The organism is Pseudofrankia coriaricola (assembly GCF_001854805.1).
Taxonomy (GTDB): domain Bacteria; phylum Actinomycetota; class Actinomycetes; order Frankiales; family Frankiaceae; genus Pseudofrankia.
In genome coordinates, this window is record NZ_MBLO01000043.1 from 1 (window position 1) to 48749 (window position 48749).

General features: G+C 70.8%; 41 protein-coding genes and 1 pseudogene. 19 read left to right on the forward strand and 23 right to left on the reverse strand.

What is annotated here, in order from left to right; all coding sequences use genetic code 11:
• Positions 1 to 36: 36 nt before the first annotated feature.
• Complete coding sequence (gene tnpC, locus BCD48_RS08635; protein ID WP_071047798.1) at positions 37 to 1629, reverse strand: IS66 family transposase; 1593 nt, start codon at positions 1627 to 1629, stop codon at positions 37 to 39.
• Positions 1630 to 1733: 104 nt separating this feature from the next.
• On the opposite strand from tnpC, the gene BCD48_RS08640 reads away from it, so the two are divergent.
• Both BCD48_RS08640 and BCD48_RS08645 read left to right on the forward strand, forming a co-directional pair.
• On the forward strand, positions 1734 to 2105 hold the full coding sequence (locus BCD48_RS08640) for a hypothetical protein (protein WP_071047799.1): 372 nt from the start codon (positions 1734 to 1736) through the stop codon (positions 2103 to 2105).
• A 172-nt stretch (positions 2106 to 2277) separates the two neighbouring features.
• The gene (locus BCD48_RS08645) at positions 2278 to 2667 is read left to right on the forward strand and encodes an Imm32 family immunity protein (protein ID WP_131803844.1); all 390 of its coding nucleotides are present in this window, start codon (positions 2278 to 2280) and stop codon (positions 2665 to 2667) included.
• A 5-nt stretch (positions 2668 to 2672) separates the two neighbouring features.
• On the opposite strand, the gene BCD48_RS51115 is transcribed toward BCD48_RS08645, so the two are convergent.
• The 8 genes from BCD48_RS51115 to BCD48_RS48825 form a co-directional block, all read right to left on the reverse strand.
• Positions 2673 to 4070, reverse strand: a complete 1398-nt coding sequence (locus tag BCD48_RS51115) for a putative type IV secretion/conjugal transfer ATPase (RefSeq protein WP_157910453.1) — start codon at positions 4068 to 4070, stop codon at positions 2673 to 2675.
• 59 nt (positions 4071 to 4129) lie between these two features.
• Positions 4130 to 6115: a putative type IV secretion/conjugal transfer ATPase gene (locus BCD48_RS08655; protein WP_071047802.1), complete on the reverse strand. Its 1986-nt coding sequence runs from the start codon at positions 6113 to 6115 to the stop codon at positions 4130 to 4132.
• Positions 6112 to 7476, reverse strand: coding sequence for a TrbL/VirB6 family protein (locus BCD48_RS08660; protein ID WP_071047803.1), 1365 nt, complete (start codon positions 7474 to 7476; stop codon positions 6112 to 6114). Before BCD48_RS08660 ends, BCD48_RS08655 begins: the two co-directional genes overlap by 4 nt.
• Before the next feature lie 2 nt (positions 7477 to 7478).
• The gene (locus BCD48_RS08665; protein WP_131803846.1) at positions 7479 to 8216 is read right to left on the reverse strand and encodes a hypothetical protein; all 738 of its coding nucleotides are present in this window, start codon (positions 8214 to 8216) and stop codon (positions 7479 to 7481) included.
• Positions 8201 to 8590 (reverse strand): hypothetical protein, encoded by a 390-nt coding sequence (locus BCD48_RS51120; protein ID WP_083418350.1) that lies wholly within the window; start codon positions 8588 to 8590, stop codon positions 8201 to 8203. Before BCD48_RS51120 ends, BCD48_RS08665 begins: the two co-directional genes overlap by 16 nt.
• Positions 8591 to 8745: 155 nt before the next feature.
• Positions 8746 to 9192 carry a helix-turn-helix domain-containing protein gene (locus tag BCD48_RS08675; RefSeq protein ID WP_071047805.1) on the reverse strand — a complete coding sequence of 149 codons (447 nt, stop codon included), beginning with the start codon at positions 9190 to 9192 and terminating at the stop codon, positions 8746 to 8748.
• Entirely contained in the window at positions 9189 to 10025 is an 837-nt protein-coding gene (locus BCD48_RS51125; RefSeq protein ID WP_071047806.1) for a hypothetical protein, read from the reverse strand. Before BCD48_RS51125 ends, BCD48_RS08675 begins: the two co-directional genes overlap by 4 nt.
• 65 nt (positions 10026 to 10090) lie before the next feature.
• A complete protein-coding gene (locus tag BCD48_RS48825) occupies positions 10091 to 10747 on the reverse strand; it encodes an ATP-binding protein (protein ID WP_349308000.1) in 657 nt (218 codons plus the stop codon).
• A gap of 184 nt (positions 10748 to 10931) precedes the next feature.
• On the opposite strand from BCD48_RS48825, the gene BCD48_RS08690 reads away from it, so the two are divergent.
• The 14 genes from BCD48_RS08690 (at position 10932) to BCD48_RS08760 (ending at position 30366) form a co-directional block, all read left to right on the forward strand.
• Positions 10932 to 11801, forward strand: coding sequence for a helix-turn-helix domain-containing protein (locus tag BCD48_RS08690; protein WP_198543153.1), 870 nt, complete (start codon positions 10932 to 10934; stop codon positions 11799 to 11801).
• Positions 11801 to 12025, forward strand: coding sequence for a DUF397 domain-containing protein (locus tag BCD48_RS08695; protein ID WP_071047809.1), 225 nt, complete (start codon positions 11801 to 11803; stop codon positions 12023 to 12025). Before BCD48_RS08690 ends, BCD48_RS08695 begins: the two co-directional genes overlap by 1 nt.
• A gap of 390 nt (positions 12026 to 12415) precedes the next feature.
• On the forward strand, positions 12416 to 13207 hold the full coding sequence (locus BCD48_RS08700; RefSeq protein ID WP_071047810.1) for an alpha/beta hydrolase: 792 nt from the start codon (positions 12416 to 12418) through the stop codon (positions 13205 to 13207).
• A gap of 431 nt (positions 13208 to 13638) precedes the next feature.
• The gene (locus BCD48_RS08710) at positions 13639 to 14199 is read left to right on the forward strand and encodes a DUF6879 family protein (protein WP_241841597.1); all 561 of its coding nucleotides are present in this window, start codon (positions 13639 to 13641) and stop codon (positions 14197 to 14199) included.
• 36 nt (positions 14200 to 14235) lie between these two features.
• Entirely contained in the window at positions 14236 to 15081 is an 846-nt protein-coding gene (locus BCD48_RS08715; RefSeq protein ID WP_071047812.1) for a helix-turn-helix domain-containing protein, read from the forward strand.
• 94 nt (positions 15082 to 15175) lie between these two features.
• A complete protein-coding gene (gene fxlM / locus BCD48_RS08720; RefSeq protein WP_071047813.1) occupies positions 15176 to 16429 on the forward strand; it encodes a methyltransferase, FxLD system in 1254 nt (417 codons plus the stop codon).
• Positions 16430 to 16521: 92 nt separating this feature from the next.
• Positions 16522 to 16713 carry an FxLD family lanthipeptide gene (locus tag BCD48_RS08725; RefSeq protein ID WP_071047814.1) on the forward strand — a complete coding sequence of 64 codons (192 nt, stop codon included), beginning with the start codon at positions 16522 to 16524 and terminating at the stop codon, positions 16711 to 16713.
• A gap of 84 nt (positions 16714 to 16797) precedes the next feature.
• Complete coding sequence (locus tag BCD48_RS08730; protein WP_071047815.1) at positions 16798 to 19872, forward strand: lantibiotic dehydratase; 3075 nt, start codon at positions 16798 to 16800, stop codon at positions 19870 to 19872.
• On the forward strand, positions 19869 to 21032 hold the full coding sequence (locus BCD48_RS08735) for a lanthionine synthetase C family protein (protein ID WP_071047816.1): 1164 nt from the start codon (positions 19869 to 19871) through the stop codon (positions 21030 to 21032). The genes BCD48_RS08730 and BCD48_RS08735 overlap by 4 nt, the downstream gene beginning before the upstream one ends.
• On the forward strand, positions 21014 to 21979 hold the full coding sequence (locus tag BCD48_RS08740) for a thiopeptide-type bacteriocin biosynthesis protein (protein ID WP_071047817.1): 966 nt from the start codon (positions 21014 to 21016) through the stop codon (positions 21977 to 21979). Before BCD48_RS08735 ends, BCD48_RS08740 begins: the two co-directional genes overlap by 19 nt.
• 3 nt (positions 21980 to 21982) lie before the next feature.
• The gene (locus BCD48_RS08745; RefSeq protein WP_071047818.1) at positions 21983 to 23107 is read left to right on the forward strand and encodes a hypothetical protein; all 1125 of its coding nucleotides are present in this window, start codon (positions 21983 to 21985) and stop codon (positions 23105 to 23107) included.
• Between the two features lie 1147 nt (positions 23108 to 24254).
• Positions 24255 to 26000: a type I restriction-modification system subunit M gene (locus tag BCD48_RS08750; protein ID WP_071047819.1), complete on the forward strand. Its 1746-nt coding sequence runs from the start codon at positions 24255 to 24257 to the stop codon at positions 25998 to 26000.
• Positions 25997 to 27241, forward strand: a complete 1245-nt coding sequence (locus BCD48_RS08755; RefSeq protein WP_071047820.1) for a restriction endonuclease subunit S — start codon at positions 25997 to 25999, stop codon at positions 27239 to 27241. The genes BCD48_RS08750 and BCD48_RS08755 overlap by 4 nt, the downstream gene beginning before the upstream one ends.
• Positions 27241 to 30366, forward strand: a complete 3126-nt coding sequence (locus BCD48_RS08760) for a type I restriction endonuclease subunit R (RefSeq protein WP_071047821.1) — start codon at positions 27241 to 27243, stop codon at positions 30364 to 30366. Before BCD48_RS08755 ends, BCD48_RS08760 begins: the two co-directional genes overlap by 1 nt.
• Positions 30367 to 30398: 32 nt before the next feature.
• Here the strand turns inward: BCD48_RS08760 and BCD48_RS08765 are convergent, their stop codons facing one another.
• Positions 30399 to 30770 (reverse strand): helix-turn-helix domain-containing protein, encoded by a 372-nt coding sequence (locus BCD48_RS08765; protein ID WP_241841598.1) that lies wholly within the window; start codon positions 30768 to 30770, stop codon positions 30399 to 30401.
• 259 nt (positions 30771 to 31029) lie between these two features.
• On the opposite strand from BCD48_RS08765, the gene BCD48_RS08770 reads away from it, so the two are divergent.
• Positions 31030 to 32424 carry a hypothetical protein gene (locus BCD48_RS08770; RefSeq protein ID WP_071047822.1) on the forward strand — a complete coding sequence of 465 codons (1395 nt, stop codon included), beginning with the start codon at positions 31030 to 31032 and terminating at the stop codon, positions 32422 to 32424.
• A gap of 224 nt (positions 32425 to 32648) precedes the next feature.
• Here the strand turns inward: BCD48_RS08770 and BCD48_RS08775 are convergent, their stop codons facing one another.
• The 12 genes from BCD48_RS08775 to BCD48_RS08830 form a co-directional block, all read right to left on the reverse strand.
• Positions 32649 to 33212 carry a hypothetical protein gene (locus BCD48_RS08775; RefSeq protein WP_198543154.1) on the reverse strand — a complete coding sequence of 188 codons (564 nt, stop codon included), beginning with the start codon at positions 33210 to 33212 and terminating at the stop codon, positions 32649 to 32651.
• Positions 33213 to 33412: 200 nt separating this feature from the next.
• Positions 33413 to 37312 carry a LysM peptidoglycan-binding domain-containing protein gene (locus BCD48_RS54785; protein WP_071047823.1) on the reverse strand — a complete coding sequence of 1300 codons (3900 nt, stop codon included), beginning with the start codon at positions 37310 to 37312 and terminating at the stop codon, positions 33413 to 33415.
• A 129-nt stretch (positions 37313 to 37441) separates the two neighbouring features.
• The gene (locus BCD48_RS08785; RefSeq protein WP_241841599.1) at positions 37442 to 37984 is read right to left on the reverse strand and encodes a hypothetical protein; all 543 of its coding nucleotides are present in this window, start codon (positions 37982 to 37984) and stop codon (positions 37442 to 37444) included.
• On the reverse strand, positions 37981 to 38484 hold the full coding sequence (locus tag BCD48_RS08790) for a TadE/TadG family type IV pilus assembly protein (RefSeq protein WP_071047824.1): 504 nt from the start codon (positions 38482 to 38484) through the stop codon (positions 37981 to 37983). The genes BCD48_RS08785 and BCD48_RS08790 overlap by 4 nt, the downstream gene beginning before the upstream one ends.
• Complete coding sequence (locus BCD48_RS08795) at positions 38481 to 38918, reverse strand: hypothetical protein (RefSeq protein WP_116271459.1); 438 nt, start codon at positions 38916 to 38918, stop codon at positions 38481 to 38483. The genes BCD48_RS08790 and BCD48_RS08795 overlap by 4 nt, the downstream gene beginning before the upstream one ends.
• A gap of 221 nt (positions 38919 to 39139) precedes the next feature.
• A complete protein-coding gene (locus BCD48_RS08800) occupies positions 39140 to 39415 on the reverse strand; it encodes a hypothetical protein (RefSeq protein WP_071047825.1) in 276 nt (91 codons plus the stop codon).
• Positions 39416 to 39460: 45 nt separating this feature from the next.
• Positions 39461 to 40342, reverse strand: coding sequence for a type II secretion system F family protein (locus tag BCD48_RS08805; protein ID WP_071047826.1), 882 nt, complete (start codon positions 40340 to 40342; stop codon positions 39461 to 39463).
• A gap of 229 nt (positions 40343 to 40571) precedes the next feature.
• On the reverse strand, positions 40572 to 41507 hold the full coding sequence (locus tag BCD48_RS51130; RefSeq protein WP_071047827.1) for a type II secretion system F family protein: 936 nt from the start codon (positions 41505 to 41507) through the stop codon (positions 40572 to 40574).
• A complete protein-coding gene (locus tag BCD48_RS08815) occupies positions 41504 to 42865 on the reverse strand; it encodes an ATPase, T2SS/T4P/T4SS family (protein ID WP_241841600.1) in 1362 nt (453 codons plus the stop codon). The genes BCD48_RS51130 and BCD48_RS08815 overlap by 4 nt, the downstream gene beginning before the upstream one ends.
• Positions 42866 to 42945: 80 nt before the next feature.
• Positions 42946 to 43896 (reverse strand): SAF domain-containing protein, encoded by a 951-nt coding sequence (locus BCD48_RS48840; RefSeq protein ID WP_071047828.1) that lies wholly within the window; start codon positions 43894 to 43896, stop codon positions 42946 to 42948.
• A 286-nt stretch (positions 43897 to 44182) separates the two neighbouring features.
• On the reverse strand, positions 44183 to 45079 hold the full coding sequence (locus BCD48_RS08825; RefSeq protein WP_071047829.1) for a hypothetical protein: 897 nt from the start codon (positions 45077 to 45079) through the stop codon (positions 44183 to 44185).
• Positions 45052 to 45510, reverse strand: coding sequence for a hypothetical protein (locus tag BCD48_RS08830; RefSeq protein ID WP_071047830.1), 459 nt, complete (start codon positions 45508 to 45510; stop codon positions 45052 to 45054). Before BCD48_RS08830 ends, BCD48_RS08825 begins: the two co-directional genes overlap by 28 nt.
• Positions 45511 to 46298: 788 nt before the next feature.
• Between BCD48_RS08830 and BCD48_RS53315 the strand changes: the two genes are divergently transcribed.
• A complete protein-coding gene (locus BCD48_RS53315) occupies positions 46299 to 47882 on the forward strand; it encodes a DUF2637 domain-containing protein (RefSeq protein WP_241841601.1) in 1584 nt (527 codons plus the stop codon).
• Positions 47883 to 48042: 160 nt separating this feature from the next.
• On the opposite strand, the gene BCD48_RS08840 is transcribed toward BCD48_RS53315, so the two are convergent.
• Positions 48043 to 48273, reverse strand: a complete 231-nt coding sequence (locus tag BCD48_RS08840; protein ID WP_349308001.1) for a helix-turn-helix transcriptional regulator — start codon at positions 48271 to 48273, stop codon at positions 48043 to 48045.
• Between the two features lie 146 nt (positions 48274 to 48419).
• Here BCD48_RS08840 and BCD48_RS50535 point away from each other — a divergent pair.
• Positions 48420 to 48749, forward strand: a pseudogene (locus tag BCD48_RS50535) (hypothetical protein); the annotation flags it as partial.

Genomic DNA, 48749 nt, shown 5'->3' on the forward strand with positions numbered 1-48749 from the left:
GTGTCCATTCACGGGGGTAACCGTGTTGATGTTGTTTCAGGCGGTGGCTGGGACTGGTAGCCAGGGGCTGCCGGTGAGGGCGGTGCGGATGGCCTCGAGGGCGCGGACACCGTGGTCTCTGGCAGAGACGAGGTAGGAGCGCACGCGGCAGTAGGCGGCCAGGGTCGTCTGGGTGTGCCAGTATCCCGAGACCGCCTGGTGGCGTTTCGGTCCTCTCAGTGCCTGCTCGGCGGGGTTGTTCGTCCAGGGGACGGCGAAGTTGGTCGTGAACAGCCAGACCTGTCCGGCCTTGTCGGCGAGTCTTCGGGCGAGCTTGAGGCCGGGGTGGTTGCCGTCGTGCCAGTCGCGGCAGCGGTTGGTGATCCGGCCCCACTCGACGTCCTTGTCGTACCGGGCGCGCAGGCTTTCGAGCAGGTCGGGGTCGAGCTGGTCGGCTTCCGCCGTGATCGCGGCGAGAACGGCGGCGTGCGCCTCACGCAGTGTGTCCTGGACGCGGCGGGCCCAGCGCTGCTCGTCGTGGTGCAGGTCCCAGACGCCCTGGAGATGTCTGACCATGTGGGCCAGGCACTGCTGGACGCCTTTGAGCTGGGCGTCGAACTGCGCCCAGCCGGAGTAGTCGTCGCGGACCAGGTAGCCGGTGAACCCGTCGAGCACGCCCAGGTCGTGAAGCGCCTTCGACGAGCGGGAGTGGACCGGGGCGTACCAGACCAGCCCCGGCCCGGGAGTGCGCACCGTCACCACGTGCGGGCTGCCCGCCAGGTCCACGCCGGCGGCGTCGGTGTCCTTGTGCCACAGGTTGACCGGGGACTCGTCCGCGCACAGCACCGGCTCGGCACCCAGCGCCGCCCTCATCGCCGCGTCGAACCCGACCGCGGCCAACCGCTCGGCGAGGCGGGCGTTCGCGCGGGCGACGAACCCCGACGACACCGCCACCCCGACCAGCCCGTCGACCAGCGCCGCGGCGCGCTCGACGGGCACGTTGCCCTCCGAGACCAGCAGCACCGCCGCGCCGTTGAGGTTCGGCCCGTAGGTCACACAGCCCGGCCGGGCGAACGGCACCCCGGCGGTCGTGACCTTCCCGCAGCAGCCGCAACGCCGCCGCGGCAGCACCCAGTGCACCCTTTCCAGCACCGCGGGCAGCACGTCCCAGACCTGCGCCCAGCCCGCGCCGACGTCCCGCCCGCCGGACAGGTCACCCTGACACGACGAGCACTGGTCCGGCTGGTCCGCCGTCTCGGTCCGGTCCGGCTGTTCGGCCGGGGCCAGCCGCGCACCGTCACGCCCCGACTGCCCACCCGGCTTCCGGTCCTTCGACCGGACCCGCTGCGAGGCCGCCCGCACCGCCTTCCGGCGCTCCTTCGCCGCCAACGGCTCCTTCGACGACGGGGTCGAGGAGTTCGAGCTGTCCATCCCGACCCGCCGCGCCAGCTCCGCGACCTGCAACTCCAGCCGCTCCCGCGCCGCGCGCTGCGCGGACAGCTCCACCTCGTGCCGCTCCGCCATGTCTGCGATCACCCGCCGCAACCGGCTGTTCGTCTCCGCCAGCCGCCGGTTCTCCTCCGCAAGCTCGCCGACCCGCTCTTCGGCAGCCGAAACCCGCGACTCCAACGACGCGGACGGGTCAGCCACAACCCCTGATCATCACCAGACCGCCGGCCCGATCAAGCAACAGCCCCGGCGTGTCACCCCAACACATCAACCCAGCTCAGCGGCCCAGACGCCCAGGCCCGTGAATGGACACCCCACCGGACGTTCTGGAACGGCTGGTACGCGCCCACGGCGACGTGACCCACATCCGACCGCTGCTCGTCGAGCACCCCAACTTTCCCCGTCACGCCCTGCGCACGCTCGTCGACGAACCGAGCCCGCACGTGCAGCGCCTCGCCCTACAGGATCTTGAACTACCGGTGACAGCCCTTCAGCGACTCGCCGCCGCTTCGGAGTCCTCCCTGCGCCGCGGCGTCGCCCGTCACCCCAAGATCACGGATGTGCTACTGGAGCAGCTTCTCTCGGACCCAGACTTCTATGTCGCCGACGCCGCCGCTGCCAACCCCGCGCTGCGACCAATCCGGATGTATCAAATCCTCGCCGACGCCAACTTGTGACCCGGTCCGGCGGGCATCGACCTGCCCGCTGGGCACGCCCGCGCCGGTGCACCCACATTCCACGGGCCATACCAAGCCCGCATGGTCGGCGACGTTCACGGCTGATGGGCCCCATGCCGGCAGGCTGGGGCTACCGTGGGCACCCACCTGCCCTCGGACAGGTGCCGCTTCGATGGGAGTACGCATGCTGGTCGCGGCGTCCGGGCGGACCGGCGAGTTGGTCGTGCGGGGCGATGGCCCAGGTCTGCTACAGCTGGCCGACGCCATCCTGTCGGGCAACCACCATGTCGAGACCAGCGCGATGGCCGATGTTGCCCCCTACGACGAGGCACTGTCCGGTATCCGGATCACGGCATGTACACGTCCGACGACGCGTGTCGGAAAGCAGGCCGACGGGACAATGATCATCAGCGGACCGTCGTCTGGACTTCGGATCCTCGCAGACAACATGCGCGCCCTCGCCGAGTCCGACACATCGGGACACCACCTTCATATCGAGTACTTCCCGGGCCACTTCTATCTGGATCACGAGTCGACGCCACTCGTCGTCGAACTGGGGTAACACCCTTATCGCTTACCGGTCATGGCGGTGTCGGTGTCGGCGAAGGTCCATTCGTCGGGGGCGATGGTGTGGTCGACGAGGGCGGTGTGGGGGCCGATCTGCCACAGGGCGGTGAAGGGTGGGAGGTGGTCGAGGAGGGCCGCCTGGCGGGTGGTGAGACCCATGTCGGCGAGAAGGCGCGCGACATGTTCGGGGTTCTGGTGGAGGAAGACCCGGACCGACGTCGTGTTGAGGAGGCCTTCGGCGCTGCCAACGCCCCCGCGGCCCGCGCCGGCGCCGCCGTTGTGGTTGGTGTTCAGGTCGGCGATGGCATGGGTGATGAGGATGTTGACTTGGCCGAACTGGCGGCCGAGGCGCCATTGGTTGTGGAGGTGGCGGGCGATGGCGGGGTCGTCGAGGGCGATCCAGGCTTCGTCGACGATGGTGAGTTTGTGGGTGGCGGGCTGGCTGTGCATGACGGCGGCGAGCCAGCCGGTGGCGGCGGTCAGCACGAGCTTGAGGGCGCGGGGACTGGTGAGCAGGGCGGACAGATCGAGGATGAGGCCGGGCTTGGTGCGCCAGTCGAGGCCGGGGGTGGTGGGGCCGTCGGCGATGCCGCGTAGGTCGTGGTCGAGCAGGGTGACGGTGGCGTCGAGCAGGGGGCGGCGGCGGTCGAGGAGTTCGTCGAGGGTGGTGTCGAGGCCGGCGGCGAGGGTGTGGTCGGGCTGGGCGAGCAGGTGGCGGACGTGGTGCAGGGTTGGCGCGTCGGGACCGGCGGGGATGGCGTGGGTGTGGGTGGTGAGGTGGCGGGCGGTTTCGAGGAGGAGGCGGTGTTGGCTGGGGTCGAGGGTGGGGCGGTCGAGGGCGACGGCGAGCAGGGTTTCCAGGACGGCGGCGCGTTGCGCGGCGAGACCGGCGACCAGGTCGTCGACGCGCTCGGGCTCTGTCGGGCTGTCGGCCGCGTGCGCGCCTACGGCGCGTGGGGTGGGGCTGCGGCTGTGGCGTTCTGAGGGTGAGGTGGTGGGGGTGGTGTCGAGGGGGTTGACGCGGAGGGTGCCGCCGGGTTGGAGGGGTAGGACGGCGTAGCCGAGGTGATGGCCAAGGGTGGTCCATTCGCCTTTGGGGTCGAGGACAGCGGTCCAGCGGGGGCGGCCGGCCTGGGTGGTCAGCGCGGTGGTGCGGTGCAGGTAGGTCTTGGCGAGGGCGCTTTTGCCGTGGGCGCCGGCGCCGGAGATGACCATGTTGGGGCCTTGGATGAGTCCGTGTTCGTAGGCGGTGACGAGGTCGAAGTGGAAGCCGCCGCCGGCGAGGCGGTCGGTACCGAGCAGCGGGCCTGGCTGGCCGAGGGTGGTCTCGATGGAGAACGGGTGTAGGGCGCAGAGGTGGGCGGTGGTGGCGATGTCCCAGGGCAGGGTGAGTGGCACCGTCGGACCCGGCCGGCGGCGACCGCGGCGGTAGCGGCGTGGGATGAGACCTGAGGACACTAGGTGGCTCCGGGGTGGGGGCGGCGGGGGGTGAGGCCGAGCGGGAGGGTGGCGGTCAGGGCGGGGTGGTGGCGGCCGTGGAGGGGGCGTAGGTCGGTGATGCCGGCGCGGGCGGCGAGGTCGACGAGCTGCGCACTGGCGGCGTCGAGCGCGAGGCGGTCGGGGGCGGCGAGGTCGATGAGGGTGAGGTAGGCGAGTTCGGGGTGGCCGGCGGACAGTTCGGCGTCGCGCTGGTCGATCTGTTCGCGGGCGTGAGCGAGGTGGGTGGGGATGCGGACGGCGTGGCGGTCGCGGATCTGGATCGCCAGGTCGAGGGCGGCGGTGTCGTGGTTGAGGCGGCGACGGGACGCGGCCGGTGGGATAGGGGTGAGGGCGGTGGTCAGGGTGCGCCCGGGTGGGGACTCGTGCAGGAGGGGGTCAAGCCAGCCGGGGTGCAGCGGGCCGGTGGGCCAGGTGGCGACGCGGAAGACCCGGTGCCAGGTCGCGCCGACGCGGACCGCATCCCAGTAGGCCGCGAGTTCCGCCGCCGGCCGCGCTGGACCGCTGGTCGGCTGGTGGGTGCGCCGCGGTGGTGCGAGCGGGGACGGGCGTTGGCTGTCACGCGTGGCGCGACGTCGGCGCGGGTCTGATACGGGTTCCGGGTCCGTGGGGTTGACCGGCGTCTGCTCGGTCTGGCGGATAGGAACCATCGCGAGCGTGGCTTCCGTCGCGGCGCCGGGCGTCGAGCGGCGCCGACGGGCGGTGGCGTGGACGGTTATAGGTCTGGCGGCCGGTGCGGGAGTGCCTGCCGGTGTGCGTGGGTGGGATGGGGCGGTAAGGGCACCGGGTAGGCCGGCGCGAGCCGCCAGCCCGACAGACGGCGCCGTCCCCGTCGCGGCAAGCGCCGGTGGCAGGGCTGTCGCTTGTGGTGCTTCGTGGTCGGTGACGACGGTGAGGTGGCGGCGCGGCGCGACGACGGGCGGTTGCGGGTCGTCCCGTTCCGCGGTGGCGTCGGAGTCGGGGGTGTCGGGGTCGAGTTGGGTGAGGATGTCGGCGACGAGGCGGCCCGGGGACAGGGCGCCGTGGACGGTGAGGCCAGCGGCGCGGGCGCGCGCGGCGAGCGCTACGGCGGCGTTGACGGCAGCGAGCTCGGGGCGCGCGCCGCGCCGGCGGGTTCGGTCGGCGCGGTGGGTGTCGTGGTGGTGGTGGGGGTCGATGGTCAGCCAGAGGCGTAGGTCGTGCTGCTGGAGCAGGGTGTCGGCGAGCAGGCGGCGGTAGGACGCCCACGCCACCGCCGCGCCCGCCGCGCCGGTGCCGCCGCTGCGCGCGAGGCCGACCATGGCGGCCGTCCTCGTCCCGATGGTGTGGTCGGTGCGGCGAGGTGAGGGGCGGGCGCGGCCGTCGGCGAGGTCGGGCGTGGGTGGCAGGTCGGCGTGGGTGTGGTGGGTGTGGACGGTGAAGCCGAGAGTGAGGACGGCGGGGTCGCGGGCGGTCTGGGCCAGGACGCCGGCCCAGGCGGCGAGGCGGCGGTGCTGGTCGGCGGGTTCAGCGAGGGTGAACGGGCCGCCGCGGATGTCGAGGACGACGGTGAGCGCGCCGGACCGCCGGTGGCGCAGAACGGCAGTCGGGGCGCCGTCGACGGTGGCCAGCGCGGGGGTCTCGACGGTGAGCAGGTCGAGGCCGGGTAGCCAGCCCGGCAGCCCACCCTCCGCCGTCGCGGTGCGGCGGGCGGCCACGCGGCAACGGGGGGCGGCGACGGTGAACCGGAGGAGCAGCGGGAGCAGGTCGTGTAGTGGTTCGCCGCCGAGGCGGACGGTGGCCAGCAGCACCGCGACGACCAGGGCGGCGGTGCCGGTGAGCAAGCCGGCCTGGCCGCGGATGAGGACCGTGGCCAGGATCAGGGACGTCAGGCCGGCGGCGGTGAGGGTGAGCTGGGAGACGGTCAGGCCGTAGAGCGCGGTCCCAACCCGGCGCGGCGGCAGCCGGTAGACCGGTGGGCTGCTCACCGCCCGGGATCCGACGTCGCCGCGCCGCCCGGGTGCGCGAGCGGCGGCGGGGTGCGACGTGGCTGGGGACCTGGCTGAGGACGTACCGGCCGGCGCGGCGCCGCCGCCTGCCCCGGCCCGGGCTGGCTAGCCGGTGACCGCCCCTCGCCGGGGCGGGGGGCGGTCGGCGGCCGGTCACCAGGGCGCCGGCCAGCGGTTGGGCCAGTCGCGGGGCCAGGACGCGGGCCGGCTCCGCGGCCGGTGGTCGGACCGGTCGCGGGGCCGGTGCTCGGGCCGGGCCCACCGCCGGTGGTGGTGGTGGTGTCGTTGGTCGGCGGGTCGGGAAGGCTGCGGGGTCTGATCGGGCCGTTGCCGGCCGTCGGCGTGGGAGCGTCTCCCCCGGGCAGGCCACCACCCGCACCCCGACCGCCACCCACGCCGCGGCCGGCGCCCGCGCCGCGGCCACCGCCGAGACGGGCGGCGCCTCCCAGGGCCCGGCCCCAGTAGGCGACCTGCGCGGTCTGCTGCGCCGCGCGGAACGGAGCGCGCGACAGGCCCTGCGCCAACGTGTACGCCTCGACGATCGGGATGAGACGCCAGACGACCGTCGGCATGAACACGGCGACGACGACCGTGGTCAGGCCGAGCAGGTACTGCCCCCAGCCGGCCGCACCGTCGCTGTTCGGGCCCTCGTTGAGCTGGTCGATCCCGATCCGCAACGCCACGAAGATCGCCGGTTTGGCGAGCACCGCCGCGACCACCATGCGGGTCACCTGCCCGGCCGCGGCGCGGGCCGCGGGCAGCACCGACGCGGCGAGGCTCAGCGGCGCGAGCGCGACCACGATCAACACCAGCGAGTCGCGCACGATGAGCTCCATGTAGAGCAGCACCCCGCCGACGAACACCACCAACGTCAGCAGAAGCCCCGGGGCGTCCTGCGACGGCGGCAACGCCATCCGGTCGGTCAGCGTCGCGGCCGTGTCCGCGGGCAGGACCGCGCCGGCCAGCGCGTCCGCGATCGTCAACAGCCGGTCGACCAGCCACGGAAGACCCGCGATCCCGAGCACCGCGACCGGCAGCTGCCGGAACATCCGCGCGAACGCCTGCCCAGGCTCCCCCGACAACAACCCCTGGATCACCCCGACCAGCAGCGCGCCGACCAGTAACGCCCCGCTGAACGTCGCCACCGTGTGATACGGCCCGTCCCCAGCCAGGTAGCTCGACGCGGTCACCTGCGGCCGCGTCGAGGTGGCGAACAACTCGGTCAACAGATCCCTGGTCCGGTCACGAAACGCCCCGACCAGGACCTCGATCAGCGCCCTCAGGACATCCTGAATCCCCGAAGCAATCCCCGTACCGAACAGGTTCCCCAACCAGCCCACCGTCACTCCGCCCGGGACAACGCCGGCGGCGCCGGACGTGGCGGCGTCGGCCCGAGCGACGCACGGCGAGAACCGGCAGCCACGGATACGACGGCGGTGAACGGCCCGGGCGACAGCGCCGCACTGCCCCACAGGCCGTCGCCGCCCGGCGTCCCGCACCTATACACCACGGCCGACTGGGACAGACAGACACGCACCGGGGGCGGGTTCAGCAGCCGCCAGACCACGACCGCGCACAGCAGACTCGCTGCCAGCAGCGTCACCACGAGCATCGCCGCGACCAGCCGCTCCAGCCACCACCGCTCGACCGGTGGCGGCGTCCAGGCCTCCTCGAACGGCGGCCCGTCCATCGCGCCGCCGTCGGGCAGGGACGGCGGATCGCCTGGCGGGTCCAACGCGGCCCACTCCACCTGATCCTGCGCATCCGGCACGGCCGGACCCGTCGGCGCGCCGGGGTCCGTGGGCCGGCCCGCCCCGGCCGACCCGCCAGACCACCACGGTCGACCCGGGCCGCTGCCACGCTCTCCGGTATCGGCGTCCAGGCCGTCCGCCGCGCCCGGATCCGCGGCGGCCAGTTCGGCGGGCCAGGACGGTGCTTCGGGCTCGGGCACCCATCCGGCCTGAGCGAACCGAGCGGCAGGGACCTCGGGCGTCCAGTCGCCGCGGGGCGACGTGTGGCCGGTCGACCCGCTGTCAGGGCGGACGGGGCCGGGTTCGGCGGCGGTCACCGGTACAGCCATCCGATCAGCGCCGGCGCCAGCTTGATCACCAAAGCCCCGGCGCCACCGCCCGCCACCATCCCCAGGCCCCGACCCGAGGTCAGCCCAGCACCTGACCGCAGACCGACACCGATCACCGCCCCGCCGACGATCAACGTGGCGATACAGCACGCGAGCCCGACCTGCGACGTCACCCCCAACAGCGACTGGATCTCGTCCTGGCCGGGCATGTCCTGCCACCCCGGCCTCACCTCGATCCCCGGCACCCCTGCACCCGGCGCAGTCCTCGCGGGCGCAGTTGTCGCGGGCGCAGTTGTCGCCGCCATCGCCGGCGTCCCCGCCGACGACGCCACCAACACCGCCATCGCACCGACCGCCGTCACCAGCCGCCGCACCCGACGCATCCGCACCGACGACCCGCGTCGGCGCACAGAACGGGAAACCATCGCAACCTCCGGTCCACGAGAAACGGGCTCCTATAGAGGCAGTGCGAATGGGAACCCCGAAACCGGAAGCTGCTAACAAGCAAAAATTTCGTTGATCTCCGCGATCAACGCGTCGGTGCAGGTCGCGCCAGGTGACGGGCGATGGCGGCGAGGTTCCCGTCGATGCGACGCAGGACACGCAGAACCTCCGCCCACGCCTCCGGTTCCGCCGGCGCCTCGGATGACACCCCTCCCGCCGGCGGAACCACGAAGACCGTGGGGGTCTCGGCCGGTTCGGCGAGCAGGACCTGGATCAGATGGTCGTCGGGCCAACCGAGCGCACGCGACACCGCGACCAGCGTGCTGTTGTACGCGCGGCGACTGCCCACGCCCCGCTGCAGGATCCGCAACGTCGCGACCGAGACTCCGGAACGCTCGGCGAGCTCACGCTGATTGACCCGGCAGACCGCCATCCGCACATTCAGCGCCGCCGCGACCGCCATCCAGTTCTCCGGGACTTCGCCGGCCGGGGCCCGCCCGACCAGCGGCCGGACATTGGTACGCGGCCTCATGCCGCCACCACCCGAACCACCGGCCGCGCCCGCGCCGCCTCGCTGGCCCCCCGTCCCGGCAGAGGCACCTCCCAGACCGTCAGCAACGCCTGCTCACCGTCGAGATCGGTGGTGACACGGTGGCGGATCACCAGCCGAGTCCGGCGCATCGGCGGACGCACCGCGCACATCACCGGCGCAGGACCGCCGGCCGGCCGGACCTTCCGCAGAAGGCAGCCCACAGCCAGCGCGACCGCGGTCAGCTCAGCCGGGACGCCCTCGGGCCAGACCGCGATCGGCCCGGCGGCCGGATGATGCCCGGCGAGGCTGAGCGCGACGGGCACCAGACTCCGCCTGCACAGCAGCAGACCGACCGGGCCAACCGGGCCGTCCTCGCCGCTCGCCGACGTGCGCCACGGCGCCTGGGACAGGACGAGACCATCGCCGCCCAGCACCGCCAACGTCGGCACCTCGGCACAGACAGACCCGACGTCGGGAAGGTCGATCGTGACGGTCGCCGTGAAGTGTCGTTGCGGCGGGAACGCGCCGCGTCGGGCCGCCGCCGGGCTGGCGACCGAGGGCCTGGCGACCGCGCGGGACGTGCCGCAATCCGGCGCTGACAGGGCGCCAGGATCGGTGGCCGTGTCGAACACCAACGGGCCGACCAGATACCGCGACACGCCCACTCGGCGAGCATGGGCATGCGCCGCGGCTGGCGACTCGAACGGCACGATCACCGCCGGCGTCGCCTGCCCGTCGGGATCGGAATCGGGGTCGGGAAGGCGAACCAGGCCATAGACCTGGCCCTCCGGATCGGAATCGGATCGATCATCCTGCTTTGGGAGGACGGGCACAGGAGGCCTCCTGAGAACGGCCGGCCAGCCCCGCAGCTCCCCACGGGGCAGGCCGGGTCGGGCACCTACAACCTGTGGAGCCGGTCACGGACCCGGCGCAGCACCGCCAGATCCGGTTCCGCGGAACCGCGCCGGCCTCGACCGGGCACCGCCAGCGGGTCGACGGTGCGAAGGGGCAGTCCGGCGGGCGTCGTCGGCGCGCACAGCCCGACCTCGCACCACACCACCTTCCCGACCGCCGCATCGGCGCAGGTCAGGACCAGGTGACCCCACCGGTCGGCAAGCGCCTCGACCAGCAGCAGCCCCCGGCCGTTCTCGTCATCCGGCCCGGCGTCACGCGGCACTGGCGGGCTCGGGTCGGGATCGGCGACCTCGATCAGCAGCCGGCTATCCGTCATGGTCAGGCGCAGCTCCACGCCAACAAGCCCGCCCGACGTCCTGCCCGACGCCATGCTCATGGCGACAGCGTTCGTGACGATCTCGGCGCTTAGCAGTTCAGCGACCTCGAGGGCGTGACCGAGCCGCCACCAGGTCAGCATCCAGCGCACAACGTGCCTGGCCAACGGACAAGCGATCGGGTCAGCGGGCAACACGACTGTCGCGGTCCGGCTGACACCCAGGGTGTCGTCGGGTGCCGCCGGTGGCCGGTCGTCTGGCTTCCCCGCGGCGTTCTGTTCTGGACACACCGGCCTCACCTCTCTGCGACCCGCCGTGCGCTGCACGGCTCCCTCGGCCCCCGGCGAGGGCGACAGAGCATGGCCGCCTAGGTTCGGTCACAGCATGTCCCCGCATGGCCTATTTTTGCAAGGCATGCAAAGAACATGGGACTGCTAAGAACATAGATTGCAGACTGTAGGCGCCGGTCTGTCCGGATCGATGCGCTTCCGCTGCAGGAGAGGAGGCCGCGTGCCGAAGGAACGTCCCGCGCCACCAACCGTCCGCTCGCGGCGACTGGCCGCAGAGCTACGTCGCCTGCGAGAAGCAGCCGGGCTTACTCGCGAGCAGGTCGCCGAGCAGACCGGGATCAACCCGGCCACGCTCTACCGGCACGAAACCGCGACGGCACGCTCCCGGCCACAGCGCCGCACGATGATCGCCCTGCTGAACCTGTACGGCGCGACCGACCAGCAGCGCGAGGACCTGATCGCGCTGTCCCGCGAGGCCGACATCCAAGGCTGGCTGCGGCCCTACCACGCCGAGTTGCCTGAGCCCTACACCGCCTACATCAGCTTCGAGGCCGAGGCCCGCGCGGTGCGTAACTACGAGTCCCTGTTCATCCCCGGACTGCTACAGACCGAGGACTACGCCCGGGCCGCCATCCGCGGCAACCTGCCCAGGGCCACCCCCACCCAGATCGACCAGCGCGTCCAAGCCCGCCTCGAACGCCAGACCGTCCTCACCAAGGCCAACCCGCTACATCTGTGGGCGATCCTCGACGAGGCCGCCCTGCACCGCCAGGTAGGCGGCCCAGGCATCCTGCACGCCCAACTCACCCGGCTCCTCGAGACCGCCGACCAGCCGAACGTCACCATCCAGGTGATCCCGTATACCGTCGGCGCCCACCCTGGAATGCAGGGATCGTTCTCGATCATGGACTTCCCGCACCGCACCGACCCAGAGATCATCCACGTCGACGGCATGGCCGGCGACCTGTTCCTCGACGCCGAAGCCGACATCCGCCGCTATAGCCTGGTCTTCGACCTTCTACGCGCCCAGGCACTCAGCCCGGACGACACAGCGGCGCTGATCAACAACCTGACGGCGAAACGGGAGTGATGGACGTGGGCGACGCGACACCATACGACGATCTCTCCCAGGCCACCTGGCGCAAGAGCAGTCACAGCAGCGGCGACAGCCAGTGCGTCGAGGTCACCCCCCTCCCCGACGGCGGCCGCGCCGTCCGCGACTCTAAAGACCCCGATGGCGCCGTCCTCCGCTTCACCGCCGCCGAATGGGCCGCTTTCCTGGCTGGCGCCCGCGACGGCGAATTCGACCGCTAAGGATCACCCACCTGCCATCGGCTCCCCGGGCGGAATCCGCTAGTTCGCCCTCGACGAGCCCGGGGGTGTGGTCCGTCAGCCGGTTCAACCCGTAGATGGCCGGTTTTCGCGACAAGCTCTTCGGTCGCCTGGGCATCCCAACCTTGGCCGGCTGATTCGCCGGGATCCCCGTCCATCGACACCCTTCGTCGGCACAGTCCGGCTGTTTCCCAGCCTCACAGTGACGCGGCATGATCACCGGGGTCCCATGCCGGATGGTGCGGTCATAGGACAAGCCCGGACCTCTCTCATCGCTGGCCGACCGTGCTGCGGTCCAGGCCCCGACCAACGAAACGGGAACCCACGACGAGGCATTCGACGGGTTGTCCGCAATGGAGGGAAACTCAGGCAATGGACGAGATCTGCCTGACCGCGACCGATGGTGTTCGTCTGCGGCTCGCACTGCACGTGTCGTCGGCGTCGGTGGCACGCGGGACCGTGGTGCAGGCACATGGCATCACGGCCGACATGGACGAGGGCGGGATGTTCGTCCGGCTGGCCGAACGGCTCGCCGCCGAGGGTTTCAACGTCGTGCGGTTCGACTACCGCGGCCATGGCCGTAGCGACGGCACCTCCCGCGGGGTCACGGTGGCGGGCGAGATGATCGACCTGGGCACGATTATCGAAGATGCGGTCACACGGTTTGGCGAGCCGCTGGCGGTAGTGGCAGCGAGTTTCGGCGCGGTCTCGACGCTCCTGTCGCTGAGCCGGCTGCCAGTGCGTGGGCTGGTGCTGTGGAACCCGGTACTCGACCTGACCCGGACATTCATCGAGCCCGAACTTCCCTGGGGGATCGAGAACTTCGCCGACACCCGCCAACTTGGCCACCTGAGGGAACACGGCTACCTGCCGGTGGACGGCGGGTTCGAACTCGGCTGGGTGGCATTCGAGGAATTCCACACCTACGGGGCCGCACCGTTGGAGTCCTTCCTGACCAGCTCGGTCCCGGCCCTGGTCGTGCACGGCGACCAGGACCAAGCCGTGTCGTACGACATCGCCCGCGACGCGGCCAAAGCGCGGCCGTCCTGTGACTTTCACACTGTCGCCGGATCGGATCACGGGTTTGACTCGCGCGAGCGGGAGGACGAGGCGATCGCCGTGACCGTGCGCTGGCTCGGCCACCAGTTTGGCGGCGCCCGGTGACCGGTTCGCTTCCCCGGACTTCCGTCCGGACTGCTGCGGCGCTGGGCGCGGCTGCGGGCCGCCGAGGTCGGTGGGGCCTTCGGACCTGTGGAGGCAGTCGGAGATGCAGCTTTCGCAACGTAGTCAAGTCTTGACGACCTGTGCTTGTCTGGCTGATTGTGCGGGGGCGGCCCACTTCGGCACACTCCCGAGTTCGGAGGGCATGATGCGGCTAAGTTTCGTTGGTATCGACCCGAGGTCGCCTGACAACGGCTGCCCGGCGGTCTTCGTGGATGAGGACACCGGCGACCTGTGGTTTCAGGGCGAGACGGTCACGGATCGGGAGGCGCTCGCGGAGGTCACGCGGCACAGTCCTCTTGGACCGGCTGAGGCTGTGGTCCGGGTCCCGGCGGTCATGAAGGCGTTCATCGTGGAGGCGGCCAATGGGACCTATGAGCAGGGCAGGCGGGGGCCTGGACCGCATCCCGGGCGTGGCTGAGGAGCCCGACCCGCCGTTTGGCACGCTTCTGCGCGCGTGTTCGTCCTCCGCCGTGCATCTGGAGATGCGGGATACCTACGATCGCGACGACCCGTGGTTTCAGGCGTGGCTGGGCGGCGACCAGGAGGAGTTCCGGCGGCGGCTGGCGCCCCGGCCATGGTTGGACCTGATCGCCGAGGTGACCGGTCATGGTGTCGATGTCCGCCGGGTCCGGGTCGTGTCCGAGCCGGTAACCGACTACATCAGGTTCGAGCACGCGACGACCGCGGCGAGTGTCACCGCGGGTGAGCAGATCCGCTGGCTGCCCCGGCACCTGGCCACCGGCCTGTTGCTCCCGGCCAACGACTTCTGGGTCTTCGACGGCCGGCAAGCCCAGTTCAACTACTTCTCCGGCGACGGAGAGTTTCTCGAGACCCGGCTCTCTCCCGACCCGGTGATCGCCGCACAGTGCGCGGCGACGTTCGAGGCCGCGTGGGAGCGGGCCGTTGCGCACGAGAAGTACGACCTGGCCTGACGTCGATCTCGTCGCCGTCGCGGCAGTCTTTCTCCTGTGCCTCCGTCCTCCTCCAGCGCCCAGCAGGCTCGCCAGCTTCTCGCGGACCGGCTTCGCGATCTGCGCCGCGACGCCGGTCTGACCGCGGTCGAGCTGGCTGTTCGCGCTGGGTGGGAGCGCACGAAGGTCTCCAAGATCGAGCACGCTACCCGGCCCCCGTCCGCGGCTGACATCCGCGCCTGGTGCCAGATCTGTGGCGTCGAGAACGACGCGGCGGATCTGATCGCGTCCCTGCACGCGGCGGAGGGGATGTGGGTCGAGTGGCGGCGGATGGAGCGCTCCGGGCTCCGCCGCGCTCAGGAGGCGAGGCTGCCGCTGTACGAGCGGACCCGTCAGTTCCGTGCCTACAGTTGTTGGATTGTCCCCGGTCTCATTCAGACGGAGGACTACACCCGCGCCGTGCTACGGGCCTACCAGCAGCGGCGCGGGCTCCACGATGACGTCGAGGCAGCGGTCGCGGCCCGGATGAAGCGCCAGCGGGTGTTGCGCCGTAACCAGCGCACTGCCGTGTTCCTCGTTGAGGAGTCGGTGCTACGCAACGGCTTCGGCGGTCCGGCGGTCATGCGCGGCCAGCTGGCCCACCTGGCCGAGGTGACGACATGGCCCGCGGTGTCCCTCGGCGTCATTCCCGCGTCGCCCGACCGTGGCATGGCCGGCGCGGCCGAGGACTTCTGGATCTTCGACAATGAGCAGGTGAACGTCGAGCTGATCTCCGGGCACCTGACCGTCACCCAGCCGACCGAGATCGGCCTCTACGCGCAGATGTTCGCTCGTTTCGGCGAGATCGCCGTCTACGGCAGCCGCGCCCGCGACCTCTTTGCCTCCACAGGTCGACAGCTGTAGTCCGGCTTGCCACACTCGGGCACACTCCTGGCCCTGGTGATCTCGCCCGCCCTACGGTGATCGCGCCACCCGATGACCACCACAGGAGCGCGACGTGACCCAGGCCCCCGGCGCCGCCAGTTCCAGCGAAGCGGACGAGTTGCGCGCGGCGATGACCGACAGGCTTATCGCCGACGGCTGGATCGGCGGGCCCGAGGTGGAGGCCGCGTTCCGGGCCGTCCCGCGGCACTTGTTCGTCCCGGATGGCACGCCACTGGACACGTCCTACGACGTCGGCCAGTCCGTGATCACGAAGGTGGGCGAGGACGGCGCGAGCATGTCGACGGTGTCGGCACCGTGGTTGCAGGCCCGGATGATCGCGCAGGCCGGTATCGCGCCGGGGATGCGGGTCATGGAGGTGGGCAGTGGGGGCTACAACGCGGCGCTGATCGCCGAGATCACCGGCGAGAAGGGCCTGGTGGTGACCGTGGACATCGACCCGGACGTGACCGCCCGGGCGACCGCTGGGCTGGACGCCGCCGGGTATGGCGGCCGGGTCGTCGTCGTCACCGCGGATGCGGAGCACGGCGTTCCGGAGCACGGGGATTATGACGCGGTTGTGGTCACGGTCGGCGCGTGGGACATCGCGCCAGCGTGGCTGGAGCAGCTGGCCCCCGACGGTGTGATCGTGGTCCCGCTGCGGATGAATACGTTCACCCGTTCCCTCGCGTTCCGCCGCGCAGGCGAGCACTGGACGAGCACGTCAGCGCAGCTCTGTGGGTTCGTGCCGATGCAGGGGTTGGGCGCGCGGATGGAGCGCCGGCTGCCGCTGCGTGACCCCGCGGGCGGACACGTGACGCTCCTGTTCGACGAGACCGAACTGGACGACCCAAGCCTGCTGGAGGGGGCGTTGGAGTCCGGGCCGGTCAAGGCGTGGTCTGGGCTCACGATCCCGGACCAGGTCGACTTCGCGGACCTTCACCTGTGGCTCGCCGGGTTCCTGCCGGGTTTCTGCCGGGTCGAGGCGGGGTCTGGCACGCCGATGGCGGCTGAGGGCGTGTGCAGAACGTGGTTCCCGTTCGGCGGCGTGATCGGCGACTCGTTCTGCGTGATGGAACTCCGCGCGACCGACACTCCCGGCGGGGAGTACGAGTTCGGCGCGCGAGGGTACGGGCCGCACGCCGTCGAGGCCGCTGAGGCGTTGGTCGCCCAGATCAAGGACTGGGACGCCCACGGCAGGGAGATTCCGGGCGACGGTTTTGCCTACTGGCCTGCCGGGATCACGATCCCTTTGCCCGGTGAGGCCCCCGTCTGTGTTTACCGGAAGGGCCATGGCACCGCCACCGTCACTTGGCCGCCGGCCGGCTAACGAGGGCAGGCTCGCACTGCTCGGCAACCCCTCGGTACATCTCTGTTCACGCGATCCGAGTAGTCCGCTTTGTTGATAAGGAGAGCCAGCACATGACGCCTTTCCCTTCCGTTCTCGCGCCCGCGCCGGTGTCTGGCGACACCGACCCGTTCGACGCGGACCTCGACCTGAGGGTGATTGAGGCGGCTGGCCCGCTGGTCATCACGATGTGCGCCACGGACGACAACTGCGGGTCGACCTGCCAGCCGAGTGCCTGCTCCAGCATCTCCGACGACCCGTCCTGACTCGATCTGGCCGCCGGCACCCCGCCTCGCATGCCGGCGGCCCCGCCCCGATCCCCTTTGTGTCGCCTGAGCAGGGAGTCCGCCATGGCCGCGCGGTACCAGCATCACGGCGTGGTTCTGCTCCGGTCGACGACAGATCCCGGAGATCTCGACCTGCCGTCCGACCTGGACCTGGCCGATCCGGGAGCCGTCGAAGCCGAGGGCGGGGCCTGGCTCGCGAAGACCTGGTCGCGCGAGGACGTGCGCGACGCCGTGACCGCCGCGAGTCGAGACCTTGCCGCGCGGGTGCAGGACATCGTGTCCGGGTCCGGGCATCCCACCGCCCGTGACCTGCGGCGCGCGGTGCTGTCGCTCGCTTCCTACCTGCTGCGGTGGCAGCGGCGGGTCACTCCGTTCGGCTTGTTCGCCGGAGTCGTCCCCGTCGCCGTTGGACCGGCCTCGGCGAGCGTCGGTCACGCGCATCGTGTGCTCGCTCGTCCGGATGCCGCGTGGATCGCGAGTCTGGCGCGGGAGCTCAGCCGCACCTCGGCCCTGTGGGAGCGCCTTACCGTCGTGGCGGACTCCACCGCGATCGTCCGGGACGGCCGGCTGACCCTGACGCTCCGCGCCGCTCCTGGCGCTCGGACACCGGGTCCGGCTCGGGAGGCGTCGATCCGCGCGACCGAGCCCGTGCGGTCCGCGATGGAGATGGCCTCGTCACCGATCAGCGTCGCCGCGCTCGCCGACGCGCTCACGAACCGGTTCCCCGGGGCGGCGGCGGACCGAGGCCGCACGCTTCTCGGTGACCTCATCGACGGGGACTTCCTGATCACTGGCCTCCATCCGCCGATGACCGCCGACGACCCGTTGGAATACCTATGCGCCGGGCTGCGCGCGGCCGGCGCGGACCAGGTGCCAGAGATCACCACCGTGCTCTGCGAGCTGGCTGACATCGCCTGCCTGATCGCCGCACACAACGACTGCAGCCGCCCGTCGGAGGCTGTGGCGTTGCGCGTAGCCGCCGGTGGGCGGATGGCTGCGCTGACGGCCGACGCCGACTACCCCCTGGCGTTGGACACGCGACTCGACGCGTGTGTCACGATCCCAGGCTCGGTGCTGGAGGAGGCCGCCGCCGCAGCCGACGTGCTTCTTCGCCTGACAACCCGCCCGTTCGGCGTGATGTCCTGGCTGGAATACCAGGCACGGTTCAAAGAACGGTACGGCCCTGGTGTACTCGTGCCGGTCCGGGACCTCGTCGCCGACTCCGGCCTCGGCTATCCCGACGGCTACCTCGGCGCGCCGACCGCGCGCCCGGTGTGGCGGACGTTGACGGAGCGCGACGCGGCGCTGCTGGCACTGATCCAGCGGGCCGCGCTCGACGGCACCGACGAGATCCGCCTGACCGGTGACGACGTGCGCGCGCTCACGGTCGGCGATCCCGACGCGGTCGTACCACCGCCACGCGGCGAGATCGCCGTCGCCCTGCAGGCCCGATCCACCGCGGCGATCAACGCCGGACAGTTCACCCTGCGGGTAACCGGGGTGGCTCGTGTCCCCGGCAGCATGGCCGGCCGGTTCAGCCATCTACTGACCGCCGCGGAACGGGCGGCACTCGCAGCGACCTTCCGAACTACGCGCCCTGGTGCGGAAACCCTCGACGTGCAGGTGTCGTTTCCGCCCCGTGTGCCGCGCACCGCACACATGACCCGGGTCGCACCGCTGCTGGACACCGTCGTCCCCATCGGCGAGCACCCCGCCGACACGAAGACGGCCATCGCCGTGGACGACCTGGCCGTGACCGCCGACGGAGCACAGCTATACCTCGTCCACGTACCTACGGGACAGCGCGTCGTGCCGCACATTCCACACGCGCTGGAGATGACGGCCTACACCCCGCCGCTCGCCCGCTTCCTCGCCGAGGTCGCGAACGCCCGGTGCGCCGAACTGCGCCCGTTCGACCTTGGCGCCGCCCGGGTCCTGCCCTACGTACCCCGCATCCGTTACCGCAGGACGATCCTCTTTCCGGCCCGCTGGAACCTTGAGGAAACCGCCCTCGCCGCCTGCCCTGGCGTCAACTTCGACGCGCGGTTGGCCGCCTGGCGGCACCAGTGGCGGGTTCCCGCCCGCATAGTGATCTGCGACGGCGAGCAGCGGCTCCCGCTGGACCTGGAACACCCACTCGACCGGCAACTCCTGCACACCTACCTCAGCCGGACCTCGCGCGCCGAGCTCCGCGAAGACAGCCCGACCGGGGCCAACGACTGGCTCGGCCGGCCCGCTGAGCTACTCATCCCGCTTACCCTCGCAAGCCCTCCACCACGTCCCCTTCCGGCTACGACTCCGCCAGGCGGCGTACATCGGCCAGGGACAGGCCTGATGGTGTGCGCCCGGATCATCGGCAACCCGGCACGGTTCGATGATCTCATCGCCGTCCACCTCCCCCGGCTCGCTGGTTCTCTCCACCCAGTGGCCAAGCGCTGGTGGGTACGTCGCTACCGCGACATGATCCACCCGGAGATCCCGCAGCACATCTCCGTGCACCTACGACTCACCGATTCCGACGGCTTCGCCCCGCTCGCCGCCGACCTCGCCCGGTTCGCCGCCGACCTCGAGGCGCGTGGCATGCCCGCCACGTTGAGCTTCGTCCCGTACTACGACCAGCCCGGCCGGTATGGGACAGGCCGCGCGCTGGCCACCGCGGAGGGGGTATGGGCGGCGGACACGGCCGCAGCGGTCGCCCAACTCGCCACGGCCGCCAGCGGTGTACCAGGCCAGGCGCTCGCCGCCGCGTCGATGGCTCGGATCGCCGCCGCGTTCGCCCCCGACCCCGCGACCGGACACCGGGCTCTGACCCGCTGCCTGGACCAGGGAAGTGGCCCGCTGGATCGGAACCTGCGCGATCTGGCCCGCGACCTCGCTGACCCGGTCAGCGGACCGCACGCACTGGCCACGCTGCCCGGCGGGGACGCGGTCGCGCAGACATGGACCAGCCGCGACACGGCACTCGCCGCCTACCACGAGCAACTGTCCACGCAGCGCGACCCAGGCACCGTCCTACGAACCCTGCTGCACGAGCACCACACGCGCGCCGTCGGAGTCGATCCCGCCTTCGAGAAGCAGACCGGACGACTTGCCCGCGCCGCCGCCCTGCGCCAGCTCGGCAAGGGAGGCCACCTGTGACCACACCGACGATCAACGCCCGGCAGGCGGAAACCCAGTCACTCGCCCACGGCACGGCCGGCATCGCTCTGCTGCGCATCGAGCTCGCCCTCACAGGTGCCGGTACCTGGCAGGACGCGCACGAGGCCCTCGTTCTCGCCACGTCTGGACCGGTGGACGGCAGTCCGAGCGGGTGCCTCGTCCACGGTGCGCCGGCCCTGCGCTTCGTGCTGCATGCCGCCGCTGCGGACGGGCAACCCCGCTACCAGTACGCCGCTCGCACGCTCGGCCGCCACCTACACCGCATCACGCGTCGACGGCTCGACGCCGCCAGGGCCCGCATCGCGCGCGAAGCACCCGGCACGTTCGACGAATACGACCTCTTCTACGGGCTCACCGGACTTGGACTCGTCCTGCTGCGCACCGCCCCGGCCAGCGACACCCTCGCCGACGTCCTCACCTACCTCACGCGACTCGCGACCCGACCCCTCACTCTCGACGGGCTCCAGGCCCCGGGCTGGTGGGCCGCCCGCGACCCCGACCCGCTGTCCCCCACTCCGGACGGCCACGCGAACCTGGGCATGGCGCACGGCGTCGCCGGCATCCTCGCGGTGCTCGCGCTCGCCACCCGGGGCGGTCACACCGTTGACGGCCAACACGACGCGATCCACGTTCTGTCCGCCTGGTTCGACCAGTGGCGCCAGGACTCGGACGAGGGACCATGGTGGCCGCAGTGGATCACCCGCCAAGATCTGCGCACCGGGCGTCCTTCCCAGCCAGGTCCGGGAAGATCATCCTGGTGCTACGGAACGCCCGGTATCGCCCGTGCCCTCCAACTCGCCGCCCTCGCAATCGGGGATCCCGCCCGCCAAACGGCCGCCGAGCACACCTTCGCCGCCTGTCTGGCCAGCCCCCAACTCGCCAGACTTTCTGACGCGGGCCTGTGCCACGGCCTCGCCGGCGTCTACCAGACAGCGACCCGCGCCGCCGCCGACGCGATCACCCCCGGCATCGGCGCCCACCTACCCGAGCTTTCCGCCCTCCTCGCGGCACGAGCGAGCACCACCGACGGGTCCACCACGCTGCTCACCGGCGACACAGGCATCCGACTCGTACTTGAGACGGCGCGTCGGAAAGGCGCACCTCTATCCGGATGGGACTCATGCCTGCTGCTCTGCTGACCCCGCCGGCCGCCGAACGGGTCGCCAACGCCGTCCGTGCCGTTCTCGCCGGGCGCGACACCGCTGCCACCGCGGCCGAGGCGGGCCTGGAACCGGCCGACCTCGCGGACGCGACCGACGCCTACCACCTGGCCGGGATCGCCGCGCTCGAACGACGCGCCGCCGCACCATGGCAGCAGGTCAACGTCTACCCCGCCGGCCATGACCCGGCCGACCGTACCCTGGCGACCTTCGTCGGTCCACGGCTCGACATGCTCGTGGCGGGCGGCGCCGCATCCGGCTGGTGGCACATGAACAAGCCTCCCGGCTGGCGAATACGCCTCCTCGACGCCGACATGGACACGGTGCGCCAGCTACTCGACGACCTGGCCGCCGCTGGAGTCATTGCGGCGTGGAGCCCCGCCATCTACGAACCGGAAACAGCGGCGTTCGGCGGGGACACCGGTATCGGTATCGCCCACGCGCTGTTCTGCGCCGACTCCGCCGGAGTCCTCGACCACCTCCGCCGCGGAAACGCGCTACTGGGCAGCCGCGAGCTGTCCATTCTGCTGATCAGCGCCATGTGCGCCGCCGCTGGACTGGACTGGTATGAGCGGGGCGACATCTTTGCTCGTGTGGCCGCGATGCGCCCAAACCCGCCGACCACGGCCAACGTGAGAACCGCACTCGCCGCCCAGCTCCGCGTCCTGCTCGCCACGCCCACCCAACCGGAATCCCCACTGTTCACCGCCAGCGGGCCGGCCGCGCTCGCCGCCCCGTGGCGTGACGCCTTCGAGGAGGCAGGACGACGCCTCTGCGTGGCGGCCACCGCTGGCGCCCTGAGCCGGGGGCTACGCGCCGTCCTTGCCCACATGGTGATCTTCCACTGGAACAGGTTCGGCTTCTCCGCCTCCACACAGGCTGTCCTCGCGCGCACGGCGATCAGCGCATGCCTTCCCGAGGACTGACCCATGAACGACGCCACCCTGAGCACCGCGCTGCGGTGGTTCCCCCTGATCGGCTGGGCCCGTCTCCCTTGTCCGCCGCTCCCCGTCCGGCTCGCGGAGATCGACGACATCGTCCGCAACGCCCGCGGTGCAGGCGAGGACGCCCTCACCGCAGCGTCGCAAGCACTGAACCTGGCCGCGCTCGTGGCGAGCGACTGCGGCCTGCCCGACCTGGCCTATGCCCTGTGCTGGCGGCACATCGACGCCTACCGCCATGCCCCCCGCCCGCTCACGGTGCCACTCGCCAAACGGATGCTCGGCCCGGCCCTCAACCTGATTCGGCTTCGCCTACGCGCCGGGCAGCCGGACGACGCTCTCCGTCTCCTCGACCTCATCCTTCGCGCGGCTACCACCGGCGCCGATATCTCCCTCGATGGCCGGGCACTCCCCCTTGCCGGCCTGATCGGCACACACGACGAGCACCGTGAACTCCGCCAGTCCGTCTGGCGTCAGTGCCTGACTGACGGCATCCGCGCACACGCGATGGCCGGCCGATGGGACCAGGCGGCGGAATTCGCCCTACACCACCGCGGCGTCGCTGGCCACCTCCTGGAAGGTCGCCAGGCCATGATCATCGCAGCCCTTCTCGCTGGAGACAGCGACGCCGCCCGGGAGTTGCTCACCGCCTCCACGATCACCGAGCGGTGGGAACGACACGTGGCCGCCTGCCTCACCGTCATGTGCGCCGCCCCTTCCGACGCCGCCGCGGCCATCGACGCAATGATCGTGCACTTCCTCGACGACAACGTGACGCCCGACCACATCGTCTTCCGCGTCCGGCTTGGCCTTACCGTCGCAACGCTCGCCGCCTGCACCAGCCCGGATGGCGCCAGCGCCGTAATAACCCGAATCAGCGACGACATTCTTGCCACCGGTGATGGGCACGCCGCCCACGACATCCTCACGACCCCAATGCCCGCTCTGGCCCTCGCCCCGAGGTGCCGGGAGAGCCTCGCCGAACTGGTCTCCGCAGCCGGGCTCCGGCGTGGGGCGTTGCCGCCGGAGCTATCCGGCTCCCTCGACGCATCGGTCAGCGCGGCCCTCGCACTCACCGACTCCCACCTGCGCGTCCCGCGAACTACCGCATGACGGCGGACCCGCGCCAGGACTCGCACGGCACGGGTCGATTCGCTCGCGGAGCACGACAACGCCGGGCAGGGCCGTGGGATCGGGCCTAGTCGCGTTTCTCGCTGTAGGCGACGCGCTGTTCCATGTCTCGAAGGCGCAGGCCGGCGCTGCGGGCCGGCTTCTGTCCCGGCTGGGAACCGGCGACCCACTGGGACCTCGCCCCTGACCTGGCCGCCGCGCTGCAGGACGATCTGCAGCCGGGTGTTGACCGTGTCGCAAGGGTCTTGGCGTGATTGTCAGACCTGTGCGGCAGACTATCGCCCGTGGGGATCACGATTCGCGGGTTGCCGGGGGATCCTCGTGCCGCCTCGCTGGACGAGCGAGACAAGGGTGACAAGTTCGAGCGGCTGATCAAGACGTACCTGGCGGCCGACCCGGGATGGACCGAGAGGTTCTCCGAGGTCTGGCAGTGGACGGCCTGGCCTGGCCGTGGCGGGGCGGGGCGGGCGACTTCGGGATCAACTGGCTATGAGCGTTTCCTCTGGCCCCACCTTCCGACGAGACGCGGCCCCACCCTTCTTGATCGGAGAATGACGTCCGACGACTTCTGGCTCCACCTGTGCCGTGCCACGGCTGGGGCAGAGATCCCCGTCCTCCTCGTAGCTGCCGATCCGGTCCTCGGCGAAGCCGCAGGTCCAGGTGGAGCGCCCGCAGCGAAGCGAGGACGAACGACCTGGACCTGCGGCGAGCGAGCACCACAATCGCCGGCGAGGAGGGCTCCGGGTGGGGCCAGATCTCGTCGGAGATCAAGCCTCCCGAAGATCGCCAAGTGGGTCCGGATCTCGTCGGATAGTGGGGCCAAAACTCGCTACCGGAGCCAGGATCAACCTCGTCGCCGCGAACCGTGGCCAGAGTGGCTTCACCGCCTGCTCGCCGACGGCAAGGCGCTGGTCCTCGCCGTCGTCGGCAGCGGTACGTCGCCGAGAACGTCCAGCAGGTCATCTCCTGAATCCGGTGAGATCAGCATCGACGAATCCGTCAGGCTGCTCGGCTGCTGGAACCGGCTGGCCAGGACCTTCAGCCCCGAACACGGCGGCGCCGGTGGCCCATGGGCCGGGCGTGGGCGTCCGGCACCCCGTCTTCGCGTGAGATCATCTCAAGGAGCCCTGTGAGCACCCTCGGTAGTTTCATCTGGTCGATCGCCGACCAGCTTCGGGGTCCCTATCGCCCCAATCAGTACGGCAACGTGATTCTCCCGCTCACGATCCTGCGCCGGCTCGACTGCATCCTCGAGCCCGACCGGGAGACGGTCCGGGAGCTCGCGCGGAAGTTCGACAACCCGAACCGGCTGAAGATCGAGGTGAAGAAGGCGACCGGCAGGCCGTTCTACAACACCTCCAACTACGGGTTCGGCAACCTCCTGGCCGACGCCGACGGGCTGGCAGACAACCTGGCCGACTACATCGACCGGTTCTCGGCGGACGTGGACGTGTTCGAGTACTTCGACTTCAAGAAGGAGATCCTCGCGCTGGAGAAGGCCGAGCTCCTGCGCGAGATCATCACCTCGTTCAAGGCAATCAACCTGCACCCCAAAGCGGTGTCGAACGCCGACATGGGCGATGCGTTCGAGTACATCATCCGCAAGTTCAACGAGGCCGCGAACGAGACCTCCGGAGACCATTACACCCCGCGCGACGCGATCCGGCTACTGGTCGACCTGCTCTTCGCGGAGAAGGACGTCGACCTGACCGAGGCCGGCATCGTCCGCACTCTCTACGACCCGACCGCGGGCACCGGCGGCATGCTCGCCTTGGCCGAGGAACACCTGCTCGCGCAGAACCCGGACGCGAACGTGAGCCTGTACGGGCAGGAGTACAACTCGCAGTCGTACGCGATCTGCAAGTCCGATCTCCTCGCCAAGGGCCACGACGCGGCCAACATCGCCTTCGGCAACACGCTCACCGACGACGCATTCAAGGGCAAAAAGTTCGACTTCTGCATGTCCAACCCGCCGTACGGCGTCGACTGGAAGCAGTACGCCAAGAAAGTCACCAAGGAACGTGACGAGGCCGGCCCGTACGGCCGGTTCGCCCCCGGCCTGCCGGCGACCTCGGACGGGCAGATGCTCTTCCTGCTCCACCTGGCCCACAAGATGCGGGCGCCCGCGGACGGCGGCGGCCGGGTCGGGATCGTCATGAACGGCTCGCCGCTCTTCAACGGCGCCGCCGAGTCCGGCCCCTCCGAGATCCGCCGATGGCTGCTGGAGAACGACCTGGTCGAGGCGATCGTCGCGCTGCCGACCAACATGTTCTTCAACACCGGCATCGCCACGTACATCTGGATCCTCGACAACACCAAGCGCCCCGACCGCAGGGGCCTGGTCCAGCTCATCGACGGCACCTCGTTCTGGACCAAGATGCGCAAGAACCTCGGCTCCAAGGGCCGCGAGATCTCCAACGCCGACCGCGAGAAGGTCGTCCGTCTGTACGCCGACTTCCTCGACGCCGACCCCGACTACACTAAGGTGCTGCGCAACGACGAGTTCGGCTACTGGACCATCACCGTCGAGCGCCCGCTCCTCGACGAGTCCGGCAAGCCGATCGTCGACCGCAAGGGCCAGCCCAAGCCCGACCCGAAGAAGCGTGACACCGAGAACGTCCCCTTCACCTACGGCGGCTCGACCGCCGGCCGGGCCGGCAAGATCGAGGTCATCAACGCCTATTTCGGCGTCGAGGTGAAGCCGCACGTTCCCGACGCCTGGATCGACTGGGCCAAGGTCAAGACTGGCTACGAGATCCCCTTCACCCGCCACTTCTACAAGTACGTCCCACCCCGCCCCCTCGCCGAGATCGACGCCGACCTGGACAAGCAGGTCGCCAAGATCCTCGACCTGCTGCGAGAGGTCGAGGGATGACACTGGCGCAGTTGACCTTCAACCAGTCTTGGGCTGGCAGGGTCCCGCCTCGCTGGCGCTGGAGCAGGAACAAGGAGCTTCTGACTGAATCGCTGGCCCTGTCAGCCGATGGTAACGAGGAGCTTCTCAGCGTCTCGCATTTGACGGGCATCACTCCGAGGTCGGAGAAGACCGTGACGATGACGGCTGCAGAGAATCTTGAGGGTTACCGAATCGTGGAGCCTGGGGATCTCGTCATCAACACGATGTGGGCGTGGATGGGTGCGCTCGGCATTGCCAAGCAGGCCGGGATTGTGAGCCCTGCATACGGCGTGTATAGCCCACGTGCAGCCGCTCCGTTTGAGCCCCGCTTCTACGACTACGTCTACCGGTCGGAGCCGTACGTGATGGAGATGACTCGTCTCTCACGCGGCATTTGGTCGTCACGGCTGCGCCTCTACCCGGATGTATTCCTGGGCATGGCCGTGCCTGCGCCACCGCTGAAGGAGCAGCGTGCCATCGCCGGCTACCTCGACCGCGAGACCACCCGCATCGACACGCTCATCGAGGAGCAGCAGCGCCTGATCGAGATGCTCCGCGAGAGGCGAAGAGCGACGATCGCGGAGGCGTTGGATGGTCACGAGATGACTCGCCTGCGTCGGCTGGTCGATCGCGAACGGCCGATGACCTACGGGATCCTTCAGTGCGGTCCGCTGGTCGACGGAGGCGTTGTCTACGTCGGCCCCTCGGACATCGTTGGCGAGGGTCGGTCTCCGATGCGAACTGCCCTGCGGACAACTGCACCAGAAATTGCGGCTGCCTACCAGCGATCGGTTCTAGCAGGAGGGGACGTCGTCGTCTCGATCGGACCGGCCTACGGCAAGGTCGCTGTCGTCTCCGATGACTTGGCCGGAGGAAATCTGACCCAAGACACCGTTAGAGTTGCGCTGCGTCCTGAGCTCGTAGACACGAGGTTCGTGGTTTGGGCTCTGCTGTCGCGGCAGACAGCGGATTATTGGGACTACGAGATCATGGGAGCCACCTTCCGTCGGCTGAACCTCGGGACGCTGGCGAGGACTCCGATTCCACTACCGAGCCTGGATGGACAACGCCGCATTGCCGCGTACCTCGACGAGCAGACTGCGAAGATCGACTTGCTGATCGCCGAGGCCGAGCGGTTCATCGACCTGTCCCTTGAGCGCCGCTCTGCGCTGATCGCGGCGGCGGTGACGGGGCAAGTCGACGTGCGGGAGTTGGTCTGATGGCCGATCACAACGAGGTCGTTTTCGAGTCCGAGATCTGTGCGTACCTGGAGGCTCACGGGTGGCTGTACTCGGCGGACGATTCCGGGTATGACCGCGAGCGGGCGCTCTTCCCCTCGGACGTGTTCGCCTGGTTGGAGGAGACTCAGCCGGCGGCGTACGGGAAGGCGTTGAAGGCGGCCGGGTCGGAGGCGAAGGTCCTCGACGTGCTGGCCACGGCGCTCGACAAGCCGCTGGAGCATGGCGGCGGGACGTTGAACATCCTGCGCAACGGGGTCGTCTACATCGGTGGTGGCCGGTTGAAGCTGGCGCAGTTCCGGCCGGAGACCAGCCTGAACGCGACGACGGTGGCGCAGTATGCGGCGATGCGGGTGCGGGTGATGCGGCAGGTGCGTTTCTCGACCGCGGATCAGCGCAGCCTCGACCTGGTGTTCTTCGTCAATGGGCTGCCGGTGGCGACGGTGGAGCTGAAGACGGACTTCACGCAGTCGCTGGACGAGGCGATCAACCAATACCGCAAGGACCGGCGCCCGGTCACCAACGGGCGGCCGGAGCCGTTGCTGTCGTTCGGGCATCGGGCGCTGGTGCACTTCGCGGTCTCCAACGACCTGGCGGCGATGACCACCAGGTTGGAGGGCGAGAAGACGCACTTCCTGCCGTTCAACATCGGCCACGACGGCGGGGCGGGGAACCCGCCTGGTGCCGAGGGGTGGTCGGCGACGGCGTACCTGTGGGAGCGGGTCTGGGAGAAGGACGCCTGGCTCACGATCATCGGGCGGCTGATGATCGTGGAGACCCGGGAGGAGTGGGACGTCGCGGCGGGGACGTCGGTGCGGCGCACCAGCATGCTCTTCCCGCGGTTCCACCAGTGGGAGGCGGTGACGAGCATCGTCGACGCCGTGCGTGAGGAGGGTGTCGGCCACAGGTACCTGATCGAGCACTCGGCCGGGTCGGGGAAGACGAACACGATCGCCTGGACCGCGCACCGGCTGGCGCGGCTGCACGTGGAAGACGAGAAGGTCTTCGACTCGGTCATCGTGGTCGTGGACCGGACGGTGCTCGACGGGCAGCTCCAGGAGGCGATCCGGCAGATCGACGGGTCCGGCAGGATCGTGGCCACGATCAGCCCGGAGGACGTCCGCAAGGCCGGCGCGAAGTCGAAGTCGGGGCTGCTGGCCTCCGCGCTCAAGAACGGCGAGCTGATCATCGCGGTGACGGTGCAGACGTTCCCGCATGCGATGGGCGAGATCCAGGCAGACAAGGGGCTGAAGGGCAAAAAATTCGCCGTCATCGCCGACGAGGCGCACTCGTCGCAGTCCGGCAGGATCTCCTCCCAGCTGAAGGCCGTGCTCACCGCCGAGGAGATCAAGGACCTCGAGGACGGCGGCGAGGTCTCCCTGGAGTCGCTCCTGGCGGCGCGGATGAGCGAGCGGGCCGACTCGCCGAACATCTCCTACTTCGCGTTCACCGCGACCCCGAAGGCCAAGACGCTGGAGATGTTCGGGCGGAAGGGGCCAGACGGGAAGCCGGTCGAGTTCCACCTGTACTCGATGCGCCAGGCGATCGAGGAGGGGTACATCCTCGACGTCCTGCGTGGCTACCAGTCGTACGACACCGCGCTGAAGATCGCAGGCAAGGCCACCGCCGACGACGAGGTCGAGGAAGGCGCCGCGCGCAAGGGGCTGATGCGGTGGGTGAAGCTGCACCCGACCAACATCAGCCAGAAGGTCCAGATCATCGTCGAGCATTTCCACGCCAACGTCGCCTACCTGTTAGAGGGCAGAGCGAAGGCAATGGTCGTCACCGACTCGCGCAAGGCCGCGGTGAAGTACAAGAAGGCGATCGACGCCTACATCGCTCGCCGGGCCGCGGAGGATGCGTCGTACACCTACCGCACCCTGGTTGCCTTCTCCGAGTCGGTGACGATGGACGAGAACGAGGAGTGGACCTCGGAGTGGGGGCCGGCGCCGTCGAAGGACGTCGAGTTCACCGAGACCAACCTCAACCCCGGCGCCGGATCGGACCTGGCCGCGGCGTTCAAGGGCGAGACCTACACGATCATGCTGGTCGCCAACAAGTTCCAGACCGGCTTCGACCAGCCGCTGCTCTCGGCGATGTACGTCGACAAGAAGCTCTCCGGGGTCACCGCCGTGCAGACGCTCTCACGGCTCAACCGCACCCACCGCGCCGCGGGCGGGGAGGTCAAGCGCAAGACATTCGTCCTCGACTTCGTGAACAAGCCCGACGACATCCGGGCCGCGTTCGAGCCGTACTTCGCAGGCGCGACCCTGGAGACCGAGACCGACCCGTACGTCGTCGCCCACCTCGCCGCCAAGCTCGCCCAGGCCGGAATCTACACCGCCGACCAGGTACGGGACGTCGCCGAGCTGTGGGTGAAGCGGAAGGGCAACAACGCGCTCTCGGCCGCGATCGCTCCGGCGAAGCACGAGTTCGCGAGCCGCTACGCCGCCGCGATCGAGGCCGATGACAAGGTCACGCTCAGCACCCTCGACCTGTTCCGCCAGGATGTCTCCACCTACGTCCGACTCTACGACTTCATGAGCCAGATCGTCGACTACGGCGACCCGCACCTGGAGATGCTCTCCATCTTCCTACGCCTCCTCGAGAAGGTCATCGCCGACTCTTCGTGGGCCGCCGAGGTCGACCTCTCCGACGTCGTCCTGGTCGGGGTCAAGCACGTGAAGCGGGACGCCGTCGACATCTCGCTGACCGGCGACGGAGAGCTCAAGGGAATCAGCGCCGCCGGGACCGGCACCCGCAAGGAACCCAAGTACGTCGCGCTCCAGGTCGTGATCGACAAGATGAACGACCTCTTCGGCGCCGAGTCCTTCACCGAGTCCCAGATCCGCGAGTTCGTCAACGGCCTGGTCCAGCGGCTCCTCGCCCACCCCGACCTCGTCAGGCAGACCCAGGTCAACTCGAAGAAGCAGTTCATGGACTCCGACGACTTCAAAGCCATCGTCACCGAGGCTGTCCTCGACAACCAGGACGCCCACAACACCATGGCCGACTACTTCTTCAGCGACGGCCCTGGGATCAACGGCGTCATCCTTGCTCTCGCCGACGCCTTCTACGAGGCCGCCACTTCACGGGAGACTGACTGACAGCGAGGGCCACAGAGGTGGGCGACGGGGCGTCAATGACCCAGACGCGCCAAGTTCACCTCGCGGAGGCGACAGTCGTCCTGGGCGATCTTTCTTCCGCGAGCCACCCCACGGGTGGTCAGGTCGCGGGGTGTGGGGTGAGCTGGACGTCGAGGCTGGCATCGAGGGCGGTGGCGAGGCGGTCGAGGACCGGGAGAGTCGGAACCGTGCCCCGGCTTCGAAGCGGCGATCGCGGACTGCGTCATGCCCGCGGCGCGGGCGAGGTCGGCCTGGCTCCAGCCGCGCTGCTGGCGCAGGTCGCGGACCGTCTGGCCAAGGTCGTAGGCGAGCTGGGCCGCGCGGTAGGCGTCGGTGGCACCGGGTTCGGCCATCCGCCGCCCGCGCAGCGCCGCCCACTCGATCACACGCTGCTCCGGACCACCGCAGGAGCCCTTCATACGTGCGCCCTTGACCACACCCCCCGCCCGGCTACCTCAGCGACCACGCCACTCTCCTCTTCCTTCAGCACCCGCAGCACCTGATCGATTAGCGCCGACGGATACACCCGGTCAGCACCCCGACCGTCGCCCGATCCGGTAGCCACCCCTCCGGCGACAGCCCCTCACCACCGTCATGACCCACAGTCCGAGACCACCGATCATATGATCACTTAAAGTACGGCCATTGGATTTGGACCTGACGGGTGAGCCGTTGTCCGCGCTGGATACGCTCAGTGCTCCGGCCGAAGGGGAAGACGTGACCGACGAGACGGCGGCACCACAATATGACCCGGAGGAAATCACGGTCTACGTCGCTGAGGACGGAGTGCTCTGCGTCGGCGACCGCAGCGTCGTCGACACCTACATCGCCGCCCTCCAGCGCACGGCCGGACAATCTTTGAGCGACCTCGGCATCGGAAGGCAGTCGCTTCTAGATGTAGCTGCTGCGGCCTCAGCGCTCGAAGCCCTCCATGCGACCGGTGGCGAGTACTTCCAGATGTCGCCGAGCAGTCTCGAACTTTTCAAGGACCTTGGGGTCATCCCTGGTGCGGGCGGCTACTTCAAAGGCACTGTCCGGAGTGACACTGGGCAGTTCTTCGCCAACCTCGACTTCCGGCAAGTATCGCTCGGTCCGACACGGGCCATGTCCATCCAGTTGGCCTTCGCCACCGCATCACTGCGCGCCGCGATCAAGGACGTTGAGCGGGCAGTCGAGCGCGTCGAAAGCAAGGTCGACGACCTTGCTGCGCGGGTGCACTCAGCCACGCTCGGCGAGGTGCTCGGTTCGCACCGGTTGCTCGGGCAACACGTTGCGACCCTCGACGAGACGGGAGTGCTGCCGGAGACGATCTGGCAGTCCGTTGCCGCGCTTGGCCCACAGCTTGTTGTCGGTATCGAGAGGCTTCGCCAGTTCTTGTCGCAGCGTGTGAAGAACCTCGACGTCGCCAAGTCTGCCGCTGAAAGAGCCAAGCAGCTTCACGACGCCGTTGACAACAACAGTATCGGCGAAGTGCTCCAGCTACTGGTCGTGACCGAAGACTCGCACTACCTCTGGCACCGACTCAGTATTGAACACGCGCGAACCACCGAGCCACACAACCTCGAGCACGTGATCGCGTCAGCCCGCAAGCTTCTTCGCGACGATGTACAACTCGACCGCGAACTGCTCGATGACATTCGCCAAGCCATCGACTTCTATGCCACGCTGCGCCCGCTGGAGAAACACCGCATGCTCTCGCGCAGGAAGCTTGAAGAGGACGTTGAGACGCTGCGACGCGGCTTTGACGACTTCGCGGCCGCCCGCCAGATGCAGGTGACTTCTTGGCAGGCCATCCAGCGGCCCACCTGGGGCGATGTCGGCGCAGAACTTGGCCGACGTGGTACTGCGCTCGGCCTCGCTGCCCAGAACGCCAGCACGAAGGCCATCGACGCAGCCGACGGGTATGCGACTCGTGCCGCCGGCGCGATCGCCGAGCAGGCCCGCGCCGCAGGCGACGCAATCGACCTTCAGGCACATCGAGCAGCAGACGCTGCCAAAGACGCTTGGCCAAAGAAGCCCTCCCAGGATGCCAACGACTAAGTGGACCATCGAGGCTCCCGGCTCTAGATTAATGTTTAAATGATCATTGGGCCGGTAGCATTGGACTGTGAATGATAACGGTGGCGAGGGTGATGACCAGCCAACACAAACCCTAGAGACGATCATTTAACGTGCGGCCGTTGCGCCAAGGCGAGACCGTCGCACGGGAGCGAAGCCAGGTCGCCATAGCCTCCACCAATAATCAGATTTGGCATCGTCGGCAGCTACTCCATGCCGAACGCCAAATCATCGTTGAGACCTGCACATCGCCATTGCGCCTCGAACTCCTCGGGATCGATCTCCCAGGCGGCGGCTTGGGGGTCGTAAAGGTCGACGACGGGGGTGTTGAACACCCAGTCATCCGGGGTGTAGCGCACGCCGGGGCTGTCGCCGCGGATCTCGACCTCGCGCAGGCGACGACCGTCGGCGCTGACCTCCCAGTAGCAGATGACGTCCGGCTCGTCCTGCGACTCGCAGCGTAGGTGGACCAGTGACCGTCCGACGAGAGCTCCGAAGCCTGGTTGCCTGCGCTGCTGGTCTCGTTGCTGTCGCAGTTCGCCCAGGCCGGGTGGCAGGTCCGGGGCGTCCAGGTCGACCTCGGGCAGGTTCCACGCTGCGGCGCGTTCCCACGAGTCGGCGTCTGTGACGACCTCGACCTCGGCGATCCGTTCCACGATCTCGCGCGCCGAGGTGGCCTGCACCCACCACCACAGCCCGCCCATGCCGTAGTCGTGGACAACGAGAAACCGCTGTCTGCTCGAGCCCGGGTTGATCACTATGTCAGCCACCGGTGCTGACGAGGGAGACGTGCTGCGCTGGCCAGATGTCGGCGTCTCATGCCGTGCAGATCCTTCGAACTAGGCCTCGCGGTCGGGACGGCCGTCGTGGTCGACGAGCGAGTTCCGCAGCCTCCCGCGAAGCCTGCCCTTGCTCGCGGGGGGGCGATGAGTCAAAGCCAGATCCTGGTAGGCGGCGATTCCCGTGGTTGTCACTGGACCCGGCTATCTCGGGTCGCAGACGCACCTCGCAGTGATGCAGCGCCGCGTTGGAGGGTGCGGTGGAGGTGGACAAGGTCGGGGTTGGTGTCGCCGTTCCAGTCTGGGTCGGATTGTTCGGCGCGTTGGTAGGCGTGGTAGTCGGCGGTGGCGGCGGGCAGGTCGCCGCTCGCGGCGTGGGCGCGCAGGCGCAGGGCGAAGAGGCCTGGGTGGGCGGGCATGATCGCGAGGCCTTGGGTGGTGGCGTCGAGGGCGGCGTCGGGGTTGTCGGTGTGGAGGTGGAGTTCGGCGAGCAGGAGGGCTGCGCGTACGGCGGTGGTGGTGAGTTGGGAGCCGAGTTCGGCATCGATCCAGGGGGCGGTGTTGGGGGTGCCGGTGATCAGGGTGAGGGCGTCGGTGAGGACGGGGATGGCGGTGTGGGGGTGGTGGCGGTGGGTGCGGGCGTAGTCGAGGCGGTGTTGGAGGAGGTCGAGGTCGGTGGTGACGGCGGGGTCGAGGCGTAGGACGGTCTGGGCGGCGGGGATCCAGGCGCGGGCGTGTTCGCCGGCGAGGTGGACCAACGCGCGGCGGGCGCGGCCGAGTTGGTTGTTGACGGTGCGGGTCTCGGGTTCGGCGTTGGGCCAGATGGCGGTGACGAGGTTGGTGCGGGTGCGGCCGCGGTGGGTGGCGAGCCAGGCGAGGATCTCGAGGGTGCGGGTGCGGGCGTGTTCGCCGGTGGGGTGTTGGCCGGTGCGGTTGACGGCGTCGAGGGGGCCCAGGAGCGTGACGCGGACCTGCCAGTCCGGCTCGATGTAGGGCGGGGTGGTGGTCGGCGCGTGGCCGTTGGCAGGTGCCGTCGCCAGCGCCACGGCGGGCGACGTCCAGGTGGTGGTTGGGCTGGCCGCGGCGGTGGGTGCGGGCGTGGTCGCGGTTGCCGACGGGCTGGTGGTAGGTGGTGCGGCTCGGGATGGCGACGCCGGGACAACCGCGGTGGTCGATCCTGTGAGCGCTCCGAATGGCAACGGAGAGGGTGTGGATCGCGAGCCGGGCGGCCGTGACGGTTCCGGGTCGTCCGGAGGTGGGGTCTGCGCCGGTGCGGGCGGTGTGTCGAACGCTTCGGTGACGGGTGTGTCGCCTGCGGGGCGTGGGGCTGGGATGGGTGGTTGTGCGGCGTCGGCAAGTAGGAGGCAGAGGGCGTCGAGCGTGGTCTGGGCGAGGGTCGTTGGGGTGAGGATCAGGTTGAGGGGATCGAGCCGCCAGCGGGCGATGCCGACGGGGCCGGACGTATCGTCGGCGCCGTCGGGATAGCCGGTGGTGTGGTTGTCATCGGCGACGTGCAGGTCGGCGGCGTCGTCCCGGTTATCGCTGTCGGCGTCGGTGTCCTGGGTGGCTGTGGGCCAGGCTGCCCCGTCGGCGTCGGCTCGTGTCTGGCTGTGGGCCGGGTGTGGGGTGGGGAGGAGGGTGAGGCGCCAGGTGGAGGTGTGGGTGGGGGTGGCGGGCTGGATGAGGGCGAGGCCGGTGCCTTCGTCGGCGGCGTAGGTGGCGAGGTCGGTGAGGTCGTCGGTGTCGTGGTCGGTGGTGGGGGGTGTGGCGACCAGGGCGATGACGGGGTCCCAGTTGTCGGTGGGGACGGTGGCGCGGGCGGTGAAGGTGGTGGTGGCGCCGACGGTGGCCAGGGCGTCGCGCAGGTGGCTGACCTCGCCGAGGACGGTGGCCGCGAGGTGGGTGAGGGTGGCGGCCGGGTAGATGCGGTCCTCGTCGATCAGGCCGTCGGGGTCAAGGCCGTAGGTGTGGACGGTGGGGGTGGCGGCCAGGGGTGTGAGGGCGAGGGTGGTGGCCAGGGCGCGGGCGAGGCCGGTGGTGGCGTCGGTGCCGTGGCCGTTGGGGTCGAGGGTGAGGGTGCCGAGGGCTTCGAGGTCGGCGTAGACGGCGGCGCCGTCGGGCAGGGTGCCGAGCTGGACGAGGGTTGGGCAGGGTGGTGGGAGGCCGGGGTCGGTCGGGGGCAGGGGTGCGTCGTGGGGCAGGGTCCAGACCTGGCCGTGGGCGTCGGCCTGCCAGGGCGGTGCGGCGGTGGGGATCGGGTCGGCGAGGTAGACGTCGAGGGTGCCGTCGGGGCGGGCGAGCACGACCTGCGGGAGTGGGCCGTCGTCGGTGGTGGGGTCGGTGTGCAGGGAGGCGAGGTCGCGCAGCGCCTCGTCGAGGCGGATGGTCGGGCCTGGTGGGGTGGTGGCGAGCAGGGCGGTGTGGATGGCGGCGGCGTCCGGGTCGGGTGGCGGGGCGGTGGTGTCGACGGTGACCTGCCGGTCGCGTCGGGCCCGGCGCTGCGCGACGGCGGTGAGGACCGCGGCGGCGAGCAGGGTGCCGCCGAGGCCGAGGCCGATCAGCCAGCGCACGGCGTCGTGCCGGTCGGCCGGGTAGGTGGTGGGCGCGGTTGTAGTGGGTGGCGCGTGGTCGCCGGGTGCGGTGGTCGTGGCGGGCGTCGTCGGCGCCGGCCTGGTCGGGGTGGGGAGAGCCGGGCCCCGGCCGGGGGTGCTGGTCGCCGTGCCGGGCGGCGGTGTGGCGGTGGTCGGTGGGGGTGGGATGGCCGGGGAGGGCGTGCCGGGTGCTGGCGCGGGGCGGGGCGTTGCGTTCGCGGGTGGTGGTGGGGTGGGGCTGGGGTGGCCGGTGGGGTCGAGGGTGGGTAGGGCGAGGGCCATGCCGGGGTTGATCAGGTCGGGGTTGGTGAGGCGGTGCCCGGCGGGATCAGTGGTGCCGTGGTTGGTGGTGAAGACGATGTCGACGATCACGGGCAGCGTGGTGTCGTCGGCGCTGCGGTAGGCGTCGGCGGCGACGGCCCAGAGGGTGTCGCCGGGGGCGACGGTGTGGCTGGTGCTGGTCGGGATGAGCAGTTCGGGCCGGCCGGTGGGTGTGTTCGCGGTCTGGGGCGCGGCCGTGGTGTAGGGCGGGGTGCTGCTGGCCGCCGAGGTCCGCGGCGGGCTGCTGTCCTCGAGGGCTGGTAGCCAGCCATGCGGGACGTGCGCCGCCCCGTTGCCCGTGGCCGTCGCCGCCGCGTTGTTGCCGGCGGTGAGTCGCGGGTCGGTCGCCGGGCCGCTGATCCACGGTGCCCTGGTTGGAGTGAGCGTCGAGCCGGGGTGGGCGGGCGCGGTGGCGGCTGTGGTCGGTGCGCCGGTGTGGGGTGCGGTGGTGGCGGGGGTTGCTGCCAGGGCGGCGCGGCTGGACAGCAGGGTGAACACGATGCCGGCGGTGGCGACCCAGCGGGCGGCGCCGCGGCGGACGGCGCGGGGTGCCGGTGCGCCGCGCCGTCCGCCGGCGGCGGGGCGGGTGACGCCGCCGGGGCGGCCGGCCGCGGGTGGTGTCCCGGCGGGACGGCCAGGCGTGCTGGTCGCCGCCCGTGCTTCGGGTCGGCCTGAGTGGCGGCGCGTCCCGGAGGGGTGTTGCGTGCTGCTCCTGGCGCGTGTCTCGGGCTCGGCTGGGAGGTGGCGTGCGGCGGCGCGGGCCCGGTGGCGCTGGCTGTGTAGGGCGCTGGTGGCCTGGGTGGTGATTTCCCAGGCGAGGCAGAGGGTGATCCAGGCCCAGAGCAGCCAGCCGAGGGTGGCAAGGGTGTTGGGGGCGAGGTCGGGGTGGATGTAGCCGGCCTGCAGCAGGGTCCACCAGCGGCCGGGTTGCCACGTGGTGGGTAGCGGGTAGCCGCGCCACGTCCAGAGCATCGCCGGTATCCCGGCGACGAACCCGACCAGGCTGACCAGGGCGAGCAGGCTGCGCAGGATGTCGCCCAGGCCGGGCCGGGTGGGGCGCGCGGGCCGGGCCTGCCCTGGCGAATGGTGGCGGGCGGGTGGGAACAGCGCGTCCCCGTCGGGTGGTGAGGCCGGCGGTCGGGAGGTGCGGGTGGGGGTGGCGGTGGCCCGGCGGGGCATGGTGTGTCTCCTGCGCAGGTGGTGGTCACGCGGGGTGGGCGCTGCGGCGCCGCGAGCGGCGGCTCGCCCGGGTGGTCGGTCTGGAACGCTGGTCGCTGCCGTCCAGGCGTCGGCGGGCTGGCGCTGTCGTCAGGGGTTGGTGGTGGCGGCGGCGGAGCGGGTCTGGGTGACCGTGGCGTGGGTCTGGCCGGTGAGTTGGAGGAGCTGGTAGTCGACGGTTTCGGTGACGGTGACCGTGACGGTCAGGCCGTCGACGGTGACGGCGACGAGGTCGGCTTCGGGGTGGCGGGTGAGGTAGGCGTCGGCGTTGGCCTCGGCCTGGGCCGCATCGAGGGTGGGGGTGCCGGCGCGCAGGCTGGTCTCGTCGAGGGCCTGGGCGCCGGCGCGGGCCGCGGCGGCGGCGAGGTCGGAGGCGTGGGCGCTGGCGTTGAGCGCGCGCCCGGCGTCATAGATCAGCCCGGCGAGAAGCAGCGCGCCGGTGAACAGGACGGCGAGCATGAGGCTGACCGCGCCCTGGTCGCGCCCCCTCGTCTTCGTCGGCGACGACTGCTGGCAGGACCGCCGTTGCGCGCGCCGAGGGCGACCTTCCGCGGCGTCGGCGCCGGTGCCGGCATCGCGGGGCGGGTGTCGTGGTCTCGCGATGGCGGTGCGGCGGCGGGTCGGGGTGCTCATGGGACCGCCGGGGTGGGACCGCCGCGGTAGGCATCCAGGACGGCGTCACCGGTGGCCTGGACCGTGCGGTGGCCGGGAACCGCAGCGAGTTGGCAGCTGACGACGACGGTCACCAGGTCGAGACCGCCCGGCTGACCGGCGGTGGTCACGAGGGTGGACAGGTCGGTCTGCACGCGGATGCTGCCGGCGGCGCACAGGTGGCCGGGCAGGTTGGCCCGGGCGGTGGTGTCGGCGACGGCGGCGGCCTGGTCGACGTTGGTGGTCAGGGAGGCGGCGCGGGCGGCTTCGCGGGCGGCGCGGGCGACGTCGGCGCGGGCCGTGGCGTAGACCGCGGCGACCGCGAGCACGAGCAGCGCGAGGGTCAGGGCCGGTGCGGCGACGGCGAACTCGACCGCGAACGACCCCCGCTCCCCGCCACCCGCGCGACACGGCCGGCGGGCCCGTCGCCGCCGGCCCGGCACGCCCGCCCGGGCCGGGGTCGGGGTGGGCTCGCGGGTCATGGCGCTTGTCTTTGGGGGATGAAGCGGGCGGCGGGGCCGGTGGCGCTGCGGGTGACCGAACCGCCGAGCAGGGCGGTGACGGTGACATCGACGGTGACCGTGGCGGTGTTCCGGTGCACGGTGGTCGCGACGTCGGTGATGGCCTGGCTGGAGCGGGCGATCCCGGCGGCGACCTGGACAGCAGCGGTGTCGGTGCCGCCGGTCGACTGGGCTGTCTCCAGTGCCCGCTGCGCGGCCGCGTCGGCGGCCTGGACGGCAAGCCAGCGCATCCCGAACACCAGCAGCAGCGCGAACAGGGCAAGGACCCCGCCCATCACCGCGGCCAGCTCGACCGCGCTGCCCCGGTCGTCCCCGAACCGGCGCCGCCGGTGGCGATGGAGGCGGTGTAGGGAGACCGGAGAAGATGTCGTCTTGTGCGCGGGGAACCTGTCCATTCGGACTGCAACCTGCCCTCCGACGAGCCGGTATAGATGTCAATTCCTCGTCCGGCGCCCTCAACGGCGGCCGACTGACCGCCCTGTTGATCCCACTTCGGGGGTATTCGGAGTGCCCCAGTCGACACGCGACTCGCCATTCGACACTCAGTCGACAAGTGGCGCGACCGTTCGACATCTATGGCGGTCCCCCTACAGGCGGTGAGGGCGGGGCGGCTGGGTCACTGGCAGGTGGTCGGATCGGAGGAGACGCAGATGTTGTTGGCCGTGTCTTTCGCCTTGGCGAGAATGATCGCGACCACGGTGGCGGCGATGATGACGAGGCCGACGGTGATGACAGCCGTCGACAGGGCGTCCCCGCGGTCGGGCCGCCGGCCGTCGCGATCGGCGGCGGCGCCGTGGGTCTGCTCGTGCGCGGTGATCCGGTCGACGAGCTGGGTCGGCAGGGCGGTGAGCCAGTAGTAGGCCAGGGTGAGGTGGACGCCGACGCGGTGCATGGCGGCTCCTTGTCTCGGGGCAGGGTCTCGTGACAGGTGACGGGGTTAGGGCAGGGTGGCGGGGCCGGTGAGCAGGGCGAGCAGCGGATAGGTCAGGAAGCCGACGAACGCGAGCGCGACGGCGGCGGCGGGCAGTTCGAGTTCGGCGTCGGCGGTGGAGGCCTCGGCGCGGGCCTGGGCGGCTTCGGCCGCGCGCAGGTGGGTGGCCTTGCTGTCCATCGCCTCGACCGGGGAGGCGCCGCGCAAGGCGGAGGTGACGGTCAGCCGCAGTTCACGCCACTCCGCCAGCGGGACGCGGTGAGCGAGGATGTCCAGGCCCGCGTCGGCGGGTTGGTGGCGGGCCGATGCAGCGGCCAGGGCGGTGGCGATCTGGGAGAACGCCCAGCCGTGACCGGCGTCGGCAGCCAGGCGCAACGCGGCAGGTAGTGGCAGGCCGCCCGCGAGCAGCACCCGCACCAGGTCCAGGTAGGCGGCAATGGCGAGCCGGGTCTCCTGACGACGGACCTTCGCGCGCCGACGTATCGGCCGGTCCGCGGCGGCGACACCGACGAACGCGGCGAACCCGACCAGCACCGGCTCGAGCAACGCCGGCACCGGCACCCCGGTCAGCGGCGCACCAGCGACGGCCACGGCGGTGCCGACGGCGCAGGCGGTGGCGGTCGCGACGCGGGTGGCGGTGTGGGTGGCCCGGTCGCGGCCAGCGAGGGCCAGGTCGTCGGCGAGCAGCAGACGACGGGCCCGGGCGGACCCTGCGGCCTGTTCGACGTGGTCGTTAACCCAGCCGCCAGCGGCCCGCGTCCAGCGCGCTGGATGCGTCGCAGAAGTGCGAGCCGTCAGCGCCGCGTACAGGGCGAGGTAGATGCCAGTAGCAGCGGTCGCTCCGCACAGCCCCATCAACACGCTGCCCGCGGGCAGGCCGGCGCTCACCGCCGTCCTCCGCCCGGGTGCGGGTTCGGCGCAGCGGCGACGTCAAAAGCCTCCGCGGCGCGGTCGCCATCTGCCGCGGTCGTGACTCGTGCGGACACAGCGTCGGCGTCGTTCGGGTGGCGCCGTCGGTGTCGCCCGGCGGGGGCGCGATGTGCGTGCGGATACGTGGTGTTCTCGCGAGCGCCCGTCCAGGCGGTACCGCTGGGTGGGGAAGCGGGGTGGGTGCGGGTCATGTCGTTTCCTCGAAGAAGTCGGGCATGGCCGGTGGGCGGGAGCGGCGGATCAGGGAGTGCACGGCGACGCCGACGAGTGCCAGCAGGCCGGTGAGCGCCAGTTGGCCGGCGGCGGTGTGGTAGGGGGTCAGGACGGCGGGCCAGGCGACGAGCAGCCCGCCGGTGGTGAGCGCGAACAGCGCGAGCAGCAGGGTCATCGCCCGGCGGTGGCGGGCACGGCCGGCGTGCAGGTCACGCAGGACGGCGACGCGGTGGCGGGTGGTCTCGACCTGGCTGGCCATCAGCCGGCCCAGATCCCCCGCGCCATGCCGGTACGCCAGCACCAGCGCGGTCACGACCTGGCCGACAGCCGGATGGGCCACGTCACGGCGAAACGCCGCCAGCGCCCACGGCAACGACTGCTGATCGTGCAGACGCCGCCCGAGCGCCGCCAGCGGGCCGGCGAGCGCCGAGGGGGGTAGCTCGCTGGAGGCAGCGACGGCCGCGCGCAGCGGCTGTCCGGCGTCGAGTTCCTGCCGGACGGTCTCGCACCAGGTCGCGACCGCCTCGCCCAGCTCGTTCGTCTCGCCGACGCCGCGCAGCGTGCGCGCCTCCCTGGCCAGCCACACCAGCCCGGCCGCGATCACCGCCAGCACCGGCAACCCGACCAGCGCCCCCACCACCAGCCCCACCAGCGCGGCAACCGCGACCGGCCCACTCCTCGGCAATGCCCGCCACCTGCTGGCAATCGCCGCCCCGGTGTTGCGGGCCGCCAGCGTGGTCGGCTGGCTGCCCGACGCGCCGCGGTGCCTCGGCCACCTAGCCCGCCCGTCCACGCCTACGTTGCCGGTCCAAGGCGCCCGTCCCGTCAGTGCCGCTGCGAGCAGCCACAGGCCAGCCCCGGCGACCGCGCCGTCACCGGCCAGGGCGAGCAGCCGCAGCACGCCGCTCACCGCGCCGCTCCGGAGGAGCGGCGCGCCTGGAAGTAGGTGGGGTCGGTGACGGTGGCGAGCTTGGCTGTCAGGCGCTCCGACAGGTCGACCTCGGTACGCACCGCCCGCCCGGCGCGCGCGTTCCACCGCCACAACTCGGCGGAGCTCACAGCACCGGCGCGGTAGTCGACGATCTCGCGGACCGACGTGACCGCCCGCGCCCGCCCGACGTGGGCAACGTGGATGACCAGGTCGAGGGTCGCCGCGATCGTCTCGAGCACCACCTGTTCAGGCACGACGCGGGACCCGAACGCGGCGTAGGTCCGCAGCCGGGCGACAACATCGGCGGACGAGGTGGCATGGATCGTGGTCGCGACGCCTTGGGCGATGCCCTGCCCCGCGGCCAGCAGCAGCGGCAGCACGCCCCCGTCGGGTTTGAGCTCGCCGAGCAGGACCCGGCTGGGAGTCTGGCGACGCAGGTCCGCGGTCAGATAGCGCTCGATCGGGTACTCGCCCCGGCCGTCGACGTTCGCCTCCCGGGCCTCGAACTCGACGAGGTTGCGCCACCGGTCCCGGTCCAGGAACAGCTCGGCCTCGTCCTCGACCGTCACGACCCGCTCCAACGCCCGCTCGCCCGGGGTGGCGTTCGCCCAGGCGCGCAGCAACGTGGTCTTGCCCGCGCCGGTGCCCCCGGAGATGACCAGGCCGATCGGGACCCGCAGCGCCGCGGTCGACGCCAACAGGGCGATCACGTCCGGACCGCACATCCCCGTATCGGCAAGACCGGACAGCGAGTCCAGCGCCGGGGTGAACAGCCGGCAGTCGAGATGCGTCAGCGAGGTGACCCGGCCGACCGCGTGCACCCGCACCCCGCCCGGCAGCCGGAACCGCACCGACGGGTTCGCCTCGTCGAACCGCCGCCCGGCCAACGCCGCCTGCGCCGCCGCCCACTCCCAGACCTGCTCATCCGCCTGGAACGGCGACGGCGACTCGATACGGCGGGCGGTGGCCCGCTCGGTCAGGACCATGTTCACCGCGCCGTTGACCTCGACGTCGCTCCAGCGGTGCGTCGCGGTCAGCACCGTGCTCAGCGGGCCCAGCTCGGCCCGGGCCGCCCGGGCACCCTGGCGGACCGCGTCCTCGGCGACCGGGCTCAGCGGCGGCTCGCCATCGGCCGCGGCCTGCTGGCGGGCGGCCACGAGCACCGCTGTGATCGCCTCATCGACCAGCGCACCCCGGTCCGCCGACCGCAACACGGTGCCGGTGCGGCGGGCATGGTGGAGTCGCGCCTCCACCACCTCTCCGACCTGGGCCACATAGTCCGCGACCAGACCGTCCTCGACCGGGTCCACCACCCCGGCAGCCGCCGCGGTCAGCACGGCAGAACGCTGCGGCGGCCCGGCCCGCCGGCCCCCGGCCGGCGCAGGTCCCGTCGTCTCCGGACGCGGACGCACGGCCATCACCCGCCCGCCCCCACCACACCCGCGACCCCGCCACTGACACTCGGGCTCGCACCGCCTGGCCGGGCGCTGCCCGCCGTCGAGCCGCCGGTTCCCCCAGCGCCGGCATCCCCGGACGGACCGGCGGTGTCACCCGCGGCGGCGGTGCTGGCACCAGCAGAGGGACCGGCAGCTGCGTCCGTGTCAGCGTCGCCAGTCGCCGTGTCGCCGGCCGTGGGTGCCGCCGCCGGGCCACCTGCCTGCCCGCCGGGTGTGACGACCGCGCCTCCGGGAGCATCGGCGGTGACGCCGAGGAGACGAACACCAGGACTGGTCGCGGCGGCGGCCGCGACGCGAGCCGCCAACTGCGCCGGTACCGCCAGATAGACAACAGTCCCCCCGGCCTCCGACGAGCCGGTCGGGCGGCCGACCTCGGTCACCGTCACCCGCTCGGCCAGCGTCACCGCTTCCTTGGTTGCCGGGTCGACCCCGACGACGTCGACCTGCTCCCCCGCCCGCGGCGCCGACGACGGCAACCCGGCGGCGTCCACCGATACCCCGAGCGTCAACGTCCCCGCAGGCCCCGCCACCGACCCGACGAGCTCCGGCGTCAGCAACGTCCCCACCGGCAGATCCACTAGCGCCTGCCGACCGACCACCACCGCTCTGGCGGTCGCCGGCGTCGCCAGCCGCACCGCCCCACCCGACGCGGCGACCCGGACCACCGCGAGGTCGGCGGCAGCGATCACCTGGCCCCGCTGCATGGGCCGGGCCAACGCCACCGCGTCCACCGTCGGCTGGCTGCCCGACCCCAGCCACAACGCCCCACCCGCGCCCAGCACCGCGAGCAACAGCCCGAGCAGCGCTCCACCCCACCGCCGCTGCCCCCGCCCCGCGCCGCGCGGCCCGTCGCCGTCGTACTCGCCGTCCAGATCCGTGTCATCCCACTGATCAGATGCCGTGAACGTCACCGCCCACCACCGCCCACCCGGCCCGGGCGCAACCGCCAGCCCCGAACCGCGATCGGCACAGCCCGACGGGCGTCGGTCCGACCCGTCCGTTCGTCCCACCTGACGGCCTCGCGGCACGCTCGCTGAAGCGAAACCAGCCGTGACACCGCTACCCGGACCCGCTGGGTGCCTCGCCGCCGCAGCGACGCGCCGCGACGGCCACGATCCACGGGCCGGCCGTAGGGCGCTGGCAGCTTCCGCCCACCACGCCCGGCGGTCGCCACAGAAATCAAGGACATACGGGAGGTCATGAGCCGCTTCCTTCGACTGCCTGGTATTCGTGGACGACGGCATCGACAGCCGTCGTGGTGGTCAGCGCCTGCAGCGCGCCGGACTGGCCACCCGTGGCCAACCAGGTCACCTGCCAGCGCACCGACAACGACGCCGGCCACGACCGGCCGTTGAGCGCAGCCGTGGACGCGTCCCGATACACGTAGGAACAGGCCGGGTCTGAGGCCGGAGTCGGCGCGGCCGGATCGAAGGTCTGGCCAGGGCCGGCGCAGGTCACCGGACGGGCGCCGTCACCTGGGTCGAAGGTGAGCGCGACCGGAGTCGCCGTCACCGCGACCGCGAGGCCCAACGCCTCGGCCGTGCCGGTCACCGGCACCCACTGCCCGGCTGGCACCGCGAACCATGTGGCCACCTTCACCACCAGGCCCTGCGCCGGATCCGGCGACAACACCGGCCGCGGCGCCGGCAACCGCCGCCTCACGTCATCAGTCGCTGCCGCGAGCAGGTCGCCCTGGTCCTGCACCTGGAACCACTGCCAGCCCACGACCGCGCCGTCACACACCCGCGCGTACAGCACCGACTCGACGCCGTCCGGATCGAACGGATCAGAGGCGCCCTCCGACGACCCCTCCCCCAGCTCGTCGAGTGACTTCCACACACACTGCGGCGCCGGACCGGCGGAACCGCTTCCGGCCGACGGCTTCGGACCGCCATTGGCGGTGATCGAACCGAGGATCTGCTGCCGGTCCTGGTCCGTCTCGACGTGACCGTCAGCCTGAACACCGGCGTCGTTCGCCCATCCGAACGGGACCGGATCTTCGGCGATGGCGGGTAGCGGTGCCTGCCCCAGCGCGGCTAGCCCGAGGGCTGCGCCGACAACCACGGTCAGGACGCGGCGGGACGCGGCGGGCACCGGTTCTCGCCTTGCCAGCTGTCGACGACGACACCGCCGCTGATCTTCCAGGCTCTGTCCGGCTGCTCCACCCAGGTGGTGCGAGTACGGACGCTGCTCGGGGTGTCGCTGACGACGATGTCCTTGCCATCTGGAGCACGGTTGACGCCATCAAGAACGACGTCGGTGTCGTAGCCGCACATCGTCACGACGGCCTGCCCGTGAGGCGAGAACGCGTCTACCTTGATGTTCTCGATCACGAAGTAGGAATCCGTACTCGGCCTGACCACGTAGCCCCGCTGGGCGAGGAACGCCATCCGGTCACGGATCGTGTCCCCGGAGACTGACTGATCGGTGTAGACGGCTCGCAACGCGGCGACCAGTGCCTGATCGCCGGGCTTGGCGGCCGCGGCACGGTAAACGTCGAAGTACTGCTTCTGCGCTGCCGCCACTTCGGTACGAACCTCGGTGGCAGGATCAGCTGGTCCCGAGGTTCCAGACACCGATGCTGTGGCACCGCCGGCCGACAGCGCCGGTTCGGGGGGTGCGTCGCCAGACGAGCCGCCGCAGGCGGCGGTCGAGAGGCAAAGACCAAGTATCCCAGCCACTGCCAACGTCCTTGTTGTCCTCATCAGGACCGAAGACCGCATCCGGACAGACGTCCTCAACCGGACGGACGTCCGCATCAGGACATGGCCCGTAACGATTCGGAAAAGCGGCGTCCGCATGAGGACATTGCTTGTCCTCAAACGGACGCCACCGGCACTGTGCACCATTTCGACACAGCGTTCCGCACGGGCGCAGGCGCGCATCAGACCTCCAGTCGGGCAGGGGCGAACACCTCGACGCCGAGACGCGGGCATGCCGCCAGAACAGCTGCGAACACGACCGAAACCACAGGTCAGGGCAGGTCTCAGCCGCAGGGGCGAAGCGGCTCGGTTAACACCGCCCGCAACCGGTCGAGGCCGGCAGTGGGCGTTCGGTCGTCATGGCGAATCTGCGGGTCAGACCCGCAGGATTCGATGACAAAATGGTGGTATCACAAGAATTAGTGCTTGAGTAGCCGGTTCACCCCAGCCTGTGGATAACCCCGGCCTAACGGTGGATACCGTCCGTCACCTATGTCGCCCGACCGCTCGGAATAGACGACACTTCGCGCCATCCGATCCAACGTCTCAACCGCTCGTGGCCCATGACGCCCGCATCGGGCCGCTCGCTTCACCAGAGCAGGGAGTTCGCCGTGTTCGACGTTGTCCAGGGCCGCGCCGTGCCGCGCACTGCTGCGAACGACCTCCCCGTCCGCGGCGGCGCACCCGGCGACGACCTCCAGCCCGCCGAACTCCCCGTCGACAGCGCCAACGCCCGACCCGTCCTGGACGCCAACGGCGCGAGCCATGCGTACGCCGCCGCCGCTCCGCATGACCTCCCAGAGGACCGATCAACCACGCAACGTAGTAATTGTGATTCACATCACTCGGAGACTGTCGGGGGAGCTATCCACGTCGCCACCCCCGCGCCACCAGTCCCTACCCATCGCCCGCACGACGCCGAGGCGACGCCGTTCCCACCGTCCGACCTCCCGGCGGCAGGCCTCGGGAAGCCCAGTCGCGGCGCCGCCATCACAGGAGCCGACCGGCCTTTGACCGGCCGATCACCGCGGGTTCGGTGGTGGCGTGAAGGAGAGACATGGATCCGGCTCGCGACCGTCGTCGCGGTGCTCGCCGTCGCCGGCATCGCCGCCGCCGTCTCCTATAGACACATGAGAGGCGTCGCCCTCGACCACGGCGAGGACCACATCGCTGCCGCGATCATCCCCATCTCGGTCGACGGCCTGATCGTCGCCGCCTCGATGACGCTGCTCGCCGACAGCCGCGCCGGGCGCCGCCGTACCTGGCTGCCCTACGGTCTGCTCGTCCTCGGCTCGGCGGCCAGCCTCGCCGCCAATGTCATGCACGCGGAACCTGATCTTGCAGCCAGGGTCATAGCGGCATGGCCGCCCCTCGCTCTCATCGGTGGCTATGAACTGTTGATGAGCCAGATCCGCGCCACCACACGCCCCACCGGGAACCGTCCCGGCCATCGGGGGCCGGGACGCCGCCGGCATCGGGCAGTCGCCGAACAGGCCCACCATGACGACGCCCGTCGCAACCGCGACCGCTCACCCGCCAGCACCGGCGAACGGCCTGACGCCAGCGACCGTGCGCACCACGTCAACCCGGCCAGCGCCCGTTCGGCGCGCAGCGCGTGGTCCGACGGCGACTGGACGGCCAGAACCGAGCCGGCTGGCAGTTGGTACCGGCATCCCGCCGCACTTGATGACGTCGACGACGGTCAGGCCTTCGGCGCTGACGTCGAGCACCGATGGGCCGCGGCCGCCGGCCTGCCCACTCAGCGCACCGAGACGCACCCCGGTCCGGCCGCCACCGACAACCCGGCAGCGCCCAGCACCAACCCGCCAGACGAACTCCACGCCGTCCGTGCACTCAACGGCACGGCCGCCACGCTCACCGGCGTCACGTCTGCCGCGACCACACGTCCTGTCGGACTGCCGAGTGAGGCGGTCTCGGCCGGCAGCCTGCCGCCACCGCTCGGCCTCGGAGAGGCCCGCATGACAGCCGGCACGGCGTCAGTCGACCCAGCGCCGTTGACCAGCAAGAAGGCCCAACTCGCCGGTCTCCTGGCCGCGCTCGCTCCCGACGACCCTCGCACCCCCTACGCGCTGGCGCGGGACCTCGCGCCCGCTCTCGACCTGCACGAGGGCACCGCCCGCCGCTACATCGCCGACCTTCGCAAGACCACCGACTCATCCGCGTCCGCGGCCTGACCGCGAGGATCAACTCCCCCCGGGTCCTGGCACGCACCCACACGCGATCGGAACCCGCCGGCCCGCGTGACCGGGACGCTGTCACGACCCGGCGATAGGAACGCCCGCCAGCGGACAGCCCTTCTTCGCCACCCACGCTCGTGACGCCCGGTCCCCTGGGTTAGGTGTCGCGGTCCTCGCCCTCACCGCCGGCGCGCCGGCGTAGCCGGCCGGCGGGCCGGTGTTCGGCGATCCAGGCCTCAATGTCCTCGGTGCGCCAGATGTGGCCGGCGGCCAGGGTGACGTACGGGCTCGGGAACGTCGGATCGCTGGCCAAAAGCTGGTTCACCCGGGTCCGGTTCACGCCGAGCCGCTTCGCGATTTCCGCGGCCCCCATCAGCGGTTGCACCACACAAAAATCCTAGTAGACGACCGTCTACCCGCGTCGTACGCTCGGCACTACGCAACGGTCGTCTAGTAGCGGCCTGCTGCGTCCTCCGTGCCGCCCGTTATGCAGGCTGCGCCCCCTCCCACTGGTCATCCAGGAACGAGGCCCCGATGGACCACTTCCCACTCCCCGCTCCCGGGCCCTGGCACCCCGTATCCCCCGACCAGCCACCGGCCAGCCTGGTGGTCACCGGCGACGGGCACGAGTTGACGATCTGCCCCGGCGCGACCCCGGATCTGCTGGCAGCGCTGCTTGTCCAGATCCCGCCCCGCGCCCGATTCGTCGAACACCACGGTGATGTCTTTTCTGGAGTAAGCAAAGAGGACATTCCTCGGATATGTGGAGTGTTCGTCCGGGGAAGGGTGGCTGGTGTCGGCCGCTGCTGCTATCTGATGGTCGGGATCCCGAGGTCGGTCTGGGTTCCCGGGGAGTTGCGGATC

What these genes read in the sequence shown, in the direction of transcription:
- BCD48_RS08745 (WP_071047818.1), top strand. Translation starts at nt 21,983, where the DNA reads ATGAACGACGCCACCCTGAGCACCGCGCTGCGGTGGTTCCCCCTGATC.
- BCD48_RS08675 (WP_071047805.1), bottom strand. Translation starts at nt 9,192, where the DNA reads ATGAGGCCGCGTACCAATGTCCGGCCGCTGGTCGGGCGGGCCCCGGCC.
- BCD48_RS08700 (WP_071047810.1), top strand. Translation starts at nt 12,416, where the DNA reads ATGGACGAGATCTGCCTGACCGCGACCGATGGTGTTCGTCTGCGGCTC.
- BCD48_RS08640 (WP_071047799.1), top strand. Translation starts at nt 1,734, where the DNA reads ATGGACACCCCACCGGACGTTCTGGAACGGCTGGTACGCGCCCACGGC.
- BCD48_RS08785 (WP_241841599.1), bottom strand. Translation starts at nt 37,984, where the DNA reads ATGAGCACCCCGACCCGCCGCCGCACCGCCATCGCGAGACCACGACAC.
- BCD48_RS08800 (WP_071047825.1), bottom strand. Translation starts at nt 39,415, where the DNA reads ATGCACCGCGTCGGCGTCCACCTCACCCTGGCCTACTACTGGCTCACC.
- BCD48_RS08725 (WP_071047814.1), top strand. Translation starts at nt 16,522, where the DNA reads ATGACGCCTTTCCCTTCCGTTCTCGCGCCCGCGCCGGTGTCTGGCGAC.
- BCD48_RS08755 (WP_071047820.1), top strand. Translation starts at nt 25,997, where the DNA reads ATGACACTGGCGCAGTTGACCTTCAACCAGTCTTGGGCTGGCAGGGTC.
- BCD48_RS08710 (WP_241841597.1), top strand. Translation starts at nt 13,639, where the DNA reads ATGAGCAGGGCAGGCGGGGGCCTGGACCGCATCCCGGGCGTGGCTGAG.
- BCD48_RS08730 (WP_071047815.1), top strand. Translation starts at nt 16,798, where the DNA reads ATGGCCGCGCGGTACCAGCATCACGGCGTGGTTCTGCTCCGGTCGACG.
- BCD48_RS54785 (WP_071047823.1), bottom strand. Translation starts at nt 37,312, where the DNA reads ATGCCCCGCCGGGCCACCGCCACCCCCACCCGCACCTCCCGACCGCCG.
- BCD48_RS08645 (WP_131803844.1), top strand. Translation starts at nt 2,278, where the DNA reads ATGGGAGTACGCATGCTGGTCGCGGCGTCCGGGCGGACCGGCGAGTTG.
- BCD48_RS08740 (WP_071047817.1), top strand. Translation starts at nt 21,014, where the DNA reads ATGCCTGCTGCTCTGCTGACCCCGCCGGCCGCCGAACGGGTCGCCAAC.
- BCD48_RS08760 (WP_071047821.1), top strand. Translation starts at nt 27,241, where the DNA reads ATGGCCGATCACAACGAGGTCGTTTTCGAGTCCGAGATCTGTGCGTAC.
- BCD48_RS08695 (WP_071047809.1), top strand. Translation starts at nt 11,801, where the DNA reads ATGGACGTGGGCGACGCGACACCATACGACGATCTCTCCCAGGCCACC.
- BCD48_RS08665 (WP_131803846.1), bottom strand. Translation starts at nt 8,216, where the DNA reads ATGGCTGTACCGGTGACCGCCGCCGAACCCGGCCCCGTCCGCCCTGAC.
- BCD48_RS08795 (WP_116271459.1), bottom strand. Translation starts at nt 38,918, where the DNA reads ATGGACAGGTTCCCCGCGCACAAGACGACATCTTCTCCGGTCTCCCTA.
- BCD48_RS08790 (WP_071047824.1), bottom strand. Translation starts at nt 38,484, where the DNA reads ATGACCCGCGAGCCCACCCCGACCCCGGCCCGGGCGGGCGTGCCGGGC.